At 63.7% G+C, this 57,671-nt stretch carries 52 protein-coding genes (1 of these 52 running past the window's edge); 26 read left to right on the top strand and 26 right to left on the bottom strand.

What is annotated here, in order from left to right:
• Positions 1-623: the 5' portion of a hypothetical protein gene (locus tag Pmi06nite_RS37415; RefSeq protein WP_203957965.1), read on the bottom strand. The gene continues 73 nt to the left of window position 1, outside the view; the window shows 623 of its 696 coding nt (coding positions 1-623); the start codon lies at positions 621-623; the stop codon falls past the left edge of the window.
• 1,938 nt (positions 624-2,561) lie between these two features.
• Here Pmi06nite_RS37415 and Pmi06nite_RS37410 point away from each other — a divergent pair.
• Positions 2,562-3,527, top strand: a complete 966-nt coding sequence (locus Pmi06nite_RS37410; RefSeq protein WP_203957964.1) for an HNH endonuclease — start codon at positions 2,562-2,564, stop codon at positions 3,525-3,527.
• 42 nt (positions 3,528-3,569) lie between these two features.
• On the opposite strand, the gene Pmi06nite_RS37405 is transcribed toward Pmi06nite_RS37410, so the two are convergent.
• The gene (locus Pmi06nite_RS37405) at positions 3,570-4,487 is read right to left on the bottom strand and encodes a NaeI family type II restriction endonuclease (protein WP_203958010.1); all 918 of its coding nucleotides are present in this window, start codon (positions 4,485-4,487) and stop codon (positions 3,570-3,572) included.
• 451 nt (positions 4,488-4,938) lie between these two features.
• Positions 4,939-5,454, bottom strand: a complete 516-nt coding sequence (locus tag Pmi06nite_RS37400; RefSeq protein WP_203957963.1) for a very short patch repair endonuclease — start codon at positions 5,452-5,454, stop codon at positions 4,939-4,941.
• Positions 5,455-5,551: 97 nt separating this feature from the next.
• Here Pmi06nite_RS37400 and Pmi06nite_RS37395 point away from each other — a divergent pair, with 97 nt between their 5' ends.
• Positions 5,552-6,853: a DNA cytosine methyltransferase gene (locus Pmi06nite_RS37395; protein ID WP_203957962.1), complete on the top strand. Its 1,302-nt coding sequence runs from the start codon at positions 5,552-5,554 to the stop codon at positions 6,851-6,853.
• 191 nt (positions 6,854-7,044) lie between these two features.
• Here the strand turns inward: Pmi06nite_RS37395 and Pmi06nite_RS37390 are convergent, their stop codons facing one another.
• The 3 genes from Pmi06nite_RS37390 to Pmi06nite_RS37380 form a co-directional block, all read right to left on the bottom strand.
• On the bottom strand, positions 7,045-12,447 hold the full coding sequence (locus Pmi06nite_RS37390) for a DEAD/DEAH box helicase (protein WP_203957961.1): 5,403 nt from the start codon (positions 12,445-12,447) through the stop codon (positions 7,045-7,047).
• An 885-nt stretch (positions 12,448-13,332) separates the two neighbouring features.
• Positions 13,333-15,312, bottom strand: a complete 1,980-nt coding sequence (locus Pmi06nite_RS37385) for a hypothetical protein (RefSeq protein ID WP_203957960.1) — start codon at positions 15,310-15,312, stop codon at positions 13,333-13,335.
• A 552-nt stretch (positions 15,313-15,864) separates the two neighbouring features.
• Complete coding sequence (locus Pmi06nite_RS37380; RefSeq protein WP_203957959.1) at positions 15,865-16,737, bottom strand: HNH endonuclease signature motif containing protein; 873 nt, start codon at positions 16,735-16,737, stop codon at positions 15,865-15,867.
• Between the two features lie 804 nt (positions 16,738-17,541).
• Between Pmi06nite_RS37380 and Pmi06nite_RS37375 the strand changes: the two genes are divergently transcribed.
• The 5 genes from Pmi06nite_RS37375 to Pmi06nite_RS37355 all read left to right on the top strand — a co-directional run bounded on the left by Pmi06nite_RS37375 (position 17,542) and on the right by Pmi06nite_RS37355 (position 23,206).
• Entirely contained in the window at positions 17,542-17,898 is a 357-nt protein-coding gene (locus Pmi06nite_RS37375; protein ID WP_239114470.1) for a nucleotide pyrophosphohydrolase, read from the top strand.
• Between the two features lie 125 nt (positions 17,899-18,023).
• A complete protein-coding gene (locus tag Pmi06nite_RS37370) occupies positions 18,024-19,865 on the top strand; it encodes a DUF2075 domain-containing protein (RefSeq protein ID WP_239114469.1) in 1,842 nt (613 codons plus the stop codon).
• Between the two features lie 364 nt (positions 19,866-20,229).
• Positions 20,230-21,771, top strand: a complete 1,542-nt coding sequence (locus tag Pmi06nite_RS37365; RefSeq protein WP_203957957.1) for an AAA family ATPase — start codon at positions 20,230-20,232, stop codon at positions 21,769-21,771.
• Between the two features lie 44 nt (positions 21,772-21,815).
• Positions 21,816-22,613, top strand: a complete 798-nt coding sequence (locus Pmi06nite_RS37360) for an HNH endonuclease (RefSeq protein ID WP_203957956.1) — start codon at positions 21,816-21,818, stop codon at positions 22,611-22,613.
• A 122-nt stretch (positions 22,614-22,735) separates the two neighbouring features.
• Positions 22,736-23,206, top strand: coding sequence for a hypothetical protein (locus Pmi06nite_RS37355; RefSeq protein ID WP_203957955.1), 471 nt, complete (start codon positions 22,736-22,738; stop codon positions 23,204-23,206).
• 517 nt (positions 23,207-23,723) lie between these two features.
• On the opposite strand, the gene Pmi06nite_RS37350 is transcribed toward Pmi06nite_RS37355, so the two are convergent.
• Positions 23,724-24,749 (bottom strand): HNH endonuclease, encoded by a 1,026-nt coding sequence (locus Pmi06nite_RS37350; RefSeq protein WP_203957954.1) that lies wholly within the window; start codon positions 24,747-24,749, stop codon positions 23,724-23,726.
• A gap of 30 nt (positions 24,750-24,779) precedes the next feature.
• On the opposite strand from Pmi06nite_RS37350, the gene Pmi06nite_RS37345 reads away from it, so the two are divergent.
• On the top strand, positions 24,780-25,121 hold the full coding sequence (locus Pmi06nite_RS37345; protein WP_203957953.1) for a nucleoside triphosphate pyrophosphohydrolase: 342 nt from the start codon (positions 24,780-24,782) through the stop codon (positions 25,119-25,121).
• A gap of 287 nt (positions 25,122-25,408) precedes the next feature.
• Here Pmi06nite_RS37345 and Pmi06nite_RS37340 read toward each other — a convergent pair whose 3' ends face one another.
• The 5 genes from Pmi06nite_RS37340 to Pmi06nite_RS37320 form a co-directional block, all read right to left on the bottom strand.
• A complete protein-coding gene (locus tag Pmi06nite_RS37340; protein ID WP_203957952.1) occupies positions 25,409-26,365 on the bottom strand; it encodes an HNH endonuclease in 957 nt (318 codons plus the stop codon).
• Between the two features lie 377 nt (positions 26,366-26,742).
• Complete coding sequence (locus tag Pmi06nite_RS37335) at positions 26,743-27,108, bottom strand: hypothetical protein (protein ID WP_203957951.1); 366 nt, start codon at positions 27,106-27,108, stop codon at positions 26,743-26,745.
• A complete protein-coding gene (locus Pmi06nite_RS37330) occupies positions 27,108-29,111 on the bottom strand; it encodes a hypothetical protein (RefSeq protein ID WP_203957950.1) in 2,004 nt (667 codons plus the stop codon). Before Pmi06nite_RS37330 ends, Pmi06nite_RS37335 begins: the two co-directional genes overlap by 1 nt.
• A gap of 804 nt (positions 29,112-29,915) precedes the next feature.
• Positions 29,916-30,425 (bottom strand): NUDIX hydrolase, encoded by a 510-nt coding sequence (locus tag Pmi06nite_RS37325; protein ID WP_203957949.1) that lies wholly within the window; start codon positions 30,423-30,425, stop codon positions 29,916-29,918.
• A gap of 30 nt (positions 30,426-30,455) precedes the next feature.
• Positions 30,456-31,877, bottom strand: a complete 1,422-nt coding sequence (locus Pmi06nite_RS37320; protein ID WP_203957948.1) for a sensor histidine kinase — start codon at positions 31,875-31,877, stop codon at positions 30,456-30,458.
• Positions 31,878-32,139: 262 nt separating this feature from the next.
• Between Pmi06nite_RS37320 and Pmi06nite_RS37315 the strand changes: the two genes are divergently transcribed.
• The 5 genes from Pmi06nite_RS37315 (at position 32,140) to Pmi06nite_RS37295 (ending at position 36,815) form a co-directional block, all read left to right on the top strand.
• Complete coding sequence (locus tag Pmi06nite_RS37315; protein WP_203957947.1) at positions 32,140-32,607, top strand: hypothetical protein; 468 nt, start codon at positions 32,140-32,142, stop codon at positions 32,605-32,607.
• Between the two features lie 189 nt (positions 32,608-32,796).
• The gene (locus Pmi06nite_RS37310; RefSeq protein ID WP_203957946.1) at positions 32,797-33,924 is read left to right on the top strand and encodes a hypothetical protein; all 1,128 of its coding nucleotides are present in this window, start codon (positions 32,797-32,799) and stop codon (positions 33,922-33,924) included.
• 61 nt (positions 33,925-33,985) lie between these two features.
• Positions 33,986-34,891: a DMT family transporter gene (locus tag Pmi06nite_RS37305; RefSeq protein WP_203957945.1), complete on the top strand. Its 906-nt coding sequence runs from the start codon at positions 33,986-33,988 to the stop codon at positions 34,889-34,891.
• 134 nt (positions 34,892-35,025) lie between these two features.
• Positions 35,026-36,162 (top strand): sensor histidine kinase, encoded by a 1,137-nt coding sequence (locus tag Pmi06nite_RS37300; protein WP_239114468.1) that lies wholly within the window; start codon positions 35,026-35,028, stop codon positions 36,160-36,162.
• Entirely contained in the window at positions 36,159-36,815 is a 657-nt protein-coding gene (locus Pmi06nite_RS37295; protein WP_203957944.1) for a response regulator, read from the top strand. The genes Pmi06nite_RS37300 and Pmi06nite_RS37295 overlap by 4 nt, the downstream gene beginning before the upstream one ends.
• A gap of 26 nt (positions 36,816-36,841) precedes the next feature.
• Here the strand turns inward: Pmi06nite_RS37295 and Pmi06nite_RS37290 are convergent, their stop codons facing one another.
• Complete coding sequence (locus tag Pmi06nite_RS37290; protein WP_203957943.1) at positions 36,842-37,477, bottom strand: TetR/AcrR family transcriptional regulator; 636 nt, start codon at positions 37,475-37,477, stop codon at positions 36,842-36,844.
• Between the two features lie 97 nt (positions 37,478-37,574).
• On the opposite strand from Pmi06nite_RS37290, the gene Pmi06nite_RS37285 reads away from it, so the two are divergent.
• The 4 genes from Pmi06nite_RS37285 to Pmi06nite_RS37270 all read left to right on the top strand — a co-directional run bounded on the left by Pmi06nite_RS37285 (position 37,575) and on the right by Pmi06nite_RS37270 (position 41,955).
• On the top strand, positions 37,575-38,291 hold the full coding sequence (locus Pmi06nite_RS37285) for an SDR family NAD(P)-dependent oxidoreductase (protein WP_203957942.1): 717 nt from the start codon (positions 37,575-37,577) through the stop codon (positions 38,289-38,291).
• A 60-nt stretch (positions 38,292-38,351) separates the two neighbouring features.
• Positions 38,352-38,591, top strand: a complete 240-nt coding sequence (locus tag Pmi06nite_RS37280; RefSeq protein WP_203957941.1) for a tautomerase family protein — start codon at positions 38,352-38,354, stop codon at positions 38,589-38,591.
• A 227-nt stretch (positions 38,592-38,818) separates the two neighbouring features.
• Positions 38,819-40,882: a glycosyltransferase family 2 protein gene (locus tag Pmi06nite_RS37275; RefSeq protein WP_203957940.1), complete on the top strand. Its 2,064-nt coding sequence runs from the start codon at positions 38,819-38,821 to the stop codon at positions 40,880-40,882.
• A gap of 314 nt (positions 40,883-41,196) precedes the next feature.
• The gene (locus Pmi06nite_RS37270) at positions 41,197-41,955 is read left to right on the top strand and encodes a phosphotransferase enzyme family protein (protein ID WP_239114467.1); all 759 of its coding nucleotides are present in this window, start codon (positions 41,197-41,199) and stop codon (positions 41,953-41,955) included.
• Between the two features lie 31 nt (positions 41,956-41,986).
• On the opposite strand, the gene Pmi06nite_RS37265 is transcribed toward Pmi06nite_RS37270, so the two are convergent.
• Together Pmi06nite_RS37265 and Pmi06nite_RS37260 are read right to left on the bottom strand one after the other, a co-directional pair.
• Positions 41,987-42,868, bottom strand: a complete 882-nt coding sequence (locus Pmi06nite_RS37265; protein WP_203957938.1) for a GNAT family N-acetyltransferase — start codon at positions 42,866-42,868, stop codon at positions 41,987-41,989.
• Between the two features lie 172 nt (positions 42,869-43,040).
• The gene (locus Pmi06nite_RS37260) at positions 43,041-43,745 is read right to left on the bottom strand and encodes an SDR family oxidoreductase (protein WP_203957937.1); all 705 of its coding nucleotides are present in this window, start codon (positions 43,743-43,745) and stop codon (positions 43,041-43,043) included.
• 107 nt (positions 43,746-43,852) lie between these two features.
• Between Pmi06nite_RS37260 and Pmi06nite_RS37255 the strand changes: the two genes are divergently transcribed.
• Positions 43,853-44,515: a CGNR zinc finger domain-containing protein gene (locus tag Pmi06nite_RS37255; protein ID WP_203957936.1), complete on the top strand. Its 663-nt coding sequence runs from the start codon at positions 43,853-43,855 to the stop codon at positions 44,513-44,515.
• Positions 44,516-44,552: 37 nt separating this feature from the next.
• Here Pmi06nite_RS37255 and Pmi06nite_RS37250 read toward each other — a convergent pair whose 3' ends face one another.
• Complete coding sequence (locus tag Pmi06nite_RS37250; protein ID WP_203957935.1) at positions 44,553-45,356, bottom strand: helix-turn-helix transcriptional regulator; 804 nt, start codon at positions 45,354-45,356, stop codon at positions 44,553-44,555.
• 81 nt (positions 45,357-45,437) lie between these two features.
• On the opposite strand from Pmi06nite_RS37250, the gene Pmi06nite_RS37245 reads away from it, so the two are divergent.
• Complete coding sequence (locus tag Pmi06nite_RS37245; RefSeq protein WP_203957934.1) at positions 45,438-46,145, top strand: SDR family oxidoreductase; 708 nt, start codon at positions 45,438-45,440, stop codon at positions 46,143-46,145.
• Positions 46,146-46,269: 124 nt separating this feature from the next.
• Positions 46,270-46,758 carry a lamin tail domain-containing protein gene (locus Pmi06nite_RS37240; protein ID WP_203957933.1) on the top strand — a complete coding sequence of 163 codons (489 nt, stop codon included), beginning with the start codon at positions 46,270-46,272 and terminating at the stop codon, positions 46,756-46,758.
• Between the two features lie 112 nt (positions 46,759-46,870).
• Here the strand turns inward: Pmi06nite_RS37240 and Pmi06nite_RS37235 are convergent, their stop codons facing one another.
• Together Pmi06nite_RS37235 and Pmi06nite_RS37230 are read right to left on the bottom strand one after the other, a co-directional pair.
• Positions 46,871-47,575: an alpha/beta hydrolase gene (locus tag Pmi06nite_RS37235; RefSeq protein ID WP_203957932.1), complete on the bottom strand. Its 705-nt coding sequence runs from the start codon at positions 47,573-47,575 to the stop codon at positions 46,871-46,873.
• 248 nt (positions 47,576-47,823) lie between these two features.
• Positions 47,824-48,798 (bottom strand): helix-turn-helix domain-containing protein, encoded by a 975-nt coding sequence (locus tag Pmi06nite_RS37230; protein WP_203957931.1) that lies wholly within the window; start codon positions 48,796-48,798, stop codon positions 47,824-47,826.
• A 334-nt stretch (positions 48,799-49,132) separates the two neighbouring features.
• On the opposite strand from Pmi06nite_RS37230, the gene Pmi06nite_RS37225 reads away from it, so the two are divergent.
• Together Pmi06nite_RS37225 and Pmi06nite_RS37220 are read left to right on the top strand one after the other, a co-directional pair.
• Positions 49,133-49,849: a hypothetical protein gene (locus Pmi06nite_RS37225; RefSeq protein WP_203957930.1), complete on the top strand. Its 717-nt coding sequence runs from the start codon at positions 49,133-49,135 to the stop codon at positions 49,847-49,849.
• A complete protein-coding gene (locus tag Pmi06nite_RS37220; protein WP_203957929.1) occupies positions 49,846-50,169 on the top strand; it encodes a transcriptional regulator in 324 nt (107 codons plus the stop codon). The genes Pmi06nite_RS37225 and Pmi06nite_RS37220 overlap by 4 nt, the downstream gene beginning before the upstream one ends.
• Positions 50,170-50,389: 220 nt before the next feature.
• Here the strand turns inward: Pmi06nite_RS37220 and Pmi06nite_RS37215 are convergent, their stop codons facing one another.
• On the bottom strand, positions 50,390-50,680 hold the full coding sequence (locus Pmi06nite_RS37215) for a hypothetical protein (protein WP_203957928.1): 291 nt from the start codon (positions 50,678-50,680) through the stop codon (positions 50,390-50,392).
• A 696-nt stretch (positions 50,681-51,376) separates the two neighbouring features.
• A complete protein-coding gene (locus Pmi06nite_RS37210; RefSeq protein ID WP_203957927.1) occupies positions 51,377-52,012 on the bottom strand; it encodes a TetR/AcrR family transcriptional regulator in 636 nt (211 codons plus the stop codon).
• A 55-nt stretch (positions 52,013-52,067) separates the two neighbouring features.
• On the opposite strand from Pmi06nite_RS37210, the gene Pmi06nite_RS37205 reads away from it, so the two are divergent.
• Positions 52,068-52,514: a hypothetical protein gene (locus Pmi06nite_RS37205; RefSeq protein WP_203957926.1), complete on the top strand. Its 447-nt coding sequence runs from the start codon at positions 52,068-52,070 to the stop codon at positions 52,512-52,514.
• Positions 52,511-52,921, top strand: coding sequence for an ester cyclase (locus Pmi06nite_RS37200; RefSeq protein WP_203957925.1), 411 nt, complete (start codon positions 52,511-52,513; stop codon positions 52,919-52,921). The genes Pmi06nite_RS37205 and Pmi06nite_RS37200 overlap by 4 nt, the downstream gene beginning before the upstream one ends.
• A 70-nt stretch (positions 52,922-52,991) precedes the next feature.
• Here Pmi06nite_RS37200 and Pmi06nite_RS37195 read toward each other — a convergent pair whose 3' ends face one another.
• The 5 genes from Pmi06nite_RS37195 to Pmi06nite_RS37175 form a co-directional block, all read right to left on the bottom strand.
• On the bottom strand, positions 52,992-53,435 hold the full coding sequence (locus Pmi06nite_RS37195; protein WP_203957924.1) for a pyridoxamine 5'-phosphate oxidase family protein: 444 nt from the start codon (positions 53,433-53,435) through the stop codon (positions 52,992-52,994).
• Positions 53,436-53,514: 79 nt separating this feature from the next.
• Positions 53,515-53,682, bottom strand: a complete 168-nt coding sequence (locus Pmi06nite_RS37190) for a hypothetical protein (protein WP_203957923.1) — start codon at positions 53,680-53,682, stop codon at positions 53,515-53,517.
• A 124-nt stretch (positions 53,683-53,806) separates the two neighbouring features.
• Positions 53,807-54,241, bottom strand: coding sequence for a YdeI/OmpD-associated family protein (locus tag Pmi06nite_RS37185; protein ID WP_373317357.1), 435 nt, complete (start codon positions 54,239-54,241; stop codon positions 53,807-53,809).
• A 112-nt stretch (positions 54,242-54,353) separates the two neighbouring features.
• Positions 54,354-54,767 carry a VOC family protein gene (locus Pmi06nite_RS37180; protein ID WP_203957921.1) on the bottom strand — a complete coding sequence of 138 codons (414 nt, stop codon included), beginning with the start codon at positions 54,765-54,767 and terminating at the stop codon, positions 54,354-54,356.
• A gap of 42 nt (positions 54,768-54,809) precedes the next feature.
• Positions 54,810-55,493 (bottom strand): hemerythrin domain-containing protein, encoded by a 684-nt coding sequence (locus Pmi06nite_RS37175; RefSeq protein WP_203957920.1) that lies wholly within the window; start codon positions 55,491-55,493, stop codon positions 54,810-54,812.
• A gap of 132 nt (positions 55,494-55,625) precedes the next feature.
• Here Pmi06nite_RS37175 and Pmi06nite_RS37170 point away from each other — a divergent pair, with 132 nt between their 5' ends.
• Positions 55,626-56,516 (top strand): LysR family transcriptional regulator, encoded by an 891-nt coding sequence (locus Pmi06nite_RS37170; protein WP_203957919.1) that lies wholly within the window; start codon positions 55,626-55,628, stop codon positions 56,514-56,516.
• 40 nt (positions 56,517-56,556) lie between these two features.
• The gene (locus Pmi06nite_RS37165) at positions 56,557-56,745 is read left to right on the top strand and encodes a suppressor of fused domain protein (RefSeq protein ID WP_203957918.1); all 189 of its coding nucleotides are present in this window, start codon (positions 56,557-56,559) and stop codon (positions 56,743-56,745) included.
• Between the two features lie 657 nt (positions 56,746-57,402).
• Here Pmi06nite_RS37165 and Pmi06nite_RS37160 read toward each other — a convergent pair.
• Positions 57,403-57,671, bottom strand: a 269-nt coding sequence (locus Pmi06nite_RS37160; RefSeq protein WP_505882835.1) for an NAD(P)-binding domain-containing protein, incomplete at its 5' end; no start/stop codon positions are given.

The raw sequence follows: 57,671 nt of genomic DNA, 5'->3' as shown, positions 1-57,671 counted from the left end.
TCCCCGCGCCAACTGCCGATTTCGTTGACGAGATTCTCCCGGCTGGACTCGGTGTAGGCGTCCACGATGAAGTTCGAGCTCCCGGAGTGACGGGCGTTCACTGTAGTGAGGCCGGCGCTCGGCGGGTTGACAATCACCACGTCGTCGCCGCGGCCGGTAAGTCCGGCACCGGTCCACTGCCGAGCCTTGGAAATGGGCTTGAGCGTCACCGTCCACTTCCCGTCGGCGTCGATCTTGAGCGCCGCTGTCTCCGTGCCCTCGTCCTCATTGAGCAGGACGCTTCCCTTATAGATGCCGATCTCGTTGACGATCGAGCTCTGCTCAGCACCGCGGGCGTCGAGTGGCGAGACGATGAAGTTCGATTGCCCGCGATGCGTGAGCGTAACAAGCCACACGTCCGTCCAATCGCTCTTGCGCAGCTTGATGACCTTTGCGCTTACCCCGCTGTACCTGCGTGGGGAGGGCTCTGGGCTGGGTGTCGGCGATGGCTCGTCGGACGGAGTGGTCTCCTCGTCGCTCGAGGCCCTGTCGGTGGCCTTGGCTGGCGCGTTTCTGGTTTCGCTGGACTGCGCGACCTTGTTGGTCGTGCCAGTCGGCACTGTCAGCGTGCCGACGACCGCCATGCAGCCGACGAGGAGGACGAAGGGCAGCCCGATGACGAGGAGCCAGAAGCCCGGGCCCTTGCCTTTCCGGTGCGGCGGCGGGGGCTGCCACCCTGGCGGGTATTGCCACCCGGGTGGCTGCTGGGGAGGCGTGCCGCCGTACTGGGGCTGGCCGGGGGGCGGCCCATAGGGGCCTTGTGGGCCCGGCTGCTGGTGCATGGCGTCACTCCAGAGGCTTGGGATGCTCGGTGCCATAGATGGACGTGCACTTCGCCTCCCGGGTTGCCTAGCGTGATTGGAACGTTAGAAAGAGAGGAATGGCCGCTCAGTGGGATGGTTTGACGGCCGAGGAACCGCAGGTCGGCCCTATCGCGGGTTGGCCGTCCGAATGATCTACCACTGCGGTCCGACGCGCCCAAGAGATCGGACCATGACGATCGCTGACTTCGTTATGCCGTTCAGATATAGCAACCGTTGCCGACTTCTCACTGGATGGCCGCCAGATGACGGCACCGGCGACGGCAACACCGACCACCATAGGCACAAGCTCCCTAGAAAACGTTCCACACCCTGCCCATCGGCAGTCAGCGCAGCGATCGCTACGCCCTGAGAAAGCGACCGTCATTCGGCTCTCATGGGGTCCGGAGCGATTCAGCCTTGTGCCCAATCACCACGAATCGCGGGCTAACCATGCCTCCCGTGGCAGTACCTGTCCTCCCGCTAACGCTTCGGTATCGCCGGCCAACACTACGCCTGCCCCAAGCGTCGTATGTCTACAGGCAGTCGTATGTCTACACGCACTCGCAGCCCAGGAGCACCGTGGCGCATGATCCCGGACATGACTACTACTGGGCCGGACAACCGCCCCAGGCCCAACAGATTCGACTGGGTCCTCTGCGTCCAGTGATCCGCGACCGGACGAATCTCATTCCCGTATCGGCCTTTTATGCGCTATGTGGCATTTTGGCTGGCGTAACAGTGGCCTGCTCTACCTCGACAGCACCGTCGTCAACGCGCCCTGTCGCGACCGTTACCGTGACTATGAAAGTTCCCGAGTCCCCTGCTGTAAGACCAACGTCGACATCCGGAAACGTGGCGCTTCCCTCTCTTCCGCCGGTGCCGATAGAGCCAGCTCAGCCGTCCTTGATTTTCGAGCTGGATTGTGTCACCCCTCCGCAGCGCGTTCTGGGCGACGCAACGCTTGGCGATCCGTTTCTATTTGATCCACGAGCTAGCGTTGCCTTCACCGGCAGGAAAGCAACAGTGACGATGTGGGTCGACGGATTCAAGGCTCATATCATTACGATAGACCGCGATACTGAAGTACGAGTCCCGCAGCGCATCGACTTGACTCACAAGTTCTATCCGGTTGCCGGATCTCGTCAGCATAAGATAAAAGCCGTACTCAAGGACTCGGCAGGTCGCACGCTCACACGGAAATGCTCGTTCCCTTTGCGTTTTGGGTAGCAGATGGCCTATGCCGCCAGGGGCTAAGACCGAGGCCCGGCTGTACAGCCAAGCTCGCTGACCACCGCGCCGATCCGCGATGCCAGATGGGGAGCGCTCCGCTGGTAACGCTCCAGCACGCCGGACAGCTGTCGCCACCCACCGGGAAGACCAGGCGATGACCCACACCACCACCAGCACACGGCGCGCATCAACCGGGACATCGGCAACGGCCCAGTCGTGGGTAGCCGTACCCGGTCTGTCTCGGCCCGGTATGAGCAGGTGACCGGCCGGACGGGAATTTGCGTCAGCACCGAATCACGCTCACTTTCGTCCGCTGCATCCTCACCACCAGCGACCGCGCTCATCAGTTCATCAAGATCAAGAATGACTCACTATGATGCAACTGACCCTTCTTTACCACCGAATCCGTGACGGGGCCGTTCAAAGGACAGGCCCCCAGTAGGGCTCGATGGCGTGCGGGATTATTACAAACTATGCAAAACTGGCGCCATGTCCGGCGATCAAGCCCTCACCAAGCTCCGCACCCTCGCTGACAGTCATCAGCGGCGTCTTTCCTGGTTCGTTGACCACGCGGGTGCAATCACCCCGTTTCCCGGCCGGATGGACGACGGATCCTTCCTAGTGTCCGCGCCGAAAGGAATCTACAAGCCGGCAGACCTTGAGTACGCCCTAAGCATCCGAATCAACCTTCGAAGTCCTTACCCAGACGGTGCAGTGCGGACAAGAGAGGACGGCAGCTGGTTCTTCAACTATCACCAGGAAGGCCTTTCCCCGGCTCAGCGTGACCGCATGTACACCAACAGAGGGCTGATGGCCTGCCTGCGGGACGCCGTCCCCGTGGGAGTACTCGATGAAATACCGCCCAAGAATGGCCGCAGTCAATACATCGTTCGCGGCCTAGCTCACCCGGTGGCGTGGGAGGACGGTTACTTCTTCTTCGAAAGCCTTGTCGGCCCTAGCCGGCCACGCGGCAACACCGCCGCCGAGGTCCTCATCCGCGATGCCGAAGAGGCCGTATCCGAGCAAGATGACCCGCCAGATGACGACTACGACGCCCGCCGACGCGTCTACCGACAGATCGTCATGCGTCGCGGGCAGCGTGGCTTCCGCCAGGACCTATTGAGGGCGTACGGCTACTCATGCGCCGTCACTGGTTGTCCGGTGGAAGACGTCCTTGAAGCTGCACATCTGCGTCCCTATCGAGGGCCAGCCTCCAACACCGTGACCAACGGGCTGCTGTTGCGGGCCGATATCCATACGCTGCTTGACCTTCAAATGCTGGCGGTCATGCCCGAGTCAAGGACCATCCTCGTCTCGAAGTTGCTCCTTCAGACGGAGTACGCCGGACTGAGCGGCAGTCGCCTTAGGGAGCCTACGCAGTTGACATGGCGGCCGACGGACGAGATTCTGCACTCCTTGTGGCGTAGTTTCTGCGAGGCCGAGGCGTCGAGATAGCCGCCTATTGAGGCGGTTTGCCGACTGCTGTCAATGCTGACTTCAGAGCCGGCCGATTTCAGGGAGCCGAGGGCCCGGCTCGATTGGATCTACCGTTGTTGCTAGGACCCATTTCTCCCCGTCGAGCTCAACCCATCGGAAGTTTCCATGGTGTGCTTGACGGCGTGCGAGTCTCGCGCTGACGAACTCACCCGGGCCAGGTGTCGGCAGGCCGAGAGCCGTTGCCGCTTGAGCATGGCTCTTGTACTGGCCGAATATGACGATTCCTTCGCTGCGCAGGGCCGTCCTCGCACCACCGTTACCTCGGACCCGCTTCATGTAGTCCTCCTGCATGGCGACGGTGGCAACAACGCTGCGGCTGATGAGCATGCCCTGGGCACGCCGGAACAACTCATTGATCTTCTTCTGGCCGCTTGCGGGGCCGAAAATCGCGTCGATGTCCTCAGCTGTTAGGCGCAGGAGCACATTCTCCTGTAGCGGCGCGCTCTTGAACAGCCAGCGAATCGCCCCGCGACCTTGTTTACTTAGGCTGCGTTTAGCATCGCGGTTCTCCCCCTTGTTGAGATTTTCTTCGTCCGCTCGGATCAATCCCGCACTCCAGAGACCGTCCTTGTCGTTAGCCCATAAGCCTAGAAGAATTCTGCCAACCGCCTCGGGCGGAATCATCCAGTCAGCCAACTTCTGGGAGTACTTGCAGTCGACCTCTACTCCGACGATCAAGTAGTCGAGGATTCTGCCATCCTCGAAGCCGAACTCCCTCTGGAGATTGATCTCAATCAGCGTGCCACAGTGGGTCTTCTCAGTTTTGTGGAGCTGTTCCCAGCGAAACCGGCCCGTGTGTTGGCCATCAAGCAACATGTCGAACGTACGTCGGATCGCCGCTGCCATCCGTGCACCTCGGGGGTCCACGCTCAGCAGGTGAGCGTGGACGGCTTCTAACGCAGGATCGATCGTACTCATACCAGGTAGCGGCTCATTGATCACTGGCTGAATGTAGCCGAATTACTGCACATAAAGCGACATGCCAGCACAACAGATTTGGCAAGCCGCAGCGCAATAGATCAGAGCACGACTGCATGGCATGATCCGTTCGGGTGTCTCAGTTTCCCGCGCTCAGTATCCGCCGCATCACACGCGCCCACCCGGGCCGGGGAGCTCCTTGGACATCTCATATGACGTGACCCTCGTCACGCACCTCGTGCATGCGCCTGACCAGGTGTCGTGGACGCACGGTCTCTCGTCGGTCCGCAAGAGTAGGCCTGTTACCCGGCGCGGGGAGGGCATAGTTGCTGATGAGGCATCAGCTGGCTCGCCTGACGAGGCATGCCGAGCCAGCGCGTACCTGGCTCACTAGCTGCGCGATACGTAACCGCCCAACTATCCGACCCCTGGCACCTCAGTGCCAGCTCCGTCAGGTGGTCGGATTCTGTCGTCGTTCTTCGCTACTCTCGCTCCTATGTTCGGCACGGGAGCTCAGCGCTGTGACCACGGCCTGCACCGCATTAGGCATGGGCTCATGCTCCCAGAGCCGGACAACATGCCAGCCCGCGGCTTCCAGGGCCGCGTTGACGAGCTGATCACGTTCCATGTTGCGGAGCAGTTTTGGTGCCCAGTACCACTCGTTGGTGCTGGGGTGACGCCCGTGATCTGGGCAGACGTGCCAGAAGCAACCGTCAACGAAGACAGCGATCTTGCGGCTCGTGAAGACGATGTCCGGACGTACTCTCACGCCCTGCAGGTCAAGTCGATAGTCCTTCCGGTACCGATAGCCCAGCCGGTGGAGCGCGCTACGCAGAGCCACTTCCGGCTTGGTATTAGCGCGCCGGTTAGCCTGCATGTTGCGCGATCGCCCGTCGTTGAGCGGCGCCGGATAGCGGCCACGCGCGTGCGCCAGCTTCCGCGCCTGCTCTCGGCTACTCTCTGCCATGGCCTGCCTAGTCTTCCTGTGGCCCAGTCCTCCCTTCCGGGACGATACAACTTCTGCCGAACCGTCCCCACCACAGATCACGCAAGGAGTGCCCTCTATGGCTCTTGAGGTTGTCGAGATCTGCGCCGGAGCCGGCGGGCAAGCCCTTGGCTTGCACCTTGCGGGCTTTAAACACCGCCTGGCGTTCGAGCTTGATTCCAATGCCTGCAGCACTCTCCGTGAAAACGCTCGACTCCGCAATATCGAGGTCAGCAACCCCGAGCACGTCGAAGACGGTCAGTGGGTCGTGCAGGGTGACGTGGCCGACCCTCAGATCTGGACGCCAGACAAGTTCACAGGGATAGATCTCCTTGCTGGAGGCGTTCCATGCCCGCCCTTCACGATCGCCGGCAAGCAGCTTGGCGCCACCGATGAACGCGACCTCTTCGCCTGGGCAGTTGAGCAAGTTGCCGTTGTGAAGCCACGCGCCCTGCTTTTGGAAAATGTCCGAGGGCTTAGCATGCCGCGCTTTAGGGGGTACCGCCAGCACGTCCTCGACAGACTACAAGAATTGGGATATCAGGCAGAATGGCGGCTCTTGCATGCCGCGAAGTTCGGCGTATCACAGCTACGCCCCAGGTTTGTTCTGGTCGCCATGAGACCAGACGACTTCGCATACTTCCAATGGCCCGAAGGTTCCGAAGAACGCCCACCCAGTGTGGGCGAGACTCTTCGCGATCTGATGGCAGAGAATGGGTGGGAGGGCGTGGACGATTGGGTGAAGAAGGCCAACGACATTGCGCCCACCATCGTTGGCGGTTCCAAGAAACATGGCGGGGCGGATCTTGGCCCCACGCGCGCTAAGAGGGCATGGGCGGCCCTTGGCGTCGACGCATACGGCGTCCATGACACCGCGCCTCCCTACTCCGACAAGCGGCCAATGACAGAATACGGCCCCAAACTGACCTGTGAAATGGTGGCAAGGCTGCAGGGCTGGGACCACAAGGAATACAAATGGACCTTCACAGGCCCCAAAACCTCTCGTTATCGCCAAATAGGTAACGCCTTTCCGCCGCCAGTTGCCAAGGCTCTCGGCCTTGCAATCGGTGCTGCACTCCGCCACGAGGGCGAGAAGCGTCAGCTCGAGACAGACCGCGCGCATGACCTCGTTTATCGGGCTCTCCGCGCTGCCGGCGATTTCATGACTGTCGAGCAAATCATGGCCAAAGCCGACATCCAGCTCACCGATCCGGAAATCGAGAGGCGCATCACCCTCCTCAGCCGAGACTTTGAAATCGCCAAAGTAGAGCAGAGCACGGGAGACCTGGCCTACAAGCTCGTTGAGTTCAAAGCGTTCGTCGGCCAAAACGATCATCTGCGTCACGAGTACGTCCGCACCAAGCCCCAAACGATCAGCTAGCGGCCGCGACAACGGCCATCGGCACGGATTACACCTATCAGGGCAACCACGTCACCTGGGCGCCAGCAGGCGAGCTTAGTCTTTGAAGCGTGCCATCCTGCGTGATATTGCCTGCCGGTTACTCCTGCGGATCTCGCCGCGGTCGTAGCTGGGTCGTCCCGACGCCCAGCTACGACCGGTTTTACCGCGGATCAGCGTTGGCTCTGTTGAGCGAGCTGATCAATTATCACTAGGGGGCTCTTTTCGAGCGTGAACCAATCTGATGTAACGATGCGTGACGCGTCGCCCGTGTAGTTCATTGCCGCTGCGATTGCCGACGTGAGGCGTGGGCTTACCAGATCTTGCTCGCATGCCTCGAGAGGGTGCTTGACTACGACGGCACAGCGCTGCCCCCTGGCCTTTACACCGACAACGGTAGTGTCGGCGGCGAGCAGCGTACCTTCATAGATCTCCTTCAGTGCTTGCACTGCCTTTTGCTCGCGTTCGTGCTGATGCTGAACGTTGCCGTCGGACAACACAGTGAATAGATCAGATGCCAATCGCCAGTCAAGTAGCGGATGGAAGGCCATGTTCGAGTAATCCCGCAGGCAGTCGTAGCACGAAGCGGTGCAGTTCCCAGCGTGCTTCGACTCTGCGAGTGAATTTATGTAGCCCTTCACATACTCGGTGAAGTCTGGGATGACGTCAGCGTTGCCGAGATGGGTACTGAAACCCGCTCCGTTTTCTAGTGCATCAGCGATGAAGGCGTAGAGCGCCGTGCCTTCGTTGTGCGGGCCAGGATGGACGCCGGCAATGAGTTCCTGTGGGTGAACGTCAAGATATGCCGCTGCAGCACTTCGGATGAGGAATGCTAGCGAGTACCAGGCAGCCCGGCGCCCCTGGCTGATGTCTGCGCCGCAGAACGGCTTGTGACTCTCGAGGTTGAGCCGGTACCCGAATCCTTGATCGACCGGAGATTGCGGGCCCACAAAGAGGAAATCTGTGGGCAGTACCGCGCCCAGTGCGACGGAGAAATATTCGCCGCTCCCTCGTGCCATATCGTCGATGCCCTGAGCACCGGCTTCGACGTAGCCCCCCCAGGATCCTCTTGCCCGCTGGAAGGAGAATGATTTCTCGTTGTTGTCGTTGACGACGTAGCGGCTGCCTAGGCCGGATAGGAACGCCCCAGCCTTCCACGGCTCATGCTTCAGCTCATCCAGCTTGGTGGTTGCCCGAGCGGAGACCGTTCTTGGAGACCAGGAGAAGTTGCCGTCGAAATCCCTCGGCGCTCCTGCACGAAAGCCGGCTGGCTCGCGTAGGTCCACAATCCGGAATCCTTCAACCCCACACAGTGTGCAGGCTTCCGTAGACGGGGCGGGATCCACGGCCAAATGATTACAGTTTGAACATAGGCCGATTCTGCGCTGCTTGGTGAGAGGTTCCTCAATGGCAACCGGGCCTTGCGGGCGCGGCTCGAATTCTGTGACCCCGACCACTGTGTACACTTCGTTGTCTTTGACGATCTCGCTCCTGGGAGCGAACTGAGATACGGCCAAGGCGACATCGCGGTCCACTGCCTCGTCTGGAGGCCAGGGATACCGTTTCCTCGGCTCCTGCAGGTATAGCTGGCGCACCCGCGTTGGGAAACCAAACATGGGAAGAATTCCCATGTGCGCTAAGCGTTCGCTGAGTTCGAGACTTTCCCCGACGGCTGTCGCAGCCTCATCAATCCTATCGAGGACAGATATGAGCCATGCATTATTGAGGTGAGGAGTATTTGCAGGGAAGGCAGTCAGCGTCGTTAATGCCGATTTTGTCTCCTGGACCACCTCAGGATTATCCAAGAGCCACTGACGGATCTCTGGCGCTGCCTCTGCCCAATGCTCGGCCAGGCCGAATTGCCCGTGCACATTCGATGTACCGCCATGATCCTCGGACGCATTGAATGCCAGGCGCAGCAGATCGCTGGCAACGGCACGCTGGAGGATTTCTGGCCGTCCCATGGCTAGGTAGGGCGGCGGAGTAGGGTTGTTGGTGACGGCTTCGGGATGCCTGAAGTAGTGCTCGTCATGGCTGCGGCCGCGGCAGACAGTGAGGGCTACCGCTACAGGGGAAGATCTGCGCCCAGCCCTGCCGACCCGCTGCTGGTAGTTGAAACGCGTGGGCGGCATGTTGGCCATGACAACTGCCGATAGCGGCCCAATGTCCACGCCGGCTTCCATGGTCGTGGTGACGGAGAGCACATCGATCTCGTGAACCAGGCTTTCTTCTTCTTCGCTGAGAAAGACCTTCTGGAAGCGTGCCTGACGGGTTTGTGCCTCGATTCTGCCAGTCTGGCCAGTGAGTTCGGCGCAGTTCAAGCGGAAATCCCCGTCTCCTGCGGCGGCCTTCCATGCATAGTAATCGGCTTCTGGTGCACTGACGTTGACAGGGTCTGGAGGCAAAGGCCTGCCGCATGCTGTGCATATGCCGGCGCTGGGCGTAAGGTGCTGCCGCTGGCACGATAAACAGACCCATGCGTGGCTGCCATTGGGCCGGATCACTACTTTTCTCGGGTCAATCAGATAACCCTGAACGATGCCTCGCCAGTAGGCCTCCACCTGCACCTGGACATCGTCAAGTTCAACGCTGGTTGCGGCGGCGACTTTCTTCCAATACTCCCGGAGCCGCTTGGGCGGCTTTGGCGCTTCATCCCGTATCAGGACAAAGCGGTGCTGTTCGGCTAGAATTCGCAGGCTAGCTGCACCAAGTCCGGGAATTTTGGTCGGGGCTGCACTTGCGGCCTCTATCCAGCCAAGCCCAAGCGACTCAAAGTCGCGGTTCGTCCCCGAGAACAGTGCGGCGACCGTGTTCTCTAGCAAATCCTCCTCGGCTGAGAAGGCAGCTTCCCTCTGCGCGGCGGTAATGCCGTGAAGGAGTTCTGGCTCCTCGGTGTTCCAATCGTATAGTTCGTACCAGGGACCTCCTCCTTGCCGCTGAACTGATTGCCTTGTTCCCGCAGGATTAGTGCCGAGAGCTAGCAGGCGGCGATGGACGAGTATCTTCGCAAGGTACTCCAGCGTGGGTGGTTCGGTGAACTTGGCAGACGCAGCAGCGACTCCTCTTTCGTCTTCATCCAGCCATGCGAGGCGGAGCGTCTTCAGAGTGTCCTTATCCCGCTGCTTCAAGCGCTCGAATGCCGCCTTATTTCCAACTGTGTGATCACCTTGATGGAACGCTCGGGCCTGTTCTATGTCTTCCGCTGTCACCGCGGATGAGGCCAGTTCCTGCAAGGCTAGGAGTCGCACAAGGTCCTGGTAGTGACGTAGTGCAAGACCCGCGGCTAGCTTGGCTGCGTCCTGCCGGCTATCTGTGAAGACGATGAGCTTTCGCTGACCTGGATCCGTGAACTGGCCGACTAGTTCGGTTGACAAGACCTGGTTGATCTTCTCGAAACCAGTCCGCATGGCCCTGATTGGTGACCGCAGGCGAGCCGGGTCGCCAAGAGCAAGCCGCTTAGGCTTGCCGTCTCGGCCCCGTGTCACCTGCTTTTCCCAGTCGGCACTGCAGGACGGACAGCGAGTGGGAAATGGCGGAAGTCCCTCTGCGTTGACCCGAGGCTCACCAGTCTGCCGGTCGATGATCCCGCGTATATGGAAACTCCACCCAGTAGCCCCGGGCTCCCTGTTCTTAAGGTGACCAGTCTTCGGAGAGAGGACGCTCCGGCGGAAGGTGAAAGTTACTGATTTGGCCTCTGCCGTCCACTGGGCGTCATCATCTGCTTGCTGCGGTCCAGTCGAGGGCCAGTACACGATGTAGTTCGAGGCAGTCCGGTCCTGCCTGAACTGATCAGGAATTCGTGACAGATCGGGGGTATCGGGCAGCAGATAAGAATTGAAGGAGTTCCTGTTGAAGGCGCTGCGTGGTGCATAGCCGCCGAGCATGACGTCACCGCACGCCTGGCAATACAGCAGTTCGAGAACACGGGCGCCACACTCGCACTGTGATCGAGGGGCCGTGTACAGCCGTCCGACAGTGCGCCCCTCGTATTGACCCCCAGGGATGGCCTCGCACGATGGACTGCAGCACGCCCAGATGCCAGCCACGTTCCTGAAGAACAGATGGATGCGAATCTTAGGAAGTTCCTCCGCCTCACCGGCGGCACGTATTGCGGAAGTCGCGCCCATCAGGGCGGCCGCGCGGAGGTCTGGGGAAGCCGAGGGGAACATGCGCTCAGCGAGTTCGGACGCGGGGAGAGCTGGCGAGGAAGGACCTTCTTGGTCTCTGCGAAGGGCCGAATAAAGGACTTCTCCCGCACCTGTATCTTCGAGGAGGCGCACCGCGTCATCCGCAGAGATTTCCTTCTCCGCTACATCAGCAAGCTGCACTGCGTGAGCGGACAGATCAGTAGAATCTACCCTTTTCCTTTTAGCCGCTTCGCCCGGGATAAAGTGGAAAGTATCCTCTGCGACGGCGAAAAATTCTTGGAGGAATCGGCGGTCCTGTTCTCGATCATCTTGCAACGACGCCGACGTGGCCACCACTCTCAGTTTCTCCGGCTTATCGATGATACCGAGGCGGTGTCTGAGATTGCGGATAAGGTAGGCAACCTCCGTGCCAGCCGTTCCCCGGTGCATATGCAGCTCGTCCACTACAAGTGTGAACCGCGCCTCTGGGTTGCGAGCCAGCCACTCACTGGTGCGTTCGAAGAAGTGCTGGTCGCGGTCTCGCAACAGCATGACGTTAAGCATGGAGTGGTTGGTAATAAGGATATCCGGCGGGGCATCATGCATGTCCCATCGAGACACCATCTCGGCGCCCCCCAACCGCGGAACGAAATAGCGAGTATCTTCGTCGCCGGACTCATGTGCTCGCTCACTACGAGCCTCAGTGGCCTGAAGATATTTTCGAAGCTCATCTACGTTGTACTTCTGGTCTTGACTGCCGGTTACAGGCGTGGCGCCGGTGAACCGCCCGAAATAGAACCTATGACCGCCACGATTGGCGTCCAGCCAAGCCCGGATTTGATCACTGTCTAGCGCCCGGCGAAGCCGGACAAGCTGGTCGTCGACGAGCGCATTCATGGGATAGAGAATGAGAGCTCGGACGGCCTGAGCGCGGCCGGTCTCCCCGGAGCGCTGCGCTTCGAAGGGGGAAGAAGGCCTATTCCACCACTGTCTCAAGGATGCCGGCGTGCCGGACCACTCTCGGGATTCAGCGAGTAAGTCCGCGAGGATCGGCAAGAGGAACGCTTCGGTTTTGCCTGAGCCAGTGCCGGCGGTGACGACTACATTGCGGCCTGCCATCATCGAGTGACGCAGGGCTTGCTCTTGGTGCGTATATAGCTCTCTGCCCCGCGGAAGCAGCCCCAGTTCAGCGAACTCAGCGAGTTCTGGGACCGCACCAGCGTCGGCTACCGATTCCGCGAGTGTGCGCCCCGATGACGCGTATTCAGGACGCAGCTCGATATATGGCTCCGCGTATACCCCGCCGGCGCGGTCTAGTAGATTTCTGCGTTCATCCTGAAGCCGTTTATCGCGAAGCCGGAAAGCTGTGTCGTAATAGCGCAAGTACGCATCACGCATTGCGTCAAATGCGCCAAAGGCATCCAGGCCTTCGTAATCCAGACGAGTCACCGGATCTCCAGGTTGCGACGTAGGGACTGTGCAATTCGGCCGGCGATCCAGCGTGGCACGCCGTCATATACACGGCCAGCTTCAGTCTTGAGCGGGGGAAGGCCCGTGCACATGACGGCAGCTTCCTCCTGAGGTTTTGGCAGCAGTGCTTTATACGGAGCGATGAGCTGCCCGAGGGTCTGACCATCACGAGTACCGGAGTCAGGTCGCCATTGAAGAGGAAAGGAACCTGACGGAAGTTCAAGGTGGATACCGATACGCTTGCCTGCCGCGTACCAGCTTCCATTCCTGACCGTGGCGTAGCGGGGAAGCCGCCCATACAACTTGTACTCGTACAACCCATCCTGGGGATGAGACGAGTAGGCACATGAAAGGAAGTTTCCAGTTGAGTTATCAAATCGCGCTAGGCCTGTGGTGCGAGCCGGGGGGGCTGTTAGTTCACCGAGTGCGATTCGATCGAGGCGACGCGCAATAGTCTCTGCTACGCATGACACCGGCTCTGCCCCAAGAGCAGCAGCTATCTTCCGCGTCTCCTCCAGATCATCCCATTGCATCCAAACGCTTGCAGGTAATGGAAGCTGGTTGGCAGGCGAGGGATAGTTGCGGAATACCACTCCAGGCAGGTGACTCCAGTACGCCGCGTCCGGACGTGCACCAGCCAGCACGGCAACGTTGTACCGGCCGGGCAGCGGCGTGAGAGTAAGAGGTCTGGCCCGCCAAGTCTGAGATGCCCAGCTGATATCTACGATCCCGAGCACGTCAAGCATCTCCATCCAGCGTGAAGCATTTGCTGGCTCGGCGCCCGACGCCCAAGCGATATCTTTCCTGAGAGCCACGGTTGACCCGTGCTGCACCTCCGCAAGCCATGCGACGATAAGATCGGGATCAAACATGATGAGCTCCCGGTTGCATCGATCGCCTAAAAAATTCTTCCCGATATCTCCGCCACTTTTTGAAATGTGGCGTGCCGCTTTGTTGATCGAGAACCAGCCGTGTCCAGTATTCTCTTGCTGGCTCACCCAGGTGGCCGAACGCCGGCTCGATATCGCGAAGCAACACGATTGTGTTGCGGTCATTCTCCCCAGTAGTGACGACCCAGACTGCGTCGTCAGGGACGTTGATATCGGCATATCCATCTACTTGAAGACCCGTGCCACGCCGGGTCCACCAGGCCGGCAGGCGGGTACCTGGAACGGGGATAAATGTTCCATCAGCTCGGATGAAGAACGAGTCGCCGACAACACGCACCTTGATCGCCTGATCGGATATTCCGCTAAGCGGCGTGATGTCTATTTCGGGCAGCTGCCTTGGTTCGGCAGGATTGTGGAGTTCAAAGGACTTGTCACCATTCGGCGACTTGATCGTGTGGGGGCCGCTCTTCAGATCGCGGCCCCGTAGCGAGATCCGCGCTTCTAAATCTCCGGCCAGCGGACTTTCGTCTAGTAACGTCGCCATTCCCGCAGGGAGCGCGGGCAAAATCGCATCCGGCTCACCACCCACCAGATAGTTGCTACGTTCGCTATCCAGCCGCACTCTGAGCCCACCATCCAAGCGTGGGCGTCGCGAAGGCGTATGGGAGGTCCCCGACAATCCAACGACGTTAAAAGCCCGGCCAAGCAGCCCGTCATCCGCGAATTCGACTTGCGGAAGTGCATACCAGCCGTCGGCCGAAGTTTCTTGGGGGGTTCCCCATGGGAGACCTGCGTGGTGCAAGAATGTTTGCATCCGCTGTTCGCCCGAGCGGTCGATTATAAACACATAAGGTTCAAAGGTCGTCAGCTCTGACACCTCGACCCACGCGCCTGCTACGAAATCTTCCCTCAGCGCGATGACATGTCTTCCGGCAGAGATCGAGACTCTGAGCGCGCTCCCACGCGCAGAAAATCCATGCGATAGTGCTAGTGCTGGATCAGGCAGGCGACCGGACAGGATATAGGACGTATATCCATCTTGAGCTTTAACCGTAAGTTCCCCTTGGGAATACTTCAGCATGTCTGCGGAAATACCCTCCACTGTGGCAGCATGCCAGTGCAGTTGCCAGCCATCAACGGGATCCTCGTCGGCAGCAAGCCGGAGCTTTAGCTCCTTCAAGGTCTCGCGTGATGTGAGCGGGGTTGTGATGTGAGTCGAGCCCACCAGCGAGACCAGTAGCGGTCCCAGAAGAACGTCGTCGGCACGTGTATCAAGCGCTTCTCTCAGCCGGGGAGACAAGGACTTCTTCCCGGACCACATCCGTAAGTCACGCAACAGCTTGGGTTCCGATATTGGAACGTTCCTCTTGGATGTATCAGTCAGACGGAAGAACGCGGTCAGGGCATCGCGATCCGAGGCGCGGACAAGTGCTTGTGATTGCGCATAGCCAATTCTCTCACGCCCTTTAGTTGCGTGGGCGGTGTTTAGGCCGCGGCTTCCGCCCTGCACGCTGAGCCACTTACTCAGGTTATCCCAGCACTCCACCACATCTTCGTATCCATTTTTCAGGAAGTCCTCGTTGGGTGCACTGCCATAGGACGGTTTAAGGACTTCAGCTAGCCTCACGTAGTAGGGCGGAGCGCCCGCTTGCGCGGCTCGCTGCACCTCGGTTGCGGCCAGCACGCATGCTGCCAGCAGGGGCAGGCACGGCGGAGGATCTTCCTGGCCTGTGCGCCGCCAGCGAGTGATACGGTCCAAAATTGGCCAAAATGGATTTTTGCGCCAATCCAGCTCGGCACTCACTGCGGGGCCAAGGGCCTCGATGCCTATGGTGCCGTTGTGCAGCCGCTCTTGCTCCTGTTTGTCGATGAAGAACAGCACCGGAGTGCCATTCTTATCCGGGCCGAAGAACTCATCGGCTAGGCGCGTCTGCCACCAGTCGTAAGATCGCATTATTCTACGCAAACGTAGCATTCTTGGGTGCTACGGGCACACCTGCTTGCCTCGAGCACATTCGGGGGAGGGCACCCGTGCCGGCAACGGATCCATCGGCCACGCGAGGCCTCAAGGCCCGCACAGACGATGCCATGTTTGCATCACGCGTTGCTGCATCCGGGTTCATTCGCCCAAGGTAGTCGCATGGACTGACAATCCTCGCAGAGAACGCAACTCACGATCTGGCATCAGAATCATAACGAGTTATGATTCTGCCCGTTGTACTCCAGTGCTTCCAGCCTGTCCCAGGACCCTATCCTCGCTGCCCTTAGCAGCATGATTGCCGGGCCGAAGCTCTGACCTGCAGGATTCGTGTCTCGGGCTATGCCGGAAGGCTCTCTGAACCTTCCGGTACACGTTGACTTGGGCTCCAGACTCAGGATGCGATGTTGAGTAAAAGTGGAGTCGTGGCGCCGGCCGTCCTATCTGTGGAACTCGAAGGCGACGTGGAGCGCCCGGCCACGCTCTTCTGGGTGGCGTATCTGCCGGACGCTCATCGCGCGGTTCCTTCTAAGCTTCGTCGCTGTCGGCCTGAGCCGCCTTGCGGCTCTTGCGCTCACGTTCGTAGCGATTAACAGCCTCTGAGGCACCCTCGGCCGGCCAAGGCTTCCAAGATCGCAATTCGTACGTTACCTCGGTAACGCCGTTGTCTTTCACTCGGTGAGCAACGATGTCCCAGCCGAGGACGAATCGAAGCTCGCGAAGCCGCTTCTTCGGATCTCCCCGGTGTGTGTCCTTGGCCGCCACGGGAAGCAGCTCGGCTGGCGTATGCTCACCGCGCTCTGCGAATGCTTTTAGCAGCTCACCTATACGTTCCCACGGGTTGGGCCTGCCGAGCGCGGCAGCGAGAGCATCGCTGTAGGGATTGAGCGTCTGAAAGAACGCCTTCTTGCCGTTGTTGTGCTTCTGGCACAACGGCTCGAGGTTGCCCAGCTCGGTCTTGCCACCCCACGATCGCGGCACGATGTGATCGATCTGCAGCTTGGCCTCGTCGGGACCGGCACCGCACATTGCACAGAACCTGCCGCGGAGGGTGAAGACCTCGGCCTCCAACTTGGGCGAGATCCGGTGCCCCTTGTCGGTGGCGGGTGTCGAGCTCCACCCATCGATGCGATACACCCATTCCCCATCGCCGGTGCGGCGATAGGACGTGACGATGAACTGGTCTCGCACATCCCGTAGCCGACGCTGGCTATGGACGTTTGCCTTGCCCAGGACCTGACGCGAGCGCTCCAGCCATTCAGCCATCGTCGGCGGGTCATCCCGCCGTTCCAGCAGGAAGCGGCACGCTTCCTCCGCTTCCCGGTTCGCAAACAGAGTCCTGATCACACTGCTGCCAGCCTCAGGGAGCGGTCGGTCTACGTTCTCGAGGGGGTCGTTCATCCGTTCGAGTCTCCTTGCTCACAAGCCTCCGGACGATGATCAGAGAATAGCGGCGGCATGATCTAGTTCGCAACGTGATGCAGCAAGCCGCTGCAGCTTCAGATGGCACTTAATGCCGCTTGAGCTGGGAAGTTATTGATTTTGTTGCCGTCAACATTCCTCCACTGAGCAGACAGTTTCCGGCGGCGAGCTGATGCGTAGTTCGTATCAAGCAGGGAGGGTGCCAGGCCGTTTGGACGTCGCTCCAGACATGGCAAAGACCCTCGCCGGACAGTTGGCGAGGGCCTTCGGCGCTGGTCAGGTCGGGCGTGCCGATGCGAGCCCCGTCGGGGTCATGGAGGCGCCGACCCTATGGGTTTCGCCTTGGAATTCGTTAGGAGATTAGACCCAGGGAGCGCAGATGACGTAGATCGTTCCGGAGGCGCTCCCGCCGGTTGCGACCGCGACTGGCTCCCTCCGGGACGGACGTACCTTCTAATGCACGTCTGCCACTCTCGTCGGGGTGGCGGGCAGGTCGTATCTTTTTGATCACCTGCGTTCTGGCCGGCGGCAGGCGCGGTCACGCTGGTCCGGCCGATGGCCTCGACCGCGGGCCCATCTAGTGCCGCGACCAGGAAATGACCAGCGGGTCGGGTGAGGATTTCACGCTGCGGTGTAAGCCCCGCACCAGACCACTCCAGTCCGCCCTTCAGCGCACGTTCGAGGGGTTGCGGCAGGGTCGAGCACACCATCCACGGGGACACCGCCCTGCAGCACCGGCCGAGTCAAATGCTGCTCAGAGCCATGAGCAGTACCGTTACGAACGTGACGACCGACTTAAATCAGCTAGCTTCGCGGTTGCAGGATTTTGCCCGCGCACGCGATTGGGAGCAGTTCCACACCCCGAAGAACCTGGCGATGGCCCTCGCCGGCGAGGTCGGCGAGTTGGTGGCAGAGTTGCAATGGCTGACGCCTGACGAGTCGCGCAGGTTGGATGGAGAGGCTCTCGGACGCGTACGGTCCGAACTTGCCGACGTAACTCTCTACCTCGTCCGCCTCGCCGATCTTCTTGGTGTGGAGCTCATCGAGGCCGCCAACGCCAAACTGAACGAGAGCGAGCGTCGTTACGATGCTGATCTCTTTCGCGGTTCCGCGAGGAAAGCGCCTCCACTAACCTCATGATGACCATGTGATGCGGCCCGACGGGCTTCCGCGCTTACCCGGCTGACGCCGGACCGGATACGCCCCCACCCGCACGAGTTATCTCGTGCTGCCTGGGGGAGCCTGTGACGGCATTACGGCTGTCCGTGGAGAGCCTGATTGCCTCGCCCAACGAAGCTGCGCTTGCCGAGCAGATCAGCGAGCACCTGCGGATGACCACTGGCCGCGGCCCATCCCCCTCCGAAGCTAGATCATGGCAACGGAGCCTTCCCGCGCTCGCCAGAGACCTGGCCGACGCAGGGCTCAGCAAAGTCGAGATGCTGGTCGAGTACAAGCTTCCACTGACCAGCAAGCGAGCCGACGTCGTGTTGGCTGGCGTGCACCCGCGCACTGGTGAGGACTCTTACGTCGTCGTAGAGCTCAAGCAGTGGAGTCGCGCCGAGCCGTCCGACCAGGGCGAGCACCTAGTCATCGTGGACGGCATGCCAGGAAGGGAACTACTCAACCCCGCCGAGCAGGTCCGGCGCTACTGCGAATACATGTCCGACTTCCTGAGCGTGCTTAAGGACCGGCCACTGTCCGTCCACGGCGTGGCTTACCTGCACAACGCTATGGACCTCGATGTGGACGGCTTGCATGACCAGGTGCGGGATGAGCGAAGCAGACTCTTCACCAAGCAGCGCCGCGGTGACTTCCACACCTACCTGCGGGAGCATCTGTCCGACAAGCCCGGCGCCGAGGCCGCCGACCGGCTGCTGAGCAGTCCGGTCGCGCCCAGCAAGCAGCTCATGACCTACGCCGCCAACGAGATTCGCGAGCGCGAGCAATTCACGCTCCTCGACGAGCAGCAGGTTGCCTACGAACTGGTCATGCGCGCCGTCGACAAGGCACGCCGCTCTGATTTCAAACAGGTCGTCATCGTCACCGGCGGCCCCGGCAGCGGCAAGAGCGTCATCGCCCTGTCCCTGCTGGGTGAGCTCTACCGGCAAGGCAGAACGGCACTACACGCGACTGGCTCACAGTCGTTCACCCAGACCATGCGCCGATACCCCGGCCGCGGCAGCACGCGCATCAAGAACCTCTTCATGTACTTCAACAGCTTCACCGACGCCGAGCAGAACAGCCTTGACGTCCTGATCTGCGACGAAGCCCACCGCATCCGCGAAACGTCTACCAGCCGCTTCACCCCGGCAGCAAAGCGCACCGGCCGGCCTCAACTAGACGAGTTGATGACCGCCGCCCGCGTCCCTGTCTTCCTGCTTGACGAGCACCAGGTCGTACGACCTGGCGAGCTCGGCACCGTCCACACGATCGAGCAGTACGCACGGGCACGCGGCTATGCAGTCAACCGTGTCTCCCTCGACGAGCAGTTCCGCTGCGGCGGCAGCCGCAAGTACGAGCACTGGGTACTTCGCCTGCTCGGCCTCGACAGAGAAAGCCCTATGCCCTGGGACGGCGACCAGGACTTCGAAGTACGACTAGCGCACTCCCCTCACGAACTCGAAGCAGCTCTCCTTGCAAAGCCCGGCACCGCGCGGATGACCGCCGGCTTCTGCTGGCCGTGGAGTGACCCGCGACCCGACAACTCCCTTGTGGAAGACGTCGTCATCGGCAACTGGTCACGACCCTGGAACGTCAAAAAGGATCGGGCCGTCGGGGATGCACCACCCAGCATGCTGTGGGCGACAGAACAAAACGGATTCGACCAGGTCGGATGCATCTACACCGCCCAAGGCTTCGAGTACGACTGGTCCGGCGTCATCATCGGACCCGACCTTGTAGCCCGAGACGGATCTCTCGTCACAGTTCGCTCTGAGAACAAGGACCCCGCCTTCAAGAGCAAGAAGGCCGTACCGGACGCCGATTTCGACCAGCTCGCCCGCAACGTCTACAAAGTGCTACTCACCCGCGGGATGCGCGGCACGATCATCTACGCAGTCGATCCAGCCACCCGCGACTTCCTCGCAACCCTGATACCTGCCGACTGACTCTCACCGACACGACTAAGGCGCAGTCTCCTCCACGCTGGCCATAAGCATGGCCGTTCTTATTCCTGCAGCAGTTGGCACGTCCTCGCTTCGCTCCGGGCTGCCCCACCCCAATTCGCTCCTCAACACGGGAGTTCGAGCACAGCTAGTCGTCAGAGGCATCCGAATCGTGCACGTGTCCCTGCACCAGCCAGGCAGGCATCGGTGCTCAGCAGTCCCCGCAACAGGGTGGCTCCGTGTGCTGATGGTCGGACGCCCAGAGCGTGAGCGGCATCGCTCCTGAATCCGTAGACGATCACGTCAGCTACCTGGTTCACTATCGGCACGATGGCGCAAACAGGAAGCGATATCCACGGAGGTAGACATGCACTTCACCGTCTTGCCCGCCAGAACACGACCCCCGAAAGGAGCTACCTCGCACGCATTTCTCGTGACAGATAATTGGGACGACTGGGGTCAGTACAGCACGCAATACTATCTAATATATTGCGACGCAAATGGCGCCGTTCACGATGTTGGACAAGTCAAAATCGCACAGTTCGGCATGCAACCGCCACAGCGACGCCCATCATTGGCCGAAAATTTCCCCCAGCTGGGAGAGAACTACTTTTCCCTCGGGCAAGATGACAGTTATTACGAGCGCCTTAACACCTTAGGCGAGGAGATTAGAGACGAGATTCTGCGATCATTACGAGATGTCGCGCTTGATGAGCAGCGATTTGACCGGGCACGCAATGAGCACGTGACCGGTACTTCGCTACTTCGTTTCGTCCCACCAGCAACAGTAACTGGCCAATTCCGTCGCCTTGCCAGGGGTGGCGCGCGCCTATCTCAATACCATTTCAAGTACACGGCACCAAACGCCACGCGTTCGATTAAACATACAGTATCGCTGTCCTTCGACGTAAAACCGGAGTCCGAGCCGCCGACAAATATTCATGTACTGATCGGGCGGAATGGGGTGGGGAAAACATATCTCCTCAATCACATGGCCCGCGCGCTAGCGGACGAGAATGCAAATCCGGACGAGGTAGGATCCCTCGACATGGGGGCTGACGATGGAAACGTGTTCGCCAACTTAGTCTCCGTTACATTCAGCGCCTTTGACCCGTTCGAACCCTTTAGTAATTCACGCAATAAGGCGGAGGGAGTCCACTACACCTACATCGGCCTCAAGCGCATCAAGAGTCGAGCCGATGGCATGCCACAGCCTCCAAAGGACCCCAGCTCCATTGCCCGCGAGTTCAGCTTAAGCGTCAAAGTCTGCCTTCAGGGAGCTCGCCTAGTGCGATGGCGACGCGCCTTGGAAACACTCGAGACGGACCCAATCTTCAGCGATGCACGTGTAGCAGATCTTGCAGATTCGGCAGCTGAAGATGACGAGCTTAAAAATAGGGCCACCCGGCTGTTCCGCCAGCTTAGCTCAGGGCACAAGATCGTCTTGCTGACGATAACCCGTCTGGTCGAGAGCGTAGAAGAGCGATCACTTGTCTTATTGGATGAACCGGAGGCCCACTTACACCCCCCGCTCCTTGGAGCATTCATCCGTGCGCTGTCCGATCTCCTGGTTGATCGCAACGGAGTAGCCATCATCGCCACCCACTCCCCAGTAGTACTGCAAGAGGTTCCAAGAAACTGCGTATGGAAGCTCCGGCGGTCTGGCCGGGATCTAGTCCGGGAGCGGCCAGAAATCGAAACATTCGGGGAGAACGTTGGCGTTCTCACCAGAGAGATCTTCGGCCTGGAGGTGACCCAATCAGGATTTCACCGGCTAATAGGCGAAGCAGTGAGAGGGCAGACCACCTACGAAGAGATAATCGACCGATTCTCTAGCCAGCTTGGCGGCGAGGCGAAGGCAATCATCCGGGGATTAATTGCGACTCGAGACACAGAAGCCGACATCTGATGTGGTACCTAAATCCCCCAAGCCACACGGCACGTTCCAGCTTTATGACATGCATTAGCCGTATCCGGAACAAGCAACTTCAAGAGCGCCTCAAACTCTCTGAAGAAGAGGTAGTCGCCGCGGCTGACTCCTACGCTGCAGCAGCGCAACAAACAATGCTTCACTCCCTCGACGATTCCGACTTCAACTTGAGCCTAGTCAGCAAGGACGAAATGATCGAGGTTTACGAGAGGCGTATGGCAAAGAAGGAAGCTGCCGGGCGCGCCATCTATGATGATCTGATCTCAGCACCCGCCCATGGGCGCTGCCCTCTTTGCGGGCAACGAATAGTTTCCACGCTGGATCACCATCTCCCCAAGACTCTCTATCCGGCCCTGGCCGTGGATCCTTTGAATCTTGTACCCGCATGCGCGGATTGCAATAAATTGAAGATGAATAAGGCACCAAGCGCCAGCGCGGAAGAGACTCTACATCCGTATTTCGATAACGTGGAGAACGATCCATGGCTTCACGCCGAAGTTATAGAGATAGCACCGGCGGCCGTGCGATTCTATGTTTCTCCACCACCTCAATGGAATGATACTCTGCTGCGCCGCGTACGCTTACACTTTAAGACTTTCAACCTTGCAGCACTGTATGCATCCCAGGCCGCTCAAGAGCTCAATAATATTAAGTATATCCTGTCACAGATACTCTCTAAAAATGGCCCGGATCAAGTTCGGGAGCATTTATGCGATCAGGCCATCAGTCGGCGTGTGGCCAATATAAATAGCTGGCAGACCGCAACGTATGCGGCGCTCTCAAGCAGCACCTGGTTTTGCGAGGGAGGCTTTGAAGAGTAAGGAAGATTCGCTTATCTGGGTCTAGCGTTCAGTGGGGCCTGCTCAGGCGTCGTCTCGGTCGGTCGGCTGTAACCCAGATCCCACCTAGAATTCCGTGGCCTAGGGGCTGTACTGTCAGTTACGTGAACGTGCTACAGGACGGACCACTCTTCAAGTTCTCCGAGTGGCCAAGTGATCAGGTTCCTCGCCAAGCAGCAGGTGTATATACCATATGGAGGGAAGATGACTTTGTCTATGCCGGCATGAGCGGAAGAGGAGCGCAAGCCGAAGACTTCGTCGCCCGCACCGACAAAACGCAAAAGGCCCTCGGCCTATGGACACGCCTTAACTCACATGCATCCGGAAGACGATCGGGAGATCAATTCAACGTTTACATTTGCGACCGTTTTATCGTCCCAGATTTGACGCCGGAACAGCAGTCCGATATTGGCGGGGGCCGACTCCTGCTTGACCAACTGACCAAGAGCTATATCCGCAAGCATCTTAGCTATCGTTTTCAAATTTGCCGAGACGGATCCGAGGCCCTTAGTGTAGAACGTGCTGCCCGCGCGGGTATTTTGCCAGCAGGCAGGCCGTATCTCAATCCTCTCTAAGGATGCCGATATGGTGGTCTCTCGACTGCGGTAAGCGGCCCGCAAAAGCACACGGCAACTGAAATCGTCACCACAACTTCGTCAAGTTCTGCGCGGTCAAAGAGCAGAGCGCACTGACCGACCTCGTGTCCAACAAGGCCGAAGCTGACATCACCCACCGATACGGAAGCGGCTGACGTAAGAACACCTCCTTTCAACCACACCGCTGATAGGCACGACTGCTCAGCTAGCTGCATTCAGCCCATGCCGCAGGTCTTCTTTCCCCTCGGACGCCGTGATCGAGCCGCGAACTTGGCATGCTCACGAGCTGCCCGCCGATCTGTGCCCATACATGCTCGCCCGCGTCCTCGGCCGCGGCGCACTTTCGAGCAGGGCGAGGTGTACGTCGATGGCAAGGCGTGATCCGCGCTCGCCGCTCCCCCACTGATCGGCGGACCGATCTATCCGCCGCAGTCAAGGCGCCGGAAGGGGGACGCTACATGGCGCATTCACCACACTTGGAACGCTATTCCGTCAGTCACAGTTCCACCCCGTTGCCCTGGCTTGTGGGTGGAGCCCAAACGGCCGGAAGTAGTTCTGTCGCCCGTTGGTAGGCGAGCTTAAGGGTGGCGTGCCGGACAGCAGCGGTTTCGCCGATCTGGGCCATGAGTACTTCGCGCAGTGGATGACGCGATTCGATGAGGTCGTTGTTGCGCTGTTCGAGCCATGGCATCCAGGGTTCATGTGGTGCTCGGTCCCGTTTCGCGTCGTTGCAGGGTTTGCACGACAGAACGAGGTTCCAGATGGCGTCGACGTCGGGGCCGTTCCAAGGGCGGGTGAGCAGCTTCCACGGCAGAACGTGCTCGACGATGGGTCCAGTTCGCGTGTCCCGCGCCATGACCTGATTGCAGTAGGCGCAGCGGCCGTCTTGGTATCCGCTGAGGGCGGCGACGACTCCGGTGACGCTCTTGCGGCGCTGCTTGGTCTGGAGAACCAAGTGCTGGGTGTCAGGGTCGTAGACCAGCGGAGGAGCAAGTACGGCGTCGGATATGCCGGTCGCCCAGGCCGTCTCCACCAGCCTCCAACGGGCAACGGTTTCGGCGCCGAGGTCCTGGGCGTGAACCGATTCGGCGAGTTCGAGTAGTTCGTCGCGCAACGTGAGGCCTGGAGCGACGGAGTTCTTGCGCTGGTCCTCGTAATACCGCACTGGCGCCTGACCACCACTGAGCTGAGGGAACGCGTCGATGACGTTGTTGAAGCCGAGCTGGACGGTTCGCCGACCCAGCGCATCAACGTCGAGTTCGCCGGCATTGAACGCGCGGCAGGCATCCAGGAACTTACTGCGGCCGGCTGTGCCTTGCCGGGGCTGTCGTTGAAGGGCCTGGCAGAGCAGCTCCGCGTACCGCGGCGCCAGCTCCTCGAGCGTGACGTGGTTGCGGCCTGTGGCGGCGATTTCCAACAGCGTCGCACCGAAGGCGAACTTGTAGGTAGCCGAGTTGGCGCCGTACAACACAATGGCACGCCATACGCTCTCACCAGTGACCACGCCGCGTCGGTAATCCACACGGGCAGTATCGGCCAGAAGGACGACATTTTGAGCCAAGAACAGACGATCATCTACGGCAAGCTGGTCCGTGATCGGATCCCCGAAATCATCGAAGCCAACGGCCGGACAGCCAAGGTCCGCGTACTTGATAAGTCAGAGCTTGTCCCCGCGCTGACAGCCAAGCTCGCCGAAGAGGCCGAAGAACTGCGACAAGCCGGTCCAGATGATCGCCTAGGAGAACTTGCTGACCTCTATGAGGTCCTAGCAGCCCTCGCCGGAACCTTCGGATTCTCCGACGAGCAGGTTCAGGAGGCAGCACACCACAAGCGGGCCCAGCGAGGCGGTTTCAGCCGCCGACTGTGGCTCGATAAGGTGACGTCAGCCGAGTGAAGCGTGCCTGGCCATGTTATTGAAGCAACGGTGACACACCCGGCTTCGGCCGATAGGCGGAAGTCCGATCACGAGGCGCTGTTCAAACTGGGGAGCGGGCGTCGGCTCGCTCGTGACGTTCGGCTCACGCACAGCCGACGCTGAGGACGGCAGGCTACGTGCGCTTTCACTCTTGTCACGTGGGGGGCGGGGCGAGGACGAGAAGCAGGTAAAGCAGGCCGAGACGTGGCTATCCAGGGAGGCCGACCGGCAGATTTCAGCGTCTGGCGGCGTCCTGCGGACAGTCCTCAGGAGGATAAAAACACCTCTCTTAGATGCCATCCCAAAACGTCACGATCAGGGCGGCCATGCCGCTCATCGGGTAGCGCGATCACAGCTCCGGCACGCCGATAGAACTCATCACCATTGCCGAACTGTTCTCGCAGGCGTGGACTTACGCACAGCCGATACTCCGCATCGACGCCCAGATAGCCACGATCAAACATAGTGTGCACGTCTGAACGCAACAGAATGCCATTGTCCAGGCGATGTTGACCGCCGGAGCTGACCGGGCGGATGTGAGCGGCTTGGAGAGCAGGGACGATTCTGCTGCCGGTGATCGCGCATTGTCGATGGTAGGCGTTGAGGACGACTGCTTGAAAAGCCCTCTGTCCGAGGCGCTGTGGGGTCAACCGGGGATCACCAAAAACTGGGCCTTCGCGCGACCATGATTGCACGGGATCGCCCTCGACCTGGCGGCCGTCGAGCAGGCGAGCAACCAGTTCACGAAAGTATCCGGACTCGGGAGCGGCCAGGTCATAGCCCTTGCCCTGAACAATATTGGGGGCGAAGTCGGGAGGAGCGGGCGCAGGAGGGCTGAAGAAGCAAGTGTCCCGGAGCAAGATGCAGCCGATGAAGGGATCTTCACCCTCGGCTATCGGTTGCTTGCGGTACTGACTGATCCGCCGTCTCATCTGCTCCATGTCGGCAGCGCCGTTGGCCTCACCGAAGATCTGCCAGGCCTCCGAGAGAGGCAGCGGCTCGAAGGCATCAAAGAAGCCGCCGCCAACCACGCGGTTATAGGGCCCTCGGCGGACGACCCGCTTGTCTTCGTGGTGGGTTTTAAAGAAGAACGGCTCTCCGGGCTTGAGCGCGCGGAACTGCATACCGCCCGACGGGCGCCAGAAGTTGGCTTCGCTCAAGGCCGGGCGGTCTGCAAGGAAGTGATACCAGCTGCCGTCCGTGACTCCGACATATGTGCGCACGCAGTGAATTGTGCAGCCTAATGATCATTATGGGTAGGCCTGCTGATCCGGCAAGTCGCCATAAGCACTATCACGCCACGCCAAGCCGCAGACGATCACGGCATGACCTCCGGCCAAGCTGGGAGAATGCCTACCCATCGAGAGCGATGTGGATCTTTTCGTTAATGCTGTCCTGTTCATCGCCCATGCACTATCGCACGGACGCGTCTGGCTGTCTCAGCATCCCGGTTGCCGGGACATGCTGCCGAGCCGCTAGCGGGTCGGCCCTCACGGCCATCTGCTTCAAGAGGCGGCAGGACCGTAAATAGAGATGGTCTCCGGCCTCTGCAGAAAGGGGGTGAGCTGCCTGAGCAGCTCACCCCCTTCAGATCTGTGGCTCAGCTGGCCTGCGGCCAGCGCTCCCGGTCGTACGGGAGAAGCCATCCGGCGACCTCTCCCCCCAACCGCCGTACGTCGACCTCGGAGGTATCTGGGCGCAAGGGCAGCACGTAGATCCTGCTCCACTTGCCCGTCCGCGGATCATCCCGCAGGTACTCCCCGATGTGGCTGGCGAGACCGTTCGGATCAGCCGGCCGGTAGACGGACCCGACGTAGCAGATCTTGCCGTCCTCGTCCTCAGTGATGTACACCGCACGGGACAGGTCCGGAAGGTGCTCCGGAACCGGCCGCAATGGCAGGGGCATCGTCCGCTGGAGGCGGGTCCCCGCGATCTGGGTGAGCGCCGTGTAGACCATCCTCTTCATCAGGAGGCCTCCGCGTCCGACTCGTTTTCTTCGTCGACGAGGTTGCCGCCCTGGGCTTCCATGACTGCGATCAGCCACGTGTCTGCGGTCTCGGCCATGGCCTTGAGCTCCTCCCGGAGAAGGAGAATGTCCGGCTTTCCGGTCTGTTCCACCAAGGGAATCTCTTCGTCCGGCATGTGGACGCCGGCCAGATTGCGCATGCTGTCCTCCAGCAAGCGGACATTCTTCTTCACGTTCTCCATGGCGGCCCTGAAGCGCTTGTATGCCCCGTCCTCCGGCGTGATCGGAACCTCCACCACGCCGTCCTTGGGAGCGAGCTTTTCGCGCAGGAACTCACTGTTGATCACGACGTCGTCGCCCGCCGCGGTCTTCATCGGCTGCCCCTGCTCGTTGACCCGCCGTGGCCGCAGACCCGCCCGGTCGTCTTCCAGGCTCTGACGCAGATGCCGGAGCCCGGCGCCGGTTGTCAGAAGCGCCTCGATGACTTCCCCAGCGGGACGCCGGTCGCTCCTTTCCCCCTGGTCGTGACGCGGACCTCCGATCATCCCGTGCTTGCACAGCACGTAGGCGGCGCGCACCCACAGCTCGGTCCCTGCCGGGCCGCCAGGCATACCGTCGACCAGTTCCTTAGCCGCGGCCTCCCACAGGGCCTGAGGAGTTCGCTTGGTGCGCTTCCACGGTCCCCGAGTGCTGAGGTTGCGAGGCAGAGCGTCCTTGAGAGCGTTGCGGAACTGGGTGACCTTCGCCTCCGAGAAGAGAGGGTGACCGTGCAGCTCGCGGGAGACCACCTCGATACCCAGGGGAAGCTTGGTGTTTCCCTCGACGCGGACAGCTCGCTTGCGCGTGGATGCGTCCTCGTCCTCCGTCAGGACAAGTGCGATCGGTGCACGGATCGCGTCGTGCGCCGTCTTCTCGTTCGTCGTGAACATGTGAATGATCCACGCGGCTCGATCATCGCCGTACGGCGGAATCTTGCGCGTGGAGGCCGCCGCACGGGTGAGGTAGCCGCCGAGCCACTTCGCCTCATCTTCGGACCCGATGACGCCCGCCTTGAGGGCTGAGAGCAAGCACTCCTCGGCCAGGGAGGTGTTCTTGGACGCTGTCGACCACTTCGTCTTGGGGTTGAGATGGTCCTGCGCGACCCTCGCCTTGATCGCCTGGGAGAGATCGAGTGTCCCAGGGATGTCCGGCTCTACACCGATGATCAGCTCGAATTCGGTGACCGCGCACCGCACCGCCGCCTGTTCGGTCAGCTCGATCTCGTCAGCAGGCTTATCGGCGTAGCCGTTGAGCCGGGAGATGTGGCTGTCCATGGCGCTGGCGCTGCGCGGCAGGTTGTACAGCACGTCGTCGACGCTGACATCGAGATACCGGTGGCCGTGAGAAACACGGCTGGAGCCTTCCCTCACCAGAGGGACGGTGATCGGTGCAGCCTCATCCCCCTCGAAGAAGAACGTCGTCGCCACCCCGATCGGCGGATCCATGATCCCCTGAGCCTCGATGCTGGGGTGGGGGGTGTTCCGGAGACGCGTGTTCTGAACCGCCCACGCAAGCTGACCGATGAGCACGTCAGGAGTCGGAACCTGGACGGCCATCTCCCCGACGCCATGTTCAACTGCTGACACGAGCACGGCAGGCGGGGCACCCTCGGCGCCGGCCAGCGCGAACTGCACCTGGTCAGCATTGCGAGGGTTGTAAGGGTCCGGCATGAGCCGCGCCGTGTAGACCTGTCCCGAGACCACCAGCATGTATCCGCCGGGGACCCTACGCCGCTGCGGGTTGGTGACCTGGGGCAGGACAGCGCCCGGGTTGGTCCAGATGGTGGAGATGGCACCCGCGGCACGATCGCTCATGCCGTGCTTCTTAAGAGCCGCACGGAGGGCCCGATGGTCGGACGGCTCCGGAATCGGCGGGACATGCCTGATGGGCTTAGAGAGCCCGTCCGGGCTCGGCTGCAGAATGTTGTTCGACGACACTGTGGTTGCCTCCTCGGCTCCCAGCACCGCGGGAACCTCTCCCGCGGAGAACACACGCGGGAACCGGAGACGCCGAACCGGCCCTCGCTTCCCCACGACACGGATCCGGCCCGTGAGCAGGGAGCGCTGAAGTCACATCTCCACTCTGCTGGGTCAGCCTCAGCGCTCTACGGCGCTCGTGCGGGCATATCCCGTACCTCATCCAGGTCGGCGCCTGTTCGAGGGTGCAGCGTGACGTGTGCTCCTACGTCAAAGTAAACGGTACGTCATGAAAGGTAAAAGTCAAGCCCAAATTGAGACGGAGTTGCCAGAAGGGGGGGGGAACATATCCGCCCGGTTCCAACCGGCCTGAGTCAGGCGAAGGATGGATTCGATGACGCTCGAACCGGCGTTAAGGGACGGCAGTATTGGGGCAACGAACGCCCTGCGCGACAAAGACATGGGTATCACTACTCCCGATTCGGGCGCCGGCGGGATATGAGCGGCAGCCGAGGCATCCGCATTGCGGATCAAAGACACATATACCCGACGAACGTCACCACCGGATCGATGACGCGAGTGACCCACGGCGATGCGGGACATGGACGGGATGATCACGCGAATAGCGAGCGCCTTAGAGGGCGTTCTTGCAGATCATCCGCAACGAGAGACAAATACCGACCGCGCTCTCCTAAAGCGGATGCGCCGCTGTGCACCTTCGCCCGAACGTACGGCGGGGCAGGGGAACCACGAAGAGATATGCGATCCCGACCTTTGATCACACGAAGGCGCAACCGCTCGAAATCCGTACACGGCCGTTGAGGCGTACGGACTTCCCCGCACCCGAGGTGACTACGCGTCGGCCAGGTGAGCGAACTCGGGGTGATGCCAGGGAAGCCGGACCGGCTCTGCCGGGATCTCGCCCGCGTAGAGCCGCTCCATTAGCCCGGCCAGACCCCACGGGACGACGTTCTCCTCTGTGGTCTGAAGCTCAGCCAGTGACCACCATCGATGCCCGGTGATGAAATCGAGCTCGTAGCGATCGAGCCCCGCGCTGTCCAGAGCGAACTCCTGCACCCGCAGGAAGAAGTACGACTCGACCGAGAACCGGATCTGGCCGTCCCAGCCCGCCCTCCAGTGACCCGAGGTCGTGGCCACGACCGGGCCCAGTTCCTCTGGCTCCACCTGATAGCCGGTCTCTTCGCGCAGCTCACGCACCGCCGCCATCGTGAGCGGCTCGCCATCGTCGATACCCCCGCCAGGGGTGAACCACGTGGCGTCCACGCTACTGAAAAGCAGAAGCCGGTCGTGATCGTCCGCAACGAGCAGGCGCGCACTCGGGCGCTGAATGAAGCCAGGCACGACAAGGACCATACGTCCTCACGCACAGCCTCAGTCGCGCCAATTGAGCATGTCGTACGACGACGCCGGCTCATCGGCCTCACGGCTCCCCGGCGCGGCCGGAAGCCGGAGGACGAAGCGTGCGCCGCGAGGGCTGTCTTCGATCCGGAGGGTCCCCCCGTTGTTCTCGGCGATCTGCCGGGCGATCGCCAGACCCAGCCCCGCACCGCCGGCGTCCTTGGTGCGGGCGGCGTCCAGCCGGATGAAGCGCTGGAAGACCAGTTCGCGCTTGTCCGGATCGATGCCGGGGCCGTCGTCGATGACCTCCAGCACCGCGACGCCGTTTGCGAAGTGCTGATCGTCCCCCGGCTCCCGCCGTACGTTCACGGTGATCGTGCTTTCCGCATGCCGCTGAGCGTTGTCGATGAGGTTGGTGAACACGCGGATCAGCCGTGAACGGTCGCCCACGACAAGCACGCCAGGTTCGAGCGCCGACTCGATCTGCTTGGCCGGGCGACGCGTCCGCAACTCGTTGGAGACAAGGATGGCAAGGTCGACGGGCTCGCGCGCGCCGGGCATCCCGGAGTCCAGGCGGGCGATGGTCAGCAGATCATGCACGATCGCCTGCAGCCGCTTGAGATCGTCCAGAACGGCCACACCCAGCTTGGGCACGCTGGTCTCCTGGGGTGCGATCAGAGCATCCTCCACCTCGGCCTGCATCGCGGCGATCGGACTGCGCAGGTCGTGGGACGCGTCGGAGACGAACTGGCGCTGCTGTAGCAACGCGGCCTCCAACCGGCTCAGAGTGTGGTTGACGCTTTCCGCGAGAGCGTGGATCTCGTCCTGGCTGGATGGCACGGGCACCCGGCGATCAGGACAGCTGGCGTTGATCTCCTCGAGTTCCGCCTGGATGGCGCTCACCGGCCTGAGGGACGCCTTGGCGATCCGGTGGCCGAGGTAGGTGACCGCGGCGGCGAGCGTCACCGCGCTCCCTCCCACCAGCGCGGCCAGCCGCGGATCGACCCACGTGGGCGTCACTGGGGAGGCGCTGTAGATGATCCAGCTCTCACCGCCGTAGCGGGCCGATCTCGCGACCACGATGTTGCACTCCCCCATCGGGAAGACCCCGCCGCATACGACGGAGGTCGCGCTCGTCCTGCCGTCGGAGGTGAACTTCGCCATGCGCGGCTGGCCCTGTAGTGCCTTGGTGGCGGCGACGACCCGGCCCCGTGAGTCGACGACCTGCATGTTGCGGGACTGGTGGTACGCGAGGGGATAGGGGATCCGGCCCTGCTCCACCGCCGTGGCCACACGCCCGGCGTTCGCCGCGAGTTCGTCGGTGAGGAAGTCCGTGGCGACCCGGTTGATGGCGATCATGAGCGTCGTGGCGAGCAGCGCAGAGAGCAGAGCCGCCACCACGCCGGTGAACAGAGTGATGCGCGTTGTGATGGACCACCGCTGTGGCGCGCTCATCTCGCAGCTCCCCCTGACCAGTGGACCACACCCGCCGGAAAGCGGCGGTTACGGGTGGCTCGATCGAGGGCTCACGACAGTGCGTCCGTATGGCAAGATCCGGCATGTTGACAGCCTGAGCGGCCGGGAGCACATGGTGAGTTCCACGGGAGTGTGGATCGTCGGCGTCATCCCCGGCGACGAGGCCGTGCCGTTGTCGGAACGGTTCGCTTCCCCGGCCGGCAGACGACCTGCGATTCCGGGCCATGCCGATGATCGCGAAGTGTCCTTCACATCGCAGCCCGGTCAACCGACCTCGGCGGCCGGCCGCCTGATCGACCTGATCCTCAGCCACGGACCGATCCCGGACACCGTGCGCGATGCGCTCATGGCGCTCTATCCGGCGGAGGAGGGCCCGGGTCTGTACGTCACGGCAGTCCGCAAGGTCAGGCCGGCGGTGGCCCTGCGGTACGGGCTCGAGGCCGAAGGGGTCTCATCGTCACCCGGTTGGTTGGGCGACTTCCTGCTCACCGCTGAAGAGGTCCGTCAAGTGTTGCCGCTGGCCGAGGCCGCCTTGGCGCTCACCGCGCCTCAGCGTGCCGCGGTTCTTGCGCGCATCGACGAATGGATGTCCGGGCTCGGGGAGAGTCCGGACTTCGATGTGGCCGAACTGCTCGATCGACCGCTCGGCGTCCTCCGCCACGCCTCCGAGAATGGAGCGGGGGCGGCCGGGCTGACCGCATGGTACTGAGCGGGCCGCACCCAAAAGCCACACTGCAAGGCCGTACGGCAAGGCCCCGCAAAAGCCACACCGCCAAGCCACACCGCAGGGCCGTACCCCAAGCCGCCCGCAAAAGCCGCACCGCAAAGCCGCACCGCAGAAGGCAGGTGCCGACATTTCTTGTCGCCTGCGTGGCGCCGTCAGTGGTGCGGACGCATAGTGGTTGCTCGGCGGAGCGACCGACTGTCGCCGCATTCGAATTCCTCGGCTGGGAGGAAAGCAATGCCGCAGATGCTCTACTACCCCGGCATGACGCCGCCGGAGTCTGCGTTGTTCCAGGCCGTTCTCTACTGGGATTCGGTGGCGAGCATCGCACCCCACGAATGGCGCCGGTATGCGGAGCGGACCGAACGCAGCAGGACGCTGTTACGGCTGGCGGAGTCCGGGCTGTATGAGCCGATCTCGCTATGGGGATACCCGAGTGCACTCCACTCCACGTTCGAAACGGAACTCGACCGCCTGCTGAAGCACGTGTCGCGCGAAGATCTGGTACCGCCGGAGGAGGATCCAGCGGCCGACGCCGTCAGCAACTGGTATTCGGTGAGCAGGTTCCCCCCGGCCTGGACCCGGCTACTGCTCGAAGAAGGGCTGGCACGGGCACGATCCGCGGATGACCAGGTGACCGAAGTGTGGGTCGATACGAAGCTTCGTCACATGATCTTCGCGGTCGCCGCCGACCATCTCGTACGCGCCGCCGCGGGGAAGGGCGCCACCGGGCCGACGCGGTCCACCTACACCACCGACAAAGAGTTCTTCTGGGCCGTGAACGCACCATCCGCGAATGAGGGCGCGGGCCCCTGTCTGGAAGTGGACTTGGGCGACCTGCTCCCCATGCCCGCTCCGGGCACCGACCTCGAGAAGGTGATCGCCTTTCGAACGCGCTACGACGACGAACGACGCCGCGTGATGCACGAGCTTCGGAAGATGCAGTTCAACCTCGCGCGGTATTACGGCGAGAATCCGCACGAGGTCATGGAGGGAATGCGCCTGGAGTTGCGAGACGCGATCGGCGACCTCGACAAAGCGGCCAAGGCAAGCAAGATGACGTGGGTGCGTAGCGGCGTTTTCGCGTTCGTGGCCGTGACGGCCGGGGCGGCGGCAACGGTTCTGCCCATGTCTGAGCCGTTCTCCTGGCCACTCGGTCTCCAGGTCGCGTCGTGGGCGGCGCTGTCGATGGCCGGGAACGCAACGATCAACCTCGCCACGAACAAGATCGCTGCTACGCGCGCAGATGACGAGGTCTACCGCTACCTCCAGCGCACCCGGGACGACTTTCCACACGCCTGACCGTGTGGCGTCGGCCGGATTCACCTGGCGGTGTAACCATCATTCCCCGTACAGTGGTTACGTGATCCTGGGCGTCTCGCTCGCGCTGCTGTCAGCGATCGCCTTCGGCGTGTCCGACTTCCTCGGCGGCTTCGCGGCGATGCGCCTCCGTGTCGTACCGACGACGGCGATCATCTATCTGCTCTCCACGTTCATCCTCGCGATCATGGTGGCCCTGGGCGACGGGGCATGGTCGTCCGCCTCGGTGCTCTCAGGGTCGGCCGCGGGCGTCTTCGCGATCGTCGGATTCCTGATGTTCTACGCGGCGCTGGCCGTCGGGCCGATGAGCCTCGTGTCGCCGCTGATCGCCGTTCTCGAATCCGCCGTGCCGATCGCCGTGGCCATCGCACGCGGCGAGCGTCTGACGTTCTGGTCCTGGGTCGCCGTATGCCTGGCCGTCGCGAGCGGAATCCTGATCTCGGCCCAGCGGGGGGCCGGCCCCGCGCGGGTACGGGTGCGCCTACGAACCGTGGTGCTCTCCGTGGTCGCCGGCATCAGCCTGGGTCTTTCCATCGTCTCTTTGGACTTCGCGCCGAGCGAGTCGGGTCTCACGTCCGGACTCGTCGAAAGCGCGGTGGGCCTGATCGTGCTGGCGCCTCTCCTGGCCCTGTCCTCCGGCAGCGTCCGGGTCCGGTACGTCCTGTCGTTGCTGGACACCGATGCGGATCAATCGCGTCTGCCGTCTCCCGGCCGGAGCCGCGCACTGGGCGTCACGGCCGGCGTCCTGCTCGGGGCCGCCAACGCCCTGCTCCTGCTGGCACTGCGGTCCGGCAGCCTCGCCGTCGTCTCCGTGCTGGTCAACCTTTATCCCCTGGCCACGATCGTCCTGTCGCGTGCCGCGTTGAAGGAGCGGATGGCGCCGGTGCAGACCCTCGGAGTCATGCTGGCCATGGCCGCGACCGTGTTGCTCGCGCTGGCGCAGGCGTGACGGGCATCGGCGGAGGACGTCCTCGGGCGGAACCCCACCGGACGGAAGCACGACCGTACTCCCCGACCGGACGGAAGCATGACCGTACTTTCGGCCGATTCGGTGCGCGTACGGATTCTCGTAGCCTGGGCGGTGTGAACGTACGGGAGCGGCTGGCCGGGATCGCGGTCGATGCCGGGCTCGGCGTCGTGTTCGCCGCGGTGCTCGCCGTCACGGCCGTCGGCATCGCGGACAGTTGGGGCGGCGGCTACTGGCAGTTCGACTGCGCCGCCGGAGCCGTGGTGTGCGTGATCGCCCTGGTGCGCCGGCGTGACCGGGCGTGGGCGGCGATCGCGGGCCTGGCCGTCGCGGCGGTCGCCATCCTGGCCACCCGGTTCGTCCATCTGCCCGCCGAACCCGGCCCCGCCATGACTTTGGCTCTGTCCGTTCTCGTGGGATCGGCGATCAGGTGGCTTCCTGTCCCATCGGCCGGCGCCATCGCGTCCGCGGGGTTCGCGGTGGTCGCCGGCACCTGGCTCGCCACCCCTCCGGACTCCTCCGGCGCGGTGCCCCGGCTGAACGGCGCGGGATGGCTCGCCGCCCTCGCGATCGGGTTGTTCCTTCGGCAACTCGACAACCGCCGCCGGGCCGTCGCCGAGAAGGTGCGCCGGGACGAACGCCTGCAGTTGGCCAGAGAACTGCACGACGTGGTCGCCCATCACATCACCGGCATCGTGGTCCAGGCCCAGGCCGCCCGGCTCGTCACCCGTAAGCACCCGGAGAGGTTCGAAGGCTCATTGGCAGACATCGAGGCCGCCGGTTCCGACGCGCTGGCCGCGATGCGCCGCGTGGTCGGCCTTCTGCGCGACACCGACGACGCGGCCCCCGCGACACCCGGCCCGGAACAACTCAGCGACCTGGTCAAACGCTTCGACGGGCACGGCCCCGAGGTACGCCTGCGGTTGCCCGACGACGAATCGGTATGGCCACCCGAAGTGACCAGCACCGTCTACCGGGTCGTCCAGGAATCGTTGACCAACATCGTCCGTCACGCCCGGCATGCCCGTTCGGTCACGGTCAGCGTCACCCAGGATCGGCAGGCCGTCACCGTCGAGGTCGTCGACGACGCGGCACCGGCCCCGGTCCGGTACCACCACCGCGGCGGGTACGGCCTGGTCGGGATGCGTGAACGCGTCGAGATCCTCGGCGGCACGCTGTGCGCCGGCCCGCGCCCCGGGGCCGGCTGGTCCGTGCTCGCCACCCTGCCCGTCCCCGCTCGGGAGCCCCGATGACCATCAAAGTGCTGCTGGCCGACGATCAGGCGATGGTACGCGGCAGCCTGCGGATCATCCTCGAAGACCAGCCCGACATCAGCGTGGTCGCGGAGGCGTCGGACGGCGTCGAGGCGGTCGCCCTTGCCCGGCGGCTGCGCCCGGACGTGTGCCTCGTGGACATCCGGATGCCCCGGCTCGACGGCATCGAGGTCACCCGCGCCCTGGCCGGCCCAGGTGTCCCGGATCCGCTGCGGGTGGTCGTGGTCACCACCTTCGACCTCGACGAGTACATCTACGGTGCGCTGCGTGGCGGGGCCGTCGGTTTCATCCTGAAAGACGCCGGCCCCGTCCTGCTCGTCGAGGCCGTCCGGGCCGCAAGCGTCGGGGACGCCCTGGTCTCGCCGTCGGTCACCGTACGGCTGCTGCGCCGTCTGGCGGCCGCGGCGACACCGGCCACCGGCCGGCCCACGCGGGCGCTGTCCGAACGGGAGACCGAGGTCGTCCGGGCCATCGCCGGCGGGCGCACCAACCAGGAGATCGCCGCGGAGTTGTTCATCTCGCTGAGCACGGTCAAGAGCCACCTGTCCGGCATCCAGGCCAAGCTCGGGGTGCGCAACCGGGTCGAGATCGCCGCCTGGGCCTGGGAGAACCGCATCGTCGGTACGGCGTAGCCCCGGGCGACCTCGAGGCCGCCGCGTCAGGCGCTCCCGGCGACTCCCGGCCGCGTCGGATCGGGGTCCACGACGCCCAGCAACGCCAGGCAGTTGCGCCACATCGCCTCGATCTGGCCGGGGTCGTTGAGCAGTTTCGCGAACAGCACCTGGCCCTCCAACTGGGCCACGATGGACTGCGCGGCGGTGTGGGTGTCCACCGTGGCGGCGGTGTCGCCACGCTCGTGCGCCTCGGCGACCACCTTCTCGATCAGCTTGATCTGTTCGTCGAAGATTTCCTGCAGCCGGTGTCGCACGTCGTCGGCCTGGTTGCTGAGCTCCAGGGCGAGGTTGCCGAACAGGCAGCCGACGACGGTGCCGTTGTCCTGTTGACCGATGCGCTGCACCTTCTCGGTCGCCTCGAACAGGTCCCGCAACCGCTGCAGCGGGGGACGGTCGGCGCCGAGCAACCCGGTCCACTGCCGGCGTTGTTCGGTCCAGTGCTCGTCGATCACGGTGAGCGCGAGAGCCTGCTTGGACTCGAAGAAGTGGTAGAAGCTGCCCTTCGGCACGCCCGCCGCGGCGCAGATCTCCGCGACCCCCAAGGCGGTGTAGCCACGCTGTTCGATCAGTGTCTGCGCCGCCGAGAGGATCTTGTCTCTCGCGTCACTGGTACGTCCCATGGTTGCGAGTATACGACCAGTCGTCTAGCTTAATAGTAGACCGGTCGTCTCAAGGATCGGCAGATCACATTCCCTCATCTGAAAAGGAGTCTCAACCATGGGTACCGACCGAGGACAGAAGGTCGCTGTGATCACGGGAGCATCACAGGGCATCGGCGCCGGCCTGGTCGACGCCTACCGAAAGCTCGGCTACGGAGTCGTCGCCACCTCACGCTCGATCACGCCCTCCATGGACGCGGACGTCGTGACCGTGCAAGGCGACATCGCGGACGCGGCCACGGCCGACCGCGTGGTCGCGGAGGCGCTCAGCCGCTTCGGCCGCATCGACACCCTGGTCAACAACGCCGGCGTCTTCATCGCGAAGCCGTTCACGGACTACACCGAGGACGACTTCGCCACAGCGACCAGCGTGAACGTCACCGGCTTCTTCCACATCACCCAGCGCGTACTGGGTCCCATGATCGAGCAGGGAGGCGGTCACATCGTCACCATCACGACCAGCTTCGTCGACCACCCCAACTCCAGCGTGCCGTCCGTCCTCGCCTCGCTGACCAAGGGCGGCCTGGCGGCCGCCACGACCTCACTGGCCATCGAGTACGCGACTCGGGGCGTGCGGGTGAACGCCGTCTCGCCCGGGGTCATCAAGACTCCGATGCACGCCGTCGAGACCTACGAGACACTCGCCGGCCTGCACCCCGTCGGCCGCCTGGGCGAGATCGGCGACGTCGTCGACGGCGTGCTCTATCTCGAGTCGGCGCCCTTCGTGACCGGCGAGATCCTGCACATCGACGGCGGCCAGAGCGCCGGCCACTGAGCACACCCAGCCGGCCACCGAGTAGACCCATACGACCGACGAACCGACAGGACCGGAACGATGCCAGTCGTCACGATTCACATCACCCGTGAGGGAACCGAACCCGGCGCGGACGCCGCCACCCCCGAGCAGAAGGCCGCGCTCATTCACGGCGTGAGCAAACTCCTGCTCGACGTGCTCGACAAACCGATGGAGTCCACCTTCGTCGTCATCGACGAGGTCGAGACGGAGAACTGGGGCTGGGGCGGCCTGCCCGTCGAGCAGTTCCGCGCCAGACAGCGCTCACGCGACTCCGAATAGCCGATCCGGGCGCTTCCAGGCGCACACGCCGGCCGTGCGTACGGCGGGAGAGCAGTGACAGATGCCCACCAAATGTGATCTAGATCACATTTGGTGGGCATTTACAACTTTTCTCGCGATCTAGGCGTCTTTAGCTCGTTGGTTAATTAGGCATGGCCTCGCAAAGGCGCGACTATGAATGCGGCCTGAACGGGCTGGTCATACATATGCGCAGGAGGCGGTTCGCGGTGTCAGCCAAGGTGAGCGTCATCGTCCCGGTCTACAACCCAGGCAAGTACATCGAGCCCTGCATCGATTCCCTCCTCGGCCAGACCCTCGCGCCTGGGGACCTCGAACTGCTCTTCGTCGATGACGGGTCGAGCGACGACACCCCCGCGCGCCTGGACAAGCTCGCCGCGGAGCACTCCCACGTCCGCGTCATCCACATCCCCAACTCCGGATGGCCGGGCAAGCCGCGCAACATCGGCGTGGCCGAGGCCCGCGGCGAGTACGTGCACTTCGTCGACCAGGACGACTACCTGGCTCCCGACGCCCTGCGGCGGTTGTGGGAGATGGGCCACCGCAACGGCTCGGACATCGTCTTCGGCAAGGTCGCCAGCAACTTCCGCGCCGTCCCGCACGGCGTCTTCCGAGTCAACCGCGAAAAGTGCACCATCTACGACACGTCGCTGGTCGACAGCCTCACCCCGCACAAGATGTTCCGTACGGAGTTCCTGCGGGAGAACAAGATCGCTTACCCCGAGGGCAAGCGCCGCCTCGAAGACCAGCTCTACATGATGGAGACGTACTTTCCCGCGAAGGTGGTCTCCATCCTCGGCGACTACACCTGCTACCACTACTCCAAGCGCGACGACGGCAAGAACGCCGGCTCCGCCAAGATCATCCCGTCCGGCTACTACGGCAACCTGCGCGAGGTCCTCGACGTCGTCAACGCCAACACCGAGCCGGGCGAGTTCCGCGAAGGACTGCTGCGCCGCTTCTACCGTGTGGAGATGCTCGGCCGGCTCAGCGAGCCCTCCGTCGTGAAGTACGCCCCCGAATACCTCGACGAGATGGTCGACGCCGTCAAGGAACTCGCCGACGGCTACATCAACGACGGCGTCCACGACGGCCTCGGCGCGGTCCTTCGGATCCGCTCGACCCTTCTCCGCCGCGACCAGCGCCAAGGGCTGGTGGAGATCGCCCGCCGGGCCGCCTCCGTCAAGGGCCACGCCCGCCTGGAAGACCTGGCCTGGGAAGAGGACGGCAGGATCGTCGTCACCGTCAGCGCCCGGCTGGTTTACGGGGACGACAGGGCTCCGCTCTCCCTGCTGCGCCGCGGCGACCGGTACTACCTGCACCCGGACTTCCACCAGGGCGTTCTGGCGGACGGCGAACTGGTCGACGTCACCGACGAACTGGACGACTTCAAGGCCGAGGTGAGCATCCGCGACCGCGACACCGCCGTGGAGTGGCCGTGTCCGGCGGAGTTCGAAACCTCCGTCGACGAGCTGGAGCGGCTCGCCGACGGCGATGTCCGCTGCCAGGTCGTGTTGCGCGGCACGGCTTACCTCGACCCGAAGGCGGTGGGGGGCCGCGACGCCCTGACCCGCGGCGCGTGGGACGTGTGGGTCCCGGTGCGCGGCCTCGGCCTGGTGCGCAAGGCCCGGCTCGGCGCCGACCGCGCCGCCCACGTCGACGGCCACTGCCTGCCCGCGCTGCTGAGCAAGCCGGCCCAGCTCACCATCCCGTACTTCACCGTCCCGCAGGGCAATCTCAGCCTGGACGTGGACCGCAGCGGCAAGAAGCTGGGCACCGCCCTCGCCAAGCGTGAGGTGTCGCGCGTGCCGGACGACGACGGCGAGCTGGCCGTCCAGTTGGCGGTCGTCTCCCACTCCGCCACCGCCCCCACCCGCGCCTGGTTCGTGCTGCGCGGCAAGGGCGACGACTCGGGTTCCGTCGCGCTGCCCGCTGTGATGGAGCCGGTCGGCGGCAGGATCCGCCTGCGCACCACCGACGGCGGCCAGTCCCCCTTCGCCGGCCTGCGCCCGGGCACCTGGCGGCTGTTCGCCCGTCTGGACGGCCACGCCGGCCCCGAGCTGAAGATCGGCCAGGTCCGGGTCGACGCCCACGGCCGGCTCCGGTTAACCGACAAATCAGGCGCCGTCGCTCCCGCTGGGGCGTCCTCTACGGATGGCGGACGGCCGGCGAAGCCCGGCATCCTGCGACGGGTCGGCCGTCCGATGATCAACCGGCTCAGCCCGGACGCCCGTGAGAGGCTGCGCAGCGTGGCCTCCAAGCTCGGCGCGTAAGCACCTCACCCCGTGGCCTGCCGGCCCACGCACGATGGTCGGCAGGCCACGGCGTAAAGCGGCCGCAGGCCCTCGTTCGTGATCGTGCCGTCGGGTGGCTTCCGGAAACGTTGTCGACAACTCCGGTGCGATCGGGGCAGACTCGCGTTCGTGGTCCCCTGGAAAGCCCGCCCACCTGCCTGCCTGATGAGCCGTACGGCAGAGCGACGATGGTGTCGTGGAACCCGATGAACCGCCGGCCACCGCCGGCAAAGGTCGGCCGACGCGATGAAGAGCCACTGGTCGGCGATGGTGTCACCGAGGGAATCGTGCGGGTGGGCGACACCGTCCGCCGCCCGGTCCGGCCCTTCACCACGACGGTCCAGGCCTACCTGGCGCACCTGCATGCTGCGGGTTTCTCGGACGCTCCGGTTCCCCTGGGCCTCGACGACCAGGGCCGCGAGGTGCTCTCGTTCGTTCCTGGCGAGGTTCCCCGCGAACCCCTGCCGCCGTACACGGCGGGCGAAGAGGTCCTGATCGAACTTGCGCGGCTCATCCGCCGCCTTCATGACGCCGCTCACGGCTGGGTGCCACCTGCGGACGCGGCCTGGGGAAGAACCCCCGGAGCGCGAAACACGACGTCGACCCCCGATGGGGAACCCTTGCTGGTGAGTCACCGCGACTACTGCCCCGGCAACGTCGTCTTCCGAAACGGCCTGCCCGCGGCGCTCATCGACTTCGACCTCGCCAAACCGACCACGAGGGTCGACGATCTGGCCAACGCCGTCTACTACTGGGCGCCCCTGCTGCATCCCGAGGACAGGGCGCCCGCGTTCACCGACCTCGACGTCCCTCGCCGCGTCGCCCGGTTCGCCGACGTCTACGGCATGACCATGCCCCAGCGTCGGGCCCTGGTCCCCGCGGCGACAGCCATGATCCACCGCTTCCACGTCAACATGCGCGCGGCCGCCGACGTCGACCCGGTGTTCAAACGCCTCTGGGAGGAGGGCGTGAAGGACCGGCTGCCTCGGGCCGAAGCCTGGATCCACGACCAGGGCCCTGCCATCGACGCCCGGCTCACCGCCGGCCGCTGAAGACCTGACGATCCCTGTCCTCGGGAGCCTCCTACAGATCGAGCTGGTACTCGTACGTCTTGTGTGTCGGCACGTAGCCGAGCGCGTCGTTGATGGCTCTCATGTGGGTGTTGCTGTCAGCGGTGTCGGTCAGCAGGCCGCCGAGGGCCGGGTGACGTTCACGGGCCTGCCGGATCGCCTCTGCCTTCATCCAGCGGCCGAGGTCATGCCCCCGGTGCTCGGGGAGCACACCGGTGCCGTAGTGCTGGGCGTCACCTCTGCCGTCGCCGGGGACGACCAGTTCGGTGAATCCGACGATCGAGCCGTCGGACTCGTCGACGGCGACGACGGTGTGCAGGAGGTCGCCGCGCTTCTCAACGGCTTGCGCCGCGGTCCGGACTCGATCGACGTCCCAGCTCACCGTGCCGTAGTCGGTGTCGTCCATGGGCATGTCGTCCATGGCGCGACGTGAGGCGGCGAACGTCTCGGCGAGGTCGTCCGGGACGGTTCCGTCCCAGGCGTCCAGCCGGTAGCCGGGATGCGGCCGTTCGATGATCTCGGTCAGGGCGCTGATGTCCGCCGTCGCGAGCGGCAACCGGGTGAACGTCAGAGTGAGAACCCTGCGGAAGCCCCTGGCCGCCAGGAACCGGTCTCCGGGCGATCCGGCTTCGGCCTGCGTGATGACACAGCGTCGGTTCTCGCTTCGGGCGGCGGCCACGGCTGCGTCCAGCAGGAGAGAGCCGGTGCCTTCGCGTCGCTCGGCCGGGTGCACGTTCAGTTCCAGCTCGGCGCGGTGGTCTTCTCCGTCACGGGTGAAAAGACGCAGGAAGGCAGACCCTACGGGAATCGCGTCGGCGTCGGATGCCAGCCAGGCCAGCCGGTGGCTGTTCGGGTCGCGGTCGGGGTCGGTCAGTGGGGTGATGCTGATCGGCACGCTGTCTCCGTGGTGAGGGGGCGGAAGATGTCAGAACCCGGACTCGGCTGCTGAGCGCTCATACGCATCTGCCGCACACCTCCTCATCGACGGCGCCCACCCACACGATGGACGGCTCCGCGGACGCTATGGGCATCAGCGCATCGACTGCAACGGGTTTTAACGACTTCCCTCAGTTCGTCACGGCCAGTCCTTCGACCGGGCCGGAGAGGGCGGCCTTGAAGTGACGGCTGAAGTCGTCCGCAAGCAACTCGGACTCCCCCTTCTGGAGGGCCGCGACGATGTCTGCGGCCACTGCACGCGGGTCGTTCTTGGCGCCGTCCAACCGGCGGACCAGGTCGGTGTCGGTCAGAGCGAGTTGGACGCCGAGGACCTGGGTGCCCTGCGCGGCGAGTTCCACCCGGAGCGAGTTGGTCATCGACACCAGGGCGGCCTTCGCTGCGCCGTGGGTGCCGGAGCCGGGGAATCCGGCGATCCACGACGTCAGCGAGTGCATGTTGACCAGCGCGCCGCCTCCGTTCGCCGCCAGAACGGGCGCGAAGGCCTTCGCGACGCGCAGCGGGCCGAACGCCACGATCCCGAAGACCCGGGCGACCTCCTCCTCGTCGTCCTCCAAGAGCGGTCCGAAGGTCATGATTCCGGCGTTGTTGACGACGACGGTGACGTCACCGGCGACTCGCGCGAGCTCAGCGGCGGCACGCGGGTCCGCCAGTTCGAACTCGAGCGGGACGATCCTCGGGTCGTCCTCGGTCACCGGCTCGCGGGAGGTGACGTACGCCTTCGCGGCCCCGGCACGCAGAAGCTCCCGCACGATCTCCTTGCCAAGTCCTCGCTGTCCACCCGTGACCAGGACGGTCGCTCCACTGACAGTGGTCATTCCACACTCCTTCGAAAGACGCCCTGTCGTGCGACAGAGCCATAAGGCGCTTTGCCTCTGTCCCAGAGTGCTCGCTTCCAGCGACGTAGTCAAATAAGCTCTTACCTATGTCATGGTTGGCGACTGAGAGATTCGGGGCCCGGACCGCTCCTGCCGGACTCGCGCTGGTGCAGGAGTTGGTGAACACGCATGCCGTCGAACGTGACGGCCCGGATCTGCTCACCGACCGCACGTCGGCTGAGGACTGGCTGCGCGGGGCCGCCGACGAATGGGCCCGCAGCCGAGGGCTCGATTCCCCCGGACTGTCACTCCCCCAGGCGGACTTGGAGGCGCTGCGGGAACTCAGGACGACCGTGGAGAAGATGCTTGCGGTTCCTCCCGGTGAGCGGCCTGTCGACATGGCCGGTACACAGGCCGGCGTCGAGCAGCGCGCCCAGGTGAGCCTCGTCTCCGACGGTGAGGGGCGGGTGGGGATGGTCCCCTTCGGCACGGGCAGCAGGTGGCTGGAGTCGGCCGTCTGGTCAGAGATCCTGCTGGCCCAGCAGGACGGCGACTGGGCCCACCTCAAGTTGTGTCGCGAGCCCGGGTGCCGATCCGCCTTCTACGACACGTCCCGGAACAGCAGCGGGGTCTGGCACAACGTACGCACGTGCGGCAACATGGCCAACCTCCGCGCCTCCCGTATCCGCAAGAAGACGCGGACCCCGGCGGACGGCGGCGCCGATCACAGCCCAGAGCCGGCGAATCCGCGGGACACTCCGCCTAACTGACCGGCCCGGACCCGACTCAACCCGAGAGACATACCGGTCATGCGACCTGGGCGGCCAGGTGACGCAGGGCGCGAGCGGTCGGCGTGCCCGGATCCGCGGTCATGAATACGACCTGCTGGTCGTCGTCCGGGGTGATGAGGATGTCGCAGTTGATGCGAAGCCGACCGAGTTCGGGATGCGTCATGGTCTTCGTCCGGTGGCCGGGAGCGCACACCGGGTTGGTGGCCCAGATCTCGTTGAACTCCGCGCTGCCCGATCTGAGCTCGGACAGAAGGGCGGCAAGGGCCGTGTCGTGGGGATACCGATCGGCTGCGGCCCGCAGCCGAGCCACCGCGAACTCACCGAACTCCTCATGGCCCGTGGTCAGCACCTCATCACGGAACAGGAAGCGCCGGCGGGCCAGGTTGGGCTGGGCGCGGAGGTTGCCGAGTAGCGCTTCGGCGAGCGGGTTCCAGGCGATCACGTCGTAGGTGGCCGCGGTGACGACGACCGCGGTTTCCGGGACCCGGCGCAGCAGGCCGTCAACGTACGGGCGAACCTCCCGCGGCGGTCCGGCGGGCGACTCCGGAGCCACGCCTGCCAGCCGGAACAGGTGCGTCCGCTCGGCAGGCGCGAGCCGGAGCGCACCCGCCAGAGACTTCAGGATCCGCGGCGACGGGCGTGGCCCCCGCGCCTGCTCCAGCCGGACGTAGTAGTCAACCGACATGCAGGCCAGGTCGGCGACCTCCTCACGGCGCAGGCCTGGCGTGCGGCGCCGGGGCCCCGCGGGGAGGCCGACGTCACCGGGGCGCAGCCCCTCCCGCCGATCGCGCAAGAAACGGGCCAGTTCGTCTCTCACCATTCGATACCTCCCGGGTCGTCCTTTTCACTGGTATCGATTGTGCCTGGATCGGTCGCCTGGCCGGCAGGCACCCTCGACGACATGGACAACTCGATCGCACTGGTCACCGGTGCCAACAAGGGCATCGGCAAGGAGATCGCGCGCCAACTCGCGGCCGCGGGTCTCACCGTTTACGTCGGCTCGCGCGACGCCGCGCGCGGAGAGCGCGCCGTCGAGGAGATAGGCGGCGACGCCCGACCGCTCGTCCTGGACGTGACCCACGCCGCGAGCATCGCCGACGCCGCGCGCCAGGTCGGCGCGCTGGACATCCTGATCAACAATGCCGGAATCTCCGGCGATGACGAGACACCCGACCGAGAGGACGTCGACACCTTTCGCCTCATCTATGAGACGAACGTCTTCGGGGTCGTCGCGGTGACCAACGGCTTCCTGCCGGCGCTGCGGCGGTCCGCGCACCCCCGGATCGTGAACATCTCCAGCGGTACCGGATCGCTGACCTGGGCCACCGGACCGCAGTTCCCGCACCGAGGCGGTTACGCCGCCTACCGGTCGTCCAAGGCCGCGCTGAACGCACTGACCGTGTATTACGCCCACGCACTGGCCGGTGACGGCATCAAGGTGAACGCACTCGCACCCGGCCTGCGCCGGACCGACCTCAACGCCACGGCCGCCACCAGCGGCGGCGACCCAGCCGAGGCCGCGGCGGGCGCGATCCGGCTGGCGCTGCTGAAGGACGACGGCCCCTCCGGGGAGTTCTTCTCCTGGGACGGGACGCCGGTCCCGTGGTAGGAGACGGGCCCCTACGCGCAAAGTCCCCGAGAGATACCAAACCGATGCGGGAACGGTCCATCGGTACTTATCGCCATCAATATGATCAACTCGCAGTTCATGTCCCCCACCTCAGGAGTCTCCTGTGCGTGCTCGTTCCCTGCTGTTGGCCACCTCGCTGGCCGTCGGCGCGGTCGTCGTCGCTCAGCCCGCGTATGCGGCCGGCCCGGCCATCCAGATCACCAAGATCTACTACAACTCGTACGGCCGCACCTCCGACACTCCCGTCACGAACAAGAAGCTCAACGGCGAGTACGTACAGATCAAGAACACCACGAAGAAGGCGGTCAGCCTCAAGGGCTGGACCCTCCGCGACAAGCAGAGCACCACCTCGGGTCACATCTTCAAGTTCGGCGCGTTCACCCTCGGCGCCGGCAAGACGGTCACCGTGCGGACCGGCAAGGGCAAGAACACCTCCGCCAACCGCTACTGGGGCAGGAGTTTCAGCCTGGGTACTTTCGCCTACATCTGGAACAACACCTCGGACACCGCGTACCTGCGGAACGCGTCCGGGACGCTGAAGGACTCCTGCGCCTACAAGTCCTCGTCGAAGGTCTACTCCAAGGCCTGCTGAGCCCCGGACCTACATCCCGACGGCGCGTCGTCGATCGTCCACAGTGATGTGTCCCCTGGCCCCTATCGCAGACCAGGGGACACACGCGGATGTGAGCGCTTTTCAGCGCCGTTCAAGATGCGAGTTCGCCCCTGAGCAGTGCCGCCAACTCTGACGGCATCGACAGGAACGGGCTGTGGGAGGAATCCAGGCGATACACCCGCTTCGCCCGCTCAGCCATCGCCTCCTGAGCGAACGGGGGGATGGCGTTGTCCGCCGTGCAGATGATGTACGTGCTGGGAATGGTGTGCCAGGCGGCCCCGGAGACCGGTCCGGTCTGCGAGGAGTACGACGCGGGGACCAGTTTCTCTATCGCCTCCGCGGCGAGCTCGGAATCGACGTCGCCGTAGAAGACGTCCTTGGCCTCGTCCTCGGCCACCCGGATGACGCCACCCTCGGGGCCCTCGTCCTTGCTGATCAGCCACCAGGACGGCGGCACACCGCCCGCACTTCCCAACAGGGACTCTCCCTCGTCGACCATCGCGGCGGCGAGGTAGACGATTCGCTTGACGTTGTCCGCGCCGGCCAGCGCCTCGGTGACGACAGATCCGGCGTAGGAGTGCGCCACGACGACGACAGGGCCGTCGATAGCGGCTACAGCGGCGGCAACCGTATCGGCGTCGTCCTGAAGCGTGCCGAGTGCTCCAAGGTCGCTCCCGCTACTGGGACAGGCCACCGTGTGCACGTCCACGTCGTGAAGTTGCTCGATCACCCGGTCCCATACCCAGGGACGGTGGTACGCGCCATGCACGAGAAGGAGTGTCGGTTGCGTGCTCATAGGCCCTCATTAGTGCTCGGGGAACAGTGGCCGCGACAAGGAATCGCGCCCGTCGACTTACATGCGTCAACGCCGAAAGACGTGACCTCGTGGGATCAGCGGCAAATATAGGTTTTGTACCGTGCGGTAACTTGCCTTGCCGTGCAAGGCTCCTTGCCTTCCCGTGCAAGGCTCCGCCCGGCACCTGTACGGGTCCCCGTGGCAATGGAGATCTTCCGGCGTGGGGTGCTCGTCCGGGCGTCCGGCGGTCACTCTGTTTCGGCTGGAAGCCGACGATTCCTATGGCGCCACTCGCGAGGGCTTACACCATAAGCGGCCTTGAATACACGGCTGAAATGGGGCGCGCTGGCAAACCCCCACCGGTGGGCGATCGCCTCGATCGTCGTGAACTGATGTAGGGGCGAGGCCAGTTCCAGTTTGCACTTCTCCAAGCGCTGAGACCTGACCCAATCGCCGAGTGAGATGCCGGCCTGAGACAAAGTCAAGTAGAGCTGGCGCACGGAAATGAAGTGCTCGGCGGCGATACGCTCGGCACTCAGATCGCGCTCCGCCAGATGGAGACGTATGTAAGTCATGACGCGTTGCAGGAGAGTGTGATGCAAAGGCTCCCTGGCCAGGTCGTCACACCCAAGGCCCGTAGTGACCACAGCCCTGATCAATTCGATACAGGGCTGCGCCAACAGGCCGGCGTCAGTCTCGCCGATAGTGGCCTGATTGCGGGCCAACCGGGAGATGAATGCCGCCGCGGTATCCACAACCGGGCGTTCCGCACCGAGTCGCACAGATGTGATCCGACCCAGCAGGGACGGTGAGAGACCAAGGATGCGATTGGGAACACGAAGGGTGAACGCGGTCACGGTGTCCTGAAACAAAACACTGTAAGGATTCACGTTCTGGAGCAGAACCAGATCTCCCGGCCGTATTTCCGCCTGCCTGCCGCCCTGGTCGAATCGGGACACTCCTGATTTCTGGAGACCGACGAAAATGTGCGGTTCAACGTCATCAGTCATTGGGCCGGCGGCCCGCCGAAGGGCAGCCACGTTCCAGTGGATGCTTGAGATTTCTACCGAGCCCAGCGCGTTGGTAATCGTAACGGCCCTGATGAGATCCGGATTCGAGGGAAAGTCCACCTCTGATCGGCCATTTAACGTCCGCGAGACTTCACGGATCGCCTCTGCACGATCGTTGGGAGGCAGGGACTCCACGTCGAATCGAACTGCCATGTGGAACTCCTCCCGCATGAAGTCGCCGGCGCCACGGTGTCCCCCCGTGCGTCACCGCGGCGCAGTCCTCGACGTCCAGTGCGGCGACCGGAGCGCGGCCCGGTGACAGCGATCAAGTGGACCAGGATCTCGATGGAGCGCGGCCGTCCGCCAAGTAGCTATGACGCGCGATCGGGTTCGAATGTTCCTCAGACCCTGGGATGCCCACCGGAATGCGACGGGAATGGGCTGCGTCCGCCGAAACGGCAGGTCAGGCGGTAGATCCAGTCCGCGGCAGGCCGCGAATCTTGGGAAGTATGTTGCGAAGAGTGATTTGTGATGCAAACCTAATGCCGTGACAGACGAATCGGCTCTCTCCGCGGACATCGCCCGGCAGGTCTTCTCGACCACGGAACACCTCACCCGACGTGTGCGCCAGGCACAGCGCGGCACCTGGTTCCCGCTCGTGCTGCTCGGCCTGGTGGTCGTCGCAGCCGCGCCCTTCTACCGCTTGGGGCGGCACGTCGTGACGTGCGACCCGGCCCTGGGCGCCCGGGGCGGCGTGGAGCTCATCTACAAGGGCACCTGTGTCCAGGTCGTCGGCTGGCCGGCCGGCGTCTACTGGATCTCCGCCTTCGTCCTGGCATACGCGGCGATCGCCGCCTTCTATGTCCACCGGGCCCGTAGTCGTGGAGTGGGCGCCCGCATCCTGCCGTATGTCGGCGCCGGAGTCGCGGTCGGGCTGATCTTCGGTGTCTTGTCGGGATGGGCGCAGCAACTGAACCTGGCGGGCATGTCACCGTCCGGCCCGGTCGCCGTCGGCCTGGTGCCGCTGATCTCCATCAGCCTGGCCCTGTTCGTCCTGGCCCGCGTGGAACGCAGCTGGGCCGTGCTCAGCTTCGCCATCGGCTATCTGGTGGTGACGCTCCTGGCCTGCGGCATCGGCCCGCGCCTGAACATCGACGTGAACCTCTCCCCGACGTGGAGCTTCCTTCCCGCCCTGGCGCTGACCGGTGGCGTGCTCCTCCTGGGCGGAGCGGGCTTCGCGCTCGCCGAGCGGCGCCACGCATGACCCACCCCGCGAACGGGCTCGACGACGTCGTTCACCAGCGCGTACGGCTGGGCATCCTGACCATCGCCCACGAAGCACGGCGGGTGGAGTTCGGCTTCCTGCGTACGACGCTGGACCTGACGGTCGGCAACCTCTCCCAGCACCTCACCGTCCTGGAGAAGGCCGGCCTGATCACAATCGAGAAAGGCTACGAGGGCAGACGCGGCCGTACGTGGATTCACCTCACGCCGGCCGGCAAGAAAGCCCTGCGCGACGAGATCTCCCGGCTGAAGGAGCTCATCCGACAGGTCGAAGAGACCCAAGAGGGGGACCTGACCTGAGCCCTCGGCCGGCGGGCCGCCTGACCCTCTGGAGCAAAACCGGCGTCCGGACGTGTTAGCAAGATCCGCAATTTGGCCGGACAAACGCAAGGCCCCTGATGGCGAACCGCCTGTTCAGGGGCCTTCTCATATGGACAGCACCTCCCCCACCCGGGACCTCGACCTCTTCGATACAAGATCGTCGAGCGGGGTCGGTGCCTGATCGACTCAAGTTGCGCTTCTATCCGGGGACGCGGGCTGCCATGAGTTCGTGCTCCAGGATGTCGGCACGCGGCAAGGTGAGGTCGAAGTGGGTCTCGGCCACGCGCAGCATCGAACGTTCGGCCTCACGAGAAGGGGGCGCGCTGCCGCCGCCGTTCGCGTCCGGAATGAGGCCGGCATGCCGGAGCGCTTCCGTCAGCGGGCCGTTGTTCGTCCCGGTGACGTCGCGGGTGCCGAGTTGGAAGCACGCGGAAATCTCGCCGTCCTCGGCGTGCACGAGCAGGACGATCGCATTGCCGTTGTCAATCATCGAAACGGCCTCTGTTCCCGGTACTGGGTTCAAACCAGTGACCTCTCGCTTGTAAGGCGATGGCAACAGGTGTCTGAGCTTGCTATCCCAGTGCTGTACAGCCTCCGTCTGGCCCGGAGTTCGCCTCAGCCGTCTATCTCGGGACGCCTTGGTACGCCGGGCGGCTCGAACAATCGGGGTAGCGGCTCTTCGGGGGAGAGCCTGTTCGGGCCGTGCTTAGCCCGGCGGGGTTCCGTGTTCACGCTCATCCGGCGCTTCTCATCGAGGGGCACATGCCCCGACTGGCGCCTTGCCTGGCGCTTCGCTACGTATACGTTCATGGCCATCAGCAATCGCACGAAGACAGCGAGGCCAAGACCCACGCTGCCAGGCAGTGCCCAAGGAATGGGCGCCTCCCCGCTCACCCATAGAGCCAAGGTGAGCCCAGCGAACGCAACCCCGCCAGTACCCGCGCTGGAGAGCATCGGATGCCGGTAGATCCAGCGCTGTAGCCGATGCGGAGTCGGAATGAACTCCCCGAGCACGTCGCCGAGCAAGTCCAGCAACACGTACGTTGCTCCATCCAGACAAAAGGTTCGAGGCCGACACAAAGCAACGACCGGCACACACGACGCCCTGTCCTGATCGCTCGTCTGCTGTCGACCCATCCGAAAGGACAGCGGGCCAGCCGCCAAGCGCTACTCAGACGCGGCGGTTTTAGGTCGTAGCCGGCAGGAGTAGCTGGTTGAGGGTGTCGCGCAGCCACTTTTCACACTGGTCGTAGGGCCAGCCGTGTTCGGTGTGGAGTTGCGCGTAACTGTCGGTGGACAGCAGCACCGCGATTGTGGTGGCGGCGGTCGCGGTGTCCAATCCGGGGCGTAGCGCGTTGAGCCGTGCGAGGTGTCGGGCGCAGGTGGTGGCTCCGTCGCGGTGGCGGACGGCTCCGGCGGCGTACGCGGCGGCGAGGTCTGCATCGACGTGGGCACCTGAACGTAGTCCGGTGATGATGTCGTGGCAGCGCTCGTTGAGCTGGCGGGTTAAGCGCACCATCAGCGAAATGACCTCGCGCGCGTCCTGCGATCGCTGGATCTGTGCGGCCAGTTGCGGGATCTCGGCGATGGCGTCCACCTCGTCGAGCATCGCGGTGATCAATTGCGGCTTGGTGCCGACACTCGCGTAGATCGTTTGTACGGCCACGCCTGCCTCCCTGGCAATGTCTGCGACCGAGGTATGCGCGTATCCGTGCTGGGTGAACAGTTTCGACGCGGCCAGGATGATGTCCCGGCGAGTCTGGGCCGCCTGGATCTGGCGTCGATTGGGCCGGGAACCGTCTTGCGCCGCCACGCCGTTCACCTTAATCTCATTCTAGTCACCGTAATGTCGTTCTAGTCACCTGAGTGAGTAGCCAATGACGACCCTACCGACCCCCGCCCGCGCCACTCGGATCACTGCGGCATCCGCCGCCGGTATCGCCGCCCTGGCGGCCTTCGCCCTCGGCCGCGTGATCTGGCCGGACCCGCCCGGCGCGATGACCCCGTCGGCGGATCTCCTGCCCTACTTCCTGATCCTCTCCGTGGTCGAGTCGCTGCTGTTCGGCGCAGGCGTCGCGTACGCCATCGTCGGTCTGCCCGCCGCGCGACGCACGGCCAAATCCGCCGGGCAGGCCTGGGCGCTGTATGTGAGCGTCTGCTTCATGCTGCTGAGCTGGTGGCCGCACGACAACCTGCACCGCGTCCTGGACCACCACGACTTCGCGGGCCTGGCCCGCATCGAGTACCTGTTCCATGTCCCGCTGATGGCCGGCGCCGCATGCGTCGCCCTCTACACCCTGCAAGCTCGCCGGGAGGCGCGATGACCAGGCACGAGGAGATCATCCGCGGCGTCTACCGCGACCTGTTCGAAACCGGCGACACCGACCTCGCCGACCGACTGGTGACCACCGACTTCGTCGACCACGCCGCACCGCCCAGTCCCGCTCCGCCCGGCCCCGACAACCTCAAGGCCACCGTCGCGTTCCTGCACTCCGCGCTCGGCGACATCCGCTACGAGGTCCACGAAGTGCTGTCGGCCGGAAACCGGGCAGCCTACCGGGCCACCCTCTCCGCCACCCAGCACGGTCCGTTGTTCGGGCATCCGCCCACCGGTGGGCGGTTCAGCATGCAGCAGATCCACATGGTCCGCTTCGACGGCGACCGGATCGCCGAGCACTGGGCCTGCCGAGACGACCTCGGCGCTCTACGCCAGCTCGGGCACCTGTCCTGACCCGTAGAGATCCGCGACGTGGATGACCAGATCAGCACGGTGAAACGCGAGATGGAAGCCGCCATCAACGCTACGTCTGCCACTTGCCGTTGACCATCAGATCCCGTCCTGCGATCTCGTTGACCTCGCGCCAGGCCTGGATCAGTTCCGGCAGGATGTGGAAGTACGGGTAGTCACGCTGCTCGCGGGGGTCGAACCCGGTCTTGGTCGCGAACGCGTCGGCGACCTCGTCGGTGATCCCGTCGGCGACGACCGCGGATCCTTCGATCAGGACCACGTCGCGGGTCGGCCCGATCGTGAGCCGGACCCGGCTGCCGACGCGGAGATTGCGGGCCGTGGGATTGCCCGCCGCCGTCGAGATCAACAGCGTCTCGCCGTCCCAGAGGAACGACAGCGGCACCAGATACGGCGTACCCGCTCGGTCGGCGGTGGCCACCCAGGCGTCGACGTCTTCGTCGAGGCGGCGCCGGGTGTCCTGTATGCGCTGCGCGAGCGATCGAGGCGGGGCCTTCATGCGTCGGGTCTCCTGTTCCGGATACGGGTGAGGAAGGTCGGACGCCGTGGCCCGCGGTGACACCGTCGGGCCACGGAACTCAGTTCGCTGCCTGCTTGACCAGCACGGGGATCCGCTCCTCGCCGGCAGGAGCCCGCAGGAGGTCGCGCCAGTCGGCGGGCCAGTTGGCCGGCGCGAGGATGCCCATGATGACGAGGTGGGTCGGCGCGGCCCAGTACTTGATCACGGCGCCCAACGCGAAACTCAAAGGCAAGAAACAAGTACAGACCGGTCGGAAGGCGTTTCGACGTATCTGTTGTTTCGGGGAGAGTCGGGCAGGGTGATGCCTCCGCACGGTGATTGCATTGCCGCCGGAGTCTTACCTTCGGGGGTCAGCCCCGCAGGGTGGTGATGGCCTTCTCGATACGCCGCCGGCGCGTCTCGGGCTTCTTCGCACTCTCGATGGCGCGTACATGCTCACGTTTGTGGCTGTACGCGAGAGCGTCGTACGCGGCGCGGGTGACGGGGTCGGCGTCCAGAGCCTGTGCGAAGTCCTCTGGCTCGACGACGACGCGCGGCTCGGTGTCGAGCTCCAATTCGACCTCGACCTCGTCGCCGATCGCAACACCTGCGGCCTGCCGGTTGGCATTGCTGAGACCGAGCAGGTGGCGGCCGCGCAGGAGGGCGACCCGGCTCTTCCAGGAGTGCCCGTTCACTGTGATCGTCACGGGCGGCCGCGGGCCCCCGCCGAGCGCTGCTATCACCTCGGACGGAACTTCTAGGCCCCGCATGGGCTCAGGTGGCTCAACGTGGGCCCGAAACTTCATGATCTTCTCCTGTTCGTCCTGCCGGTTCACCGGCACTCGGGGTCACAGCCGTCCGGGACGGCAGCGACAGCCCGCCCCACCATCCCGGACGGCTGTGTGACAAGGTTCGCGGCTACTCCGCGTAGGGCTGGTCGGTGCCCTTGGGGCTGTAGCCGAGGCTCCAGATGTAGCCGTCCGGGTCGGCGAAGGAGCCGCCGTACCCGCCCCACGGCAGAGCGCCGGCGGGCTTGAGGACCGTGGCGCCGGCCTTCTCGGCCTCCGCCATGACCTCGTCGACCCGCGTCTCGCTGCGGACGACGTAGGTGAGGACCAGTCCGCTGAAGCCGCTGCCTTCCTGGTCCGTACCCACCTGAGCGGCCAGGCCTTCACGGCTGTAGAAGCCGACGGGCGAGGCGCCGTCCGATGCGAAGAACACCGAATTCCCGAAGTCGCTCTGGATCTTCCAGCCGAGCCCCTCGGTGTAGAACTGCTTGGCCCGATCCATGTCCCGGACGCCAAGAAGGATCGAGCTGACGTGTGCCTTCATGCCTTACTCCCTTACAAGGATGGTTATGCGGTGCATGGGTGGTCATGTGCCCGGTTCTTCAAACCTGACCGATGCCGCCGGTGATGACCGTTCCTTCTGCTGATGCCACCGGTCGAGGGCCGCATAGGCGGGTCGCCACTGGTGCTGGTAGGCCTGGCGCGCCGGTTCGGTGAGTTGCGCCAGCATTGCGACGACGGTCTGGTCGCTCGCGCCGTCCAGGAGCCACGGCAGGATTCTGGGTACGGCGGGACCGATCCGCTGGGCGTGGATCCGCCCGAAGCGATTCCACTGCTCCTGGGTGACGGCCGCCTGAATCAGCGGAAGCGCCTGGTCCTCCTCGTGCCTGAGGTGTCCGGTGAGGCCGGTGACCAGGGAATCGGTGAGATCCCCGAGCCGGTCCAACCCGTCCTCGGACGCGGCCAGTACCTCATCGATCGCCTCGATGACCTGGTCGATGGCGGCGTGTTCTGCCTCCATCGCCTCCAGCAGCGTCAGGTCGGCCGGCCGGTCGGCCAGGATCTGGCGCAGCATGGGCCACAGCGCGTCGTCCTCGGCGGCGTGGTGGATGTGCAGGGAGGTCTTGAACAGCTCCCAGCCGGCGGCTGTGCGCAGGACGGCGCCCGGGTCGGCGCCGACCAGGGTGGTGACTCTGGCCAGGTGCTCGGCTTCCCGGCGCAGCGCGTCATGCATCGCATACATCGCCGTCGTGTCGAGCTCGTCGCTCACGGCCAACTCCTTCGACGGGGCCACCACTTGCGGTCTTGGACGTCTCCCACTGTGGAGTGGCGGCGTGCCAGCATCAACGTGAGATTCCGAGCGATCCGATAACTTGGCGCTTATAACGCGACTAGGAACAACATGGAACATAGGGACATCGAGATCTTTCTGACCCTGGCCGAGGAGCTGCACTTCGGCCGAACGGCCGCCCGGCTCCACGTGTCCCAGGCGCGGGTCAGCCAGGCGATCAGCCAGCAGGAACGCCGCATCGGGACCCCGTTGTTCGACCGCTCCAACCGCCGCCAGGTCCGCCTGACCCCGGTCGGCCGACAGTTGCGCGACGACCTGCTCCCGGTTTACGCGGGCCTACACGAAAGCCTCGAACGCGCCCGGATGGCATCCCGCGGCATCAACGCGCGGCTGCGGGTGGGCATGCTGCCCTTCAACGTCCACGACCTGCATCCGTACTGGCGAGCATTCCGCGACCGGCACCCGCAATGGGAACTGCAGTTGCGCCGCGCCCCCCTCATCGACCCGTTCGCCGGGCTCCGCAACGGCGACATGGACGTACTGATCGCCTGGCTACCCGTGGAAGAACCCGATCTCACCGTGGGCCCGATCCTGTTCACCGACCCACGAGTCCTCGCCGTCTCCGCCGAGCACGAATTGGCCGGCCGGTCCTCCGTACCCCTGGAAGCGCTCGGCGACTTCCGACACGCCACCGCCCCCCACATGCCGGACTACTGGGAGAACAGCTACCTCCCCTTCCACACCCCGCGTGGCCAGACCATCGAACGGATCGAATCCATCACCAACCCCGACGAGCTGATCAACCTGGTCAGCACCGGCGAGATCGTCCACAACTTCCCCGCCCACGTCACCCGATATTGGGCGATGGCGCACCTGCAGTGGCTACCCATGCCGGACATGCCACGCCTGACCTACGCCCTGATATGGCAGACCGAGGCCGAAACCGACCTGATCCGAGCACTCGCCCAGACGATCCACGACCTCGGCCCCACCCACGGCTGAGCAACGTCGCGATCACCAGCAACAGCTCAGCTTTCTGTTCGTGTCTCTCCCCTATCCGCTCGGTCCCGAATTCGAATACGTGGAAGAGGGCGTCCGCATTCTCTGGCTGCTGCCGATCACGGCCGGTGAGGCCGACATGACCACACGGGCAGGGATCGACGTGTTCGAGGAACTGATGGAGACGCAGGGTGTCAACTTCCTCGATCCTCGACGGCCATCTGTTGCCTGAAACGGCAGATGATCGGGCCCGCCGGGGACCTTCACAGCCCGGACTCGACAGGGGTGGGCGATCAACGATCACAGTTCTGGCAACGCCACCGTCCGGACCAGTCCTCGAAGGTACTCGGCGGCGGCTTCGGCCTCAGGGTCGTAGGTCTACGTGCCGGGATGCTCTTCCAAGGCCATCAGATCTCCTGTTAGCAAGGGTATTAGCAAGATCCGCAGTTTGACCGGACAAACACAAGGCCCCTGACGGCAAAATGCCTGATCAGGGGCCTTTCCATGTGGAGCCGCCTTGGGGAATCGAACCCCAGACCTTCTGTTTACAAGGAAAAGGCAGCTGCCTCGTCAGGGACGCGCCCTCCTGGTCAATTGGTAGATGCGAGCTGGCGGCGGCCGATCGTGTAAGTCGACGTTGCTGTGCGGGTTGCTGTACAGCACCCCCCTGGCTCCCCTTCAGGAGGCTCTTCTCGCGCATAATCCGAAGTGAACGGACGGTCCCGAGTGAGAGCCGCTGTACCACGTACTGAGCTGCAACCATCCTCGTCGGACCTTCGAGCTGAGCCGTCCTCCGCCCCCCTGACCACTTGCGAGAGTCTCCTCGGTAGGGATCACTCACCGACATTGGTGTCCGGCCATCAGCGGATTTCGGTGATCTGTCGTGAGTTCAGCCCTGGAACTCGTTGACGCCGAGAGCGAAGTCCCAATGGCCGAGCCCGTTACCGGCAAGGCCCATCGTGACCACACCCATACCTTCCAGCCAGTGCGCCATCTTCAAACCGCCGACGTCCAGAGGGCGCAACCCGAGGCTCTCGACGAACGTCGCAAATCTCGCCTTGGCCTGCGCGTCGTCGCCGGCGAAGAACACGTTGGGCCGCCCGTTCTCCAGGACGCCACGGAAGATGGTGTTGAATGCCTTCACCACGCTCGCGCCGG

It is taken from the genome of Planotetraspora mira (assembly GCF_016863275.1).
Classification (GTDB): Bacteria; Actinomycetota; Actinomycetes; order Streptosporangiales; family Streptosporangiaceae; genus Planotetraspora; species Planotetraspora mira.
This window is presented reverse-complemented; position numbering and strand designations above follow the sequence as displayed.

What these genes read in the sequence shown, in the direction of transcription:
- Pmi06nite_RS37250 (WP_203957935.1), bottom strand. Translation starts at nt 45,356, where the DNA reads ATGGTGAGAGACGAACTGGCCCGTTTCTTGCGCGATCGGCGGGAGGGG.
- Pmi06nite_RS37285 (WP_203957942.1), top strand. Translation starts at nt 37,575, where the DNA reads ATGGGTACCGACCGAGGACAGAAGGTCGCTGTGATCACGGGAGCATCA.
- Pmi06nite_RS37400 (WP_203957963.1), bottom strand. Translation starts at nt 5,454, where the DNA reads ATGGCAGAGAGTAGCCGAGAGCAGGCGCGGAAGCTGGCGCACGCGCGT.
- Pmi06nite_RS37395 (WP_203957962.1), top strand. Translation starts at nt 5,552, where the DNA reads ATGGCTCTTGAGGTTGTCGAGATCTGCGCCGGAGCCGGCGGGCAAGCC.
- Pmi06nite_RS37220 (WP_203957929.1), top strand. Translation starts at nt 49,846, where the DNA reads ATGACCCACCCCGCGAACGGGCTCGACGACGTCGTTCACCAGCGCGTA.
- Pmi06nite_RS37215 (WP_203957928.1), bottom strand. Translation starts at nt 50,680, where the DNA reads ATGATTGACAACGGCAATGCGATCGTCCTGCTCGTGCACGCCGAGGAC.
- Pmi06nite_RS37290 (WP_203957943.1), bottom strand. Translation starts at nt 37,477, where the DNA reads ATGGGACGTACCAGTGACGCGAGAGACAAGATCCTCTCGGCGGCGCAG.
- Pmi06nite_RS37260 (WP_203957937.1), bottom strand. Translation starts at nt 43,745, where the DNA reads ATGACCACTGTCAGTGGAGCGACCGTCCTGGTCACGGGTGGACAGCGA.
- Pmi06nite_RS37245 (WP_203957934.1), top strand. Translation starts at nt 45,438, where the DNA reads ATGGACAACTCGATCGCACTGGTCACCGGTGCCAACAAGGGCATCGGC.
- Pmi06nite_RS37295 (WP_203957944.1), top strand. Translation starts at nt 36,159, where the DNA reads ATGACCATCAAAGTGCTGCTGGCCGACGATCAGGCGATGGTACGCGGC.
- Pmi06nite_RS37405 (WP_203958010.1), bottom strand. Translation starts at nt 4,487, where the DNA reads ATGAGTACGATCGATCCTGCGTTAGAAGCCGTCCACGCTCACCTGCTG.
- Pmi06nite_RS37255 (WP_203957936.1), top strand. Translation starts at nt 43,853, where the DNA reads ATGTCATGGTTGGCGACTGAGAGATTCGGGGCCCGGACCGCTCCTGCC.
- Pmi06nite_RS37380 (WP_203957959.1), bottom strand. Translation starts at nt 16,737, where the DNA reads ATGAACGACCCCCTCGAGAACGTAGACCGACCGCTCCCTGAGGCTGGC.
- Pmi06nite_RS37235 (WP_203957932.1), bottom strand. Translation starts at nt 47,575, where the DNA reads ATGAGCACGCAACCGACACTCCTTCTCGTGCATGGCGCGTACCACCGT.
- Pmi06nite_RS37365 (WP_203957957.1), top strand. Translation starts at nt 20,230, where the DNA reads ATGCACTTCACCGTCTTGCCCGCCAGAACACGACCCCCGAAAGGAGCT.
- Pmi06nite_RS37200 (WP_203957925.1), top strand. Translation starts at nt 52,511, where the DNA reads ATGACCAGGCACGAGGAGATCATCCGCGGCGTCTACCGCGACCTGTTC.
- Pmi06nite_RS37410 (WP_203957964.1), top strand. Translation starts at nt 2,562, where the DNA reads ATGTCCGGCGATCAAGCCCTCACCAAGCTCCGCACCCTCGCTGACAGT.
- Pmi06nite_RS37280 (WP_203957941.1), top strand. Translation starts at nt 38,352, where the DNA reads ATGCCAGTCGTCACGATTCACATCACCCGTGAGGGAACCGAACCCGGC.
- Pmi06nite_RS37360 (WP_203957956.1), top strand. Translation starts at nt 21,816, where the DNA reads ATGACATGCATTAGCCGTATCCGGAACAAGCAACTTCAAGAGCGCCTC.
- Pmi06nite_RS37320 (WP_203957948.1), bottom strand. Translation starts at nt 31,877, where the DNA reads ATGAGCGCGCCACAGCGGTGGTCCATCACAACGCGCATCACTCTGTTC.
- Pmi06nite_RS37205 (WP_203957926.1), top strand. Translation starts at nt 52,068, where the DNA reads ATGACGACCCTACCGACCCCCGCCCGCGCCACTCGGATCACTGCGGCA.
- Pmi06nite_RS37385 (WP_203957960.1), bottom strand. Translation starts at nt 15,312, where the DNA reads ATGCGATCTTACGACTGGTGGCAGACGCGCCTAGCCGATGAGTTCTTC.
- Pmi06nite_RS37185 (WP_373317357.1), bottom strand. Translation starts at nt 54,241, where the DNA reads ATGAAGTTTCGGGCCCACGTTGAGCCACCTGAGCCCATGCGGGGCCTA.
- Pmi06nite_RS37335 (WP_203957951.1), bottom strand. Translation starts at nt 27,108, where the DNA reads ATGAAGAGGATGGTCTACACGGCGCTCACCCAGATCGCGGGGACCCGC.
- Pmi06nite_RS37180 (WP_203957921.1), bottom strand. Translation starts at nt 54,767, where the DNA reads ATGAAGGCACACGTCAGCTCGATCCTTCTTGGCGTCCGGGACATGGAT.
- Pmi06nite_RS37195 (WP_203957924.1), bottom strand. Translation starts at nt 53,435, where the DNA reads ATGAAGGCCCCGCCTCGATCGCTCGCGCAGCGCATACAGGACACCCGG.
- Pmi06nite_RS37170 (WP_203957919.1), top strand. Translation starts at nt 55,626, where the DNA reads ATGGAACATAGGGACATCGAGATCTTTCTGACCCTGGCCGAGGAGCTG.
- Pmi06nite_RS37230 (WP_203957931.1), bottom strand. Translation starts at nt 48,798, where the DNA reads ATGGCAGTTCGATTCGACGTGGAGTCCCTGCCTCCCAACGATCGTGCA.